The 57,671-nt window shown below is 41.5% G+C and carries 48 protein-coding genes and 1 pseudogene (1 of these 49 running past the window's edge); 30 read left to right on the forward strand and 19 right to left on the reverse strand.

The genetic code is table 11. From position 1 onward, the window contains the following. A pseudogene (locus BMW53_RS11340) lies at positions 1-846 on the reverse strand (hypothetical protein); the annotation flags it as partial. A gap of 684 nt (positions 847-1,530) precedes the next feature. Here BMW53_RS11340 and BMW53_RS11345 point away from each other — a divergent pair. Genes BMW53_RS11345 through BMW53_RS11355 form a run of 3 tightly spaced genes read left to right on the forward strand, consistent with a single transcriptional unit; the run spans position 1,531 to position 3,852 of the window. Then, the gene (locus tag BMW53_RS11345) at positions 1,531-3,150 is read left to right on the forward strand and encodes a GH35 family beta-galactosidase (RefSeq protein ID WP_038559148.1); all 1,620 of its coding nucleotides are present in this window, start codon (positions 1,531-1,533) and stop codon (positions 3,148-3,150) included. 52 nt (positions 3,151-3,202) lie between these two features. Continuing rightward, the gene (locus BMW53_RS11350) at positions 3,203-3,559 is read left to right on the forward strand and encodes a hypothetical protein (RefSeq protein ID WP_038559151.1); all 357 of its coding nucleotides are present in this window, start codon (positions 3,203-3,205) and stop codon (positions 3,557-3,559) included. After that, positions 3,556-3,852, forward strand: a complete 297-nt coding sequence (locus tag BMW53_RS11355) for a type II toxin-antitoxin system RelE/ParE family toxin (RefSeq protein WP_038559154.1) — start codon at positions 3,556-3,558, stop codon at positions 3,850-3,852. The genes BMW53_RS11350 and BMW53_RS11355 overlap by 4 nt, the downstream gene beginning before the upstream one ends. Before the next feature lie 109 nt (positions 3,853-3,961). Here BMW53_RS11355 and BMW53_RS11360 read toward each other — a convergent pair whose 3' ends face one another. Continuing rightward, positions 3,962-5,230: a replication-associated recombination protein A gene (locus tag BMW53_RS11360; protein WP_038559157.1), complete on the reverse strand. Its 1,269-nt coding sequence runs from the start codon at positions 5,228-5,230 to the stop codon at positions 3,962-3,964. 205 nt (positions 5,231-5,435) lie between these two features. Next, positions 5,436-7,409, reverse strand: a complete 1,974-nt coding sequence (locus BMW53_RS11365) for a tetratricopeptide repeat protein (protein ID WP_081804838.1) — start codon at positions 7,407-7,409, stop codon at positions 5,436-5,438. A 216-nt stretch (positions 7,410-7,625) separates the two neighbouring features. On the opposite strand from BMW53_RS11365, the gene BMW53_RS11370 reads away from it, so the two are divergent. The 6 genes from BMW53_RS11370 to BMW53_RS11395 all read left to right on the forward strand — a co-directional run bounded on the left by BMW53_RS11370 (position 7,626) and on the right by BMW53_RS11395 (position 12,868). Beyond that, positions 7,626-8,189 carry a DNA-3-methyladenine glycosylase I gene (locus BMW53_RS11370; protein WP_038559163.1) on the forward strand — a complete coding sequence of 188 codons (564 nt, stop codon included), beginning with the start codon at positions 7,626-7,628 and terminating at the stop codon, positions 8,187-8,189. Positions 8,190-8,343: 154 nt separating this feature from the next. Next, positions 8,344-9,540, forward strand: coding sequence for a C1 family peptidase (locus tag BMW53_RS11375; RefSeq protein WP_139178116.1), 1,197 nt, complete (start codon positions 8,344-8,346; stop codon positions 9,538-9,540). A 161-nt stretch (positions 9,541-9,701) separates the two neighbouring features. Further along, a complete protein-coding gene (locus BMW53_RS11380) occupies positions 9,702-10,601 on the forward strand; it encodes a hypothetical protein (RefSeq protein WP_038559169.1) in 900 nt (299 codons plus the stop codon). A gap of 176 nt (positions 10,602-10,777) precedes the next feature. Then, a complete protein-coding gene (locus BMW53_RS11385) occupies positions 10,778-11,725 on the forward strand; it encodes a glycosyltransferase family 2 protein (RefSeq protein ID WP_038559172.1) in 948 nt (315 codons plus the stop codon). A gap of 75 nt (positions 11,726-11,800) precedes the next feature. Next, entirely contained in the window at positions 11,801-12,484 is a 684-nt protein-coding gene (locus BMW53_RS11390) for a TonB-dependent receptor plug domain-containing protein (RefSeq protein WP_038559175.1), read from the forward strand. Positions 12,485-12,640: 156 nt separating this feature from the next. Continuing rightward, a complete protein-coding gene (locus tag BMW53_RS11395) occupies positions 12,641-12,868 on the forward strand; it encodes a putative signal transducing protein (protein WP_038559178.1) in 228 nt (75 codons plus the stop codon). A gap of 52 nt (positions 12,869-12,920) precedes the next feature. Here BMW53_RS11395 and BMW53_RS11400 read toward each other — a convergent pair whose 3' ends face one another. From BMW53_RS11400 to BMW53_RS11430, 7 genes are all read right to left on the reverse strand, one after another. Continuing rightward, positions 12,921-15,668 carry a S9 family peptidase gene (locus BMW53_RS11400; protein ID WP_038559181.1) on the reverse strand — a complete coding sequence of 916 codons (2,748 nt, stop codon included), beginning with the start codon at positions 15,666-15,668 and terminating at the stop codon, positions 12,921-12,923. A gap of 178 nt (positions 15,669-15,846) precedes the next feature. Then, positions 15,847-16,242 carry a hypothetical protein gene (locus BMW53_RS11405; RefSeq protein ID WP_038559185.1) on the reverse strand — a complete coding sequence of 132 codons (396 nt, stop codon included), beginning with the start codon at positions 16,240-16,242 and terminating at the stop codon, positions 15,847-15,849. Positions 16,243-16,322: 80 nt separating this feature from the next. Further along, on the reverse strand, positions 16,323-17,450 hold the full coding sequence (locus BMW53_RS11410) for a saccharopine dehydrogenase family protein (RefSeq protein ID WP_038559190.1): 1,128 nt from the start codon (positions 17,448-17,450) through the stop codon (positions 16,323-16,325). Positions 17,451-17,491: 41 nt separating this feature from the next. Then, entirely contained in the window at positions 17,492-18,139 is a 648-nt protein-coding gene (locus BMW53_RS11415; RefSeq protein ID WP_038559194.1) for a response regulator transcription factor, read from the reverse strand. 136 nt (positions 18,140-18,275) lie between these two features. After that, positions 18,276-19,319, reverse strand: a complete 1,044-nt coding sequence (locus BMW53_RS11420; RefSeq protein WP_168136412.1) for an ATP-binding response regulator — start codon at positions 19,317-19,319, stop codon at positions 18,276-18,278. A gap of 236 nt (positions 19,320-19,555) precedes the next feature. Continuing rightward, positions 19,556-20,158, reverse strand: coding sequence for a hypothetical protein (locus tag BMW53_RS11425; protein WP_038559204.1), 603 nt, complete (start codon positions 20,156-20,158; stop codon positions 19,556-19,558). 431 nt (positions 20,159-20,589) lie between these two features. Continuing rightward, positions 20,590-21,549, reverse strand: coding sequence for an aldo/keto reductase (locus BMW53_RS11430; protein WP_081804839.1), 960 nt, complete (start codon positions 21,547-21,549; stop codon positions 20,590-20,592). A gap of 276 nt (positions 21,550-21,825) precedes the next feature. Here BMW53_RS11430 and BMW53_RS11435 point away from each other — a divergent pair, with 276 nt between their 5' ends. Together BMW53_RS11435 and fumC are read left to right on the forward strand one after the other, a co-directional pair. Beyond that, positions 21,826-22,152 (forward strand): 4a-hydroxytetrahydrobiopterin dehydratase, encoded by a 327-nt coding sequence (locus BMW53_RS11435; RefSeq protein WP_038559209.1) that lies wholly within the window; start codon positions 21,826-21,828, stop codon positions 22,150-22,152. 161 nt (positions 22,153-22,313) lie between these two features. After that, entirely contained in the window at positions 22,314-23,729 is a 1,416-nt protein-coding gene (gene fumC, locus BMW53_RS11440) for a class II fumarate hydratase (protein WP_038559214.1), read from the forward strand. Between the two features lie 118 nt (positions 23,730-23,847). On the opposite strand, the gene BMW53_RS11445 is transcribed toward fumC, so the two are convergent. From BMW53_RS11445 to BMW53_RS11455, 3 genes are all read right to left on the reverse strand, one after another. Further along, positions 23,848-24,204, reverse strand: coding sequence for a SpoIIAA family protein (locus tag BMW53_RS11445; RefSeq protein WP_038559219.1), 357 nt, complete (start codon positions 24,202-24,204; stop codon positions 23,848-23,850). 62 nt (positions 24,205-24,266) lie between these two features. Next, positions 24,267-24,482, reverse strand: coding sequence for a hypothetical protein (locus BMW53_RS11450; RefSeq protein WP_051567859.1), 216 nt, complete (start codon positions 24,480-24,482; stop codon positions 24,267-24,269). 11 nt (positions 24,483-24,493) lie between these two features. Then, positions 24,494-24,811 (reverse strand): LapA family protein, encoded by a 318-nt coding sequence (locus BMW53_RS11455; protein WP_038559222.1) that lies wholly within the window; start codon positions 24,809-24,811, stop codon positions 24,494-24,496. Positions 24,812-25,165: 354 nt separating this feature from the next. On the opposite strand from BMW53_RS11455, the gene BMW53_RS11460 reads away from it, so the two are divergent. Continuing rightward, on the forward strand, positions 25,166-25,627 hold the full coding sequence (locus BMW53_RS11460; protein WP_038559225.1) for a hypothetical protein: 462 nt from the start codon (positions 25,166-25,168) through the stop codon (positions 25,625-25,627). Positions 25,628-25,683: 56 nt separating this feature from the next. Here BMW53_RS11460 and BMW53_RS11465 read toward each other — a convergent pair whose 3' ends face one another. Both BMW53_RS11465 and BMW53_RS11470 read right to left on the reverse strand, forming a co-directional pair. After that, positions 25,684-26,133 carry a plastocyanin/azurin family copper-binding protein gene (locus tag BMW53_RS11465; RefSeq protein WP_051567860.1) on the reverse strand — a complete coding sequence of 150 codons (450 nt, stop codon included), beginning with the start codon at positions 26,131-26,133 and terminating at the stop codon, positions 25,684-25,686. A 42-nt stretch (positions 26,134-26,175) separates the two neighbouring features. Then, entirely contained in the window at positions 26,176-26,841 is a 666-nt protein-coding gene (locus BMW53_RS11470) for a BON domain-containing protein (RefSeq protein WP_038559228.1), read from the reverse strand. A gap of 291 nt (positions 26,842-27,132) precedes the next feature. Here BMW53_RS11470 and BMW53_RS11475 point away from each other — a divergent pair, with 291 nt between their 5' ends. The 18 genes from BMW53_RS11475 (at position 27,133) to BMW53_RS11560 (ending at position 51,983) form a co-directional block, all read left to right on the forward strand. Continuing rightward, positions 27,133-27,585 (forward strand): hypothetical protein, encoded by a 453-nt coding sequence (locus BMW53_RS11475; protein ID WP_038559231.1) that lies wholly within the window; start codon positions 27,133-27,135, stop codon positions 27,583-27,585. 152 nt (positions 27,586-27,737) lie between these two features. After that, a complete protein-coding gene (locus tag BMW53_RS11480) occupies positions 27,738-28,331 on the forward strand; it encodes an RNA polymerase sigma-70 factor (protein ID WP_038559234.1) in 594 nt (197 codons plus the stop codon). A 128-nt stretch (positions 28,332-28,459) separates the two neighbouring features. Further along, the gene (locus BMW53_RS11485) at positions 28,460-29,440 is read left to right on the forward strand and encodes a FecR family protein (RefSeq protein ID WP_038559236.1); all 981 of its coding nucleotides are present in this window, start codon (positions 28,460-28,462) and stop codon (positions 29,438-29,440) included. 235 nt (positions 29,441-29,675) lie between these two features. After that, positions 29,676-33,050 carry a TonB-dependent receptor gene (locus BMW53_RS11490; protein ID WP_217642938.1) on the forward strand — a complete coding sequence of 1,125 codons (3,375 nt, stop codon included), beginning with the start codon at positions 29,676-29,678 and terminating at the stop codon, positions 33,048-33,050. A gap of 19 nt (positions 33,051-33,069) precedes the next feature. Further along, positions 33,070-34,956, forward strand: coding sequence for a RagB/SusD family nutrient uptake outer membrane protein (locus tag BMW53_RS11495; RefSeq protein WP_038559239.1), 1,887 nt, complete (start codon positions 33,070-33,072; stop codon positions 34,954-34,956). An 18-nt stretch (positions 34,957-34,974) separates the two neighbouring features. Further along, positions 34,975-35,661: a DUF3823 domain-containing protein gene (locus tag BMW53_RS11500; RefSeq protein ID WP_038559242.1), complete on the forward strand. Its 687-nt coding sequence runs from the start codon at positions 34,975-34,977 to the stop codon at positions 35,659-35,661. A 100-nt stretch (positions 35,662-35,761) separates the two neighbouring features. Further along, on the forward strand, positions 35,762-38,263 hold the full coding sequence (locus tag BMW53_RS11505) for a glutaminase family protein (RefSeq protein ID WP_038559246.1): 2,502 nt from the start codon (positions 35,762-35,764) through the stop codon (positions 38,261-38,263). Between the two features lie 4 nt (positions 38,264-38,267). Beyond that, the gene (locus BMW53_RS11510) at positions 38,268-39,200 is read left to right on the forward strand and encodes a glycoside hydrolase family 43 protein (protein ID WP_038559249.1); all 933 of its coding nucleotides are present in this window, start codon (positions 38,268-38,270) and stop codon (positions 39,198-39,200) included. 1 nt (position 39,201) lies between these two features. Further along, complete coding sequence (locus BMW53_RS11515) at positions 39,202-40,284, forward strand: glycoside hydrolase family 43 protein (RefSeq protein ID WP_074780667.1); 1,083 nt, start codon at positions 39,202-39,204, stop codon at positions 40,282-40,284. 140 nt (positions 40,285-40,424) lie between these two features. Further along, positions 40,425-41,528, forward strand: a complete 1,104-nt coding sequence (locus BMW53_RS11520) for a glycoside hydrolase 5 family protein (protein WP_217642939.1) — start codon at positions 40,425-40,427, stop codon at positions 41,526-41,528. A 27-nt stretch (positions 41,529-41,555) separates the two neighbouring features. Then, entirely contained in the window at positions 41,556-42,659 is a 1,104-nt protein-coding gene (locus tag BMW53_RS11525; RefSeq protein WP_038559251.1) for a glycoside hydrolase family 43 protein, read from the forward strand. Between the two features lie 19 nt (positions 42,660-42,678). Beyond that, positions 42,679-43,836 carry an aldose epimerase family protein gene (locus BMW53_RS11530; protein WP_038559255.1) on the forward strand — a complete coding sequence of 386 codons (1,158 nt, stop codon included), beginning with the start codon at positions 42,679-42,681 and terminating at the stop codon, positions 43,834-43,836. A 98-nt stretch (positions 43,837-43,934) separates the two neighbouring features. Next, positions 43,935-45,773 carry a glycoside hydrolase family 127 protein gene (locus BMW53_RS11535; RefSeq protein WP_168136413.1) on the forward strand — a complete coding sequence of 613 codons (1,839 nt, stop codon included), beginning with the start codon at positions 43,935-43,937 and terminating at the stop codon, positions 45,771-45,773. Positions 45,774-45,784: 11 nt separating this feature from the next. After that, positions 45,785-47,338, forward strand: coding sequence for a family 43 glycosylhydrolase (locus BMW53_RS11540; protein WP_038559258.1), 1,554 nt, complete (start codon positions 45,785-45,787; stop codon positions 47,336-47,338). Between the two features lie 11 nt (positions 47,339-47,349). Continuing rightward, the gene (locus tag BMW53_RS11545) at positions 47,350-48,015 is read left to right on the forward strand and encodes a hypothetical protein (protein WP_139178118.1); all 666 of its coding nucleotides are present in this window, start codon (positions 47,350-47,352) and stop codon (positions 48,013-48,015) included. Positions 48,016-48,050: 35 nt separating this feature from the next. Further along, positions 48,051-49,040, forward strand: a complete 990-nt coding sequence (locus tag BMW53_RS11550; RefSeq protein WP_038559264.1) for a glycoside hydrolase family 43 protein — start codon at positions 48,051-48,053, stop codon at positions 49,038-49,040. Positions 49,041-49,166: 126 nt separating this feature from the next. After that, positions 49,167-50,141: a glycoside hydrolase family 43 protein gene (locus BMW53_RS11555; RefSeq protein WP_038559267.1), complete on the forward strand. Its 975-nt coding sequence runs from the start codon at positions 49,167-49,169 to the stop codon at positions 50,139-50,141. A 27-nt stretch (positions 50,142-50,168) separates the two neighbouring features. Next, on the forward strand, positions 50,169-51,983 hold the full coding sequence (locus BMW53_RS11560) for a glycoside hydrolase family 2 protein (RefSeq protein WP_038559271.1): 1,815 nt from the start codon (positions 50,169-50,171) through the stop codon (positions 51,981-51,983). A gap of 118 nt (positions 51,984-52,101) precedes the next feature. On the opposite strand, the gene BMW53_RS11565 is transcribed toward BMW53_RS11560, so the two are convergent. The 4 genes from BMW53_RS11565 to BMW53_RS11580 form a co-directional block, all read right to left on the reverse strand. Further along, positions 52,102-53,115, reverse strand: coding sequence for a family 43 glycosylhydrolase (locus BMW53_RS11565; protein ID WP_038559274.1), 1,014 nt, complete (start codon positions 53,113-53,115; stop codon positions 52,102-52,104). Positions 53,116-53,250: 135 nt separating this feature from the next. Then, the gene (locus BMW53_RS11570) at positions 53,251-54,390 is read right to left on the reverse strand and encodes a SusE domain-containing protein (protein WP_139178120.1); all 1,140 of its coding nucleotides are present in this window, start codon (positions 54,388-54,390) and stop codon (positions 53,251-53,253) included. Positions 54,391-54,422: 32 nt separating this feature from the next. Then, entirely contained in the window at positions 54,423-56,351 is a 1,929-nt protein-coding gene (locus BMW53_RS11575; RefSeq protein WP_038559282.1) for a RagB/SusD family nutrient uptake outer membrane protein, read from the reverse strand. Between the two features lie 125 nt (positions 56,352-56,476). After that, positions 56,477-57,671, reverse strand: partial view of a TonB-dependent receptor gene (locus BMW53_RS11580; protein WP_168136414.1) — the 3' end only. 2,027 nt of this gene lie beyond the right edge of the window; the window shows 1,195 of its 3,222 coding nt (coding positions 2,028-3,222); its start codon lies beyond the right edge, outside the window; its stop codon occupies positions 56,477-56,479.

A 57,671-nucleotide genomic window follows, 5' to 3' on the forward strand; every position in this document is an offset into this window, starting at 1 on the left:
TGCTGTCTGACTTGCAGTTAATGATGCAATGCCGGTATTATCGGTACTTCCACCATCTATATCGGCTGCACCAATTGTAGCATTTCCCGAGCCGTCAAGCTGGATTGTAATATTTTGGCATACTGCTGTTGGTGGGGCAGAATCCACTATTGTTACAGTTGCTGTGCAATTATCGGTATTGCCATTGTCATCGGTTACGGTCAGGGTTACGGAATTGGCTCCAAGATCTGCAGATGTAAAGCTATTGGGAACAACTGTCCTTGATGCTATTCCGCAATTATCTGTACTTCCACCATCAACAGCTGCACCGGAGATAGTAGCATTGCCCGTTCCATCAAGAGAAACAGTAATGTTCTGGCAAACGGCTGTTGGATTTATATTGTCCTGAACAGTAACAGTAGCAGTACAGGTTGATACAGTATTATCAGTGGCGGTTACAGTTAAAATAACGTTGTTATCACCAATATTTGTACAATCAAATGTTGTCTTATCCAATTCAAGAGATGCGATTCCACTTGGATCATTTGAGCCGTAATCTATCTCCTCAGGGGAAATAGTTACTGTTCCTGTTGCATCCAACTCAACAGTGATGTTCTGACAAAGTGCTGACGGTGCAGGTGCGACATTATCTTCAACGGTTATTTTTGCTGCATAGGTTGAGACATTGATATTGTTTTCGGTTACGGAAAGGGTTGGACACCCTTCAGGTAAAAGAGCCTCAGCGAGATTTGGTGATTTATTGGTGCCCGAATACAAATCATTACCCGTTGAGATTATATTTTCAGAAAAAACTGTTTGAGTAATAATTAGAAAAATTATTACCAGATGCGTTGCCATTATTTTCATATCAAACCGCTTAGTCAACTTAAAAGTTGGTTGTTAGCAAATGGGATCGCTCTGGAAGCAAAAGAATATCGGGTAAGAATTCTTTAGTGCTTTTTGGCAAGGTTCAGAAATCTGAATAACTTGTTTTATCACTTTTCGTTTTTCAATTTACAAAATTGACACGATAATTGCTAAAAAATATATTTAAACTAATTCCCTGTAACTTTTGAATGTGTTTTCAACGGCATTGTAAACGACTTTATTAGTTGTCTGTTTCCTAAATAAGCGTTATCGAAATTTCTGTTCTACCGGGTTTCTTTGCAGCGAATATCAAAATCTTTTTGTTGAGCCGGCGGTAAAGAAAGTTTATCGAATTAAAAATAGTACAAAATACAAATGACATTAAATACGTAGCTGAATTTTTTAGCTTCCTGATAGTTGGAGTGGTAAATACAGGACGTGCTTTGTATCCCGGTTGGCTGTTGCGTTTTCCGCCTAAAGGTAACTTTCTGCTGCACTAATGACGCTTTTTGTTTAGCGGGCCTGTTAGCGAAGTACCGACCATTGACAGATATAGCGATGAAAATGTTAAATTTGACCTGAATATTTTTTTATCAAAAAAAGGTTGGTTTACCGTAAAATGATTAGTTTTTTCAAATGGTAACCGGTTTTGTACAGCCATCCTTGTATTTCTAAATAAACAAAATGAATACTACAAAAATTGCAATTGTCCTGTTTGTGCTACTTCTGCAAACTCAGTTCGGATACGCTCAAAACCAAATTCCTTATTTGAAAAAATCGGGAGCTAAAACGCATCTGGTTGTTGATGGAAAACCATTTATTGTTTTAGGAGGAGAGTTAGGCAATTCGTCTTTTACATCAACAGCGTACATGAAACCTCATTGGGAGACGTTAAAAGCGATGAACCTAAATACAATTCTCGCACCCGTTTATTGGGAATTGATTGAACCCAAAGAGGGACAATTTGATTTTAAATTATTCGACGAGCTTTTGGCGGAGACCCGAAAAAACGATATGAAACTGGTTATCCTTTGGTTTGGTTCGTGGAAAAACAGCATGAGTAGCCATGTGCCATCGTGGGTAAAACAAAACCAGGACAAATATCCACGAGCCATTGATGAAAGAGGTGTAAGCCAGGAAATACTAACCCCATTTAGCGAAAACAATCTGCAGGCTGATTTAAATGCTTTTAAAGCGCTAATGAAACACATTAAACAAGTAGATAGCGAACAGCAAACAGTTATTATGGTGCAGCCCGAGAATGAAATTGGAATGTTACCGTCGGCCAGGGATTATCACCCGTTGGCCAATCAGCTTTTCAATAGCCAGGTTCCCACTGAATTAACCGATTATTTGCAGAATAACAAAGAAAACTTAGTTCCTGAATTTTTGAGTATCTGGCGAAAAAACGGTTATAAAACAGAAGGTAGCTGGGAAGAGGTTTTTGGTCCGGGCTATGCAACTGATGAATTATTTATGGCCTGGTATTTTGCTAAATTTACCGAGGAAATAACCCGGGCAGGAAAAGAAATTTACCCCTTGCCCATGTATGTGAATGCCGCATTAATACGGCCGGGTAAAATTCCCGGAGAATATCCCAGTGCCGGCCCGCTACCACATTTAATGGATATTTGGAAGGCCGGAGCACCTTCTGTCGATATGCTTTCGCCCGATTTCTACACGCCCGATTTTGAGTACTGGAACGACCTTTATGTGCGCCAAAATAATCCGCTCTTTATTCCCGAACACCGTTTTGATAATACTGTAGGTGCAAAAGCATTGTTTGCAATTGGTCATTATGAAGCTATCGGGTTTTCCCCATTCGCCATCGAAAGTACTATAAATACGGAACTGGCGAATGCCTATAATTTAATCAGGCAACTTCATCCTTTAATAACTGAAAACTTTGGCCGTAATAAACTGGAAGGTGTTTTGCTCGATAAAGATAAAATACTAAGCACCGTTGTTTTGGGCGATTACGAATTTTCGTTTAAAAACAGTTACACCTTAGGCTGGGAGGCAGGAGCTACAAATGATGTTTGGGATTCAGGTGGCGCACTAATTGTTCAAACCGATACGAATGAGTTTTATATTGCCGGCTCGGGAGTTGTGGTTACGTTTAAAAACTGGAAGAAGAGGAACAAAATTGTTGGCATTTTAAAGTGCGAGGAAGGTAGTTTTGAAAACGGAGACTGGAAGGTGTTACGCCACCTTAACGGCGACCAAACCCACCAGGGACGACACGTACGAATTAGCCACGGAGATTATTCTATTCAGCGAATTCAATTGTACGAATATGAATAAACGATTCAGTGACCAACTTTTACCAATGCCGAGTGACTAAAACCATTTCTTCATGTGGTTCAAAAGCCTGGGGCGGCATAGTTGTTTTTCGCAACCCGACTGTTTTGTTTTGTGGATTAAACTTCAGATAATTACCTTTGTTAAAATGGTAAACGTAATTGAAATGAATGCTGCTGAAATAAAATTAGACTTATTTAGAAGGATTGATAATTTATCTGGCGCACAGCTTAAACTGGTTTATAATGAGATTGTAAGCCTGCTTAATGCTGAAAATGAATATAATCTAACAGACGAAGAAGTAAATGCGGTAGAGGAGGCTTTAACTGACAGCCAAAATAATAACGTTTATTCATCGGATGAGGTAAAAACCGAAGCACAAAAAAGATACCCCAACTTAAAATTTAAATGAGACAGATACGCTGGACAAACAAAGCCAGACTTGATTATTTTGAGAATGTTGATTACCTGTTAAAGCATTGGTCGGAAAAAGAAGCACAGAATTTTATCGACGAAGTTTACCATATCGAGTTTCTTTTAAAGCAGGGGAATATTGATTTTCAGCCTACCAACTATTCCGGTGTAAAACGTTTGGTTATCAGAAAGAAAATCACATTATTTTACAGGACTGTAAATGATAATACAGTGGAGTTTTTAAGGTTTTGGAATAATCATCAGAACCTGAAAACGTTAGACCTGGATTAATATTACGTCTCACAACTGTATGTTTTATTAATCTTTAACGAAATATGCAATTCAGTTTTCATCGTTTAAAATAGGCTGAATCTTTGGTTCTTTTACCAATGCCCAATAACTAAAACCGTTTCCCCCACCACTTCTTCAAACGCTCCAGTATTTTCAGCTCGGCTGCGTTGTTTTGTGGCTGGTAAAGGCGGTTATTTTTAATTTCTTTTGGAAGGAAATCCTGCTCCACGAAATTACCGTCGTAGGCGTGGGCATATTTGTAATCTTTTCCGTAACCAATTTCTTTCATCAACTTGGTAGGTGCATTTCGTATGTGTAGCGGCACCGGAAGATCGCCCGTTTGTTTTACCAGTGCAATGGCATTATTTATGGCTTCGTAGGCCGAATTACTTTTTGGCGAGGTAGCCAGGTAAATGGTACATTCCGATAAAATAATGCGTGCTTCGGGCATCCCGATTTTATGCACGGCATCGAAAGTGTTTTGTGCCATCAATATTGCATTCGGGTTGGCCAGACCAACATCTTCGGCGGACAGAATCAGCAAACGGCGGGCAATAAATTTAATGTCTTCGCCCCCTTCCAGCATTCGCGCCAGCCAGTAAACCGCCGCATCCGGATCGCCACCACGGATACTTTTTATAAATGCCGAAATAATATCGTAGTGCATTTCGCCTTTCTTGTCGTATATCGAAAGGTTTTTCTGCAGCTTGTCGGTTACTTTTTTATCGGTAATAACAATGTTGTCGCTGTCTTCGCCAAGTGTAACCAGTTCCAGTACATTTAACAGTTTCCGCGCATCGCCGCCCGAATAACGCAATATCGCCGAATCTTCGCGCAGTGTAATCTTTTTCTCCTTAAGAACGGTATCTTTTTTTGAGGCTTGTTTGATGATCTTTAACAAAGCAGCTTTATCCAAATGATCCAGAATATACACCTGGCAACGCGAAAGCAGGGGAGAGATCACCTCGAACGAAGGATTTTCGGTTGTAGCGCCAATTAATGTTATGGTACCATCCTCAACAGCTCCCAGCAACGAATCTTGCTGCGATTTACTAAAACGGTGTATCTCGTCGATAAACAATATCGGGTTTGGACGACTGAAAAACGCTTGTTTTTTGGCTTTGTCAATTACATCGCGAATATCTTTTACGCCCGAGTTTATGGCGCTAAGCGTGTAAAATGGCCGGTCAAGCGTGTTGGCAATTATCCGTGCAAGTGTGGTTTTTCCCACTCCCGGAGGGCCCCACAAAATCAACGAAGTTATTTTGCCCGAATCAATCAGTTTGCGCAAAACAGCATCCTTTCCAACAAGGTGTTCCTGCCCGATGTAGTCGTCTAATGTTTTTGGTCGTAAGCGTTCTGCTAGTGGCTGATTCATAATTTAAGGCAAAAGTAAAAAGTACTAAGTCAAAAGTGAAAAGGCAAAAGTAAAAAATCAAATTAAAAAGAGTGGAGTTCTACTGGCAGTCCCTTTTAAATTTTAACCACAAAGTTTCACAAAGAAAGCACGGAGTTACACAAAGTTTTAATATTGCCCAATCTCCATCAATCTCTATCAATCTCCATCAATCTCTAATCAATCTCTAATTGCAATACCGTTTAATAATGTTGTAAGCCCCGTCGATTCCAAGTTCGCCGGCGCGGCTTAAATCCATTGCGCCGCCTTCAATATCGTCGAGGAATATTTTTGTAAGCCCGCGGTTAAAATAAGCTTCTGCAAATTCGGGCTCCAGGTCGATGGCCCGATTTAAATCTTCCACTGCACTGCGGTATTCGCCCAGCCGCAGTTTTATAAACGCACGGTTGTAATAGCCAAAAAAGAAATCGGGATCGAGAAACAGTGTCACGGCATAATCATCAAGAATTTCCTGGTATTCCACAGTCGATGGCTTTTCATTGCTGTTGTCGTTAATCTTTCCCTCGTTTAAGGTCAGCGAATTGTTTGAGCCCACTCCCGCTAAAAGTTCCACCTGCTCTTTTAATTTGTAACGTGTGTTGGCACGTGTAAAATAGGCCAGCGAAATTTTTTCATCCAGCGCTATTGCTTTATCCAGGTCGGCAAAAGCACTGTTGTAATCGCCCGTAAGACTGTAAAAAATACCACGGTTTAAATAGTTGTGCGCATTTTCCTGCACCTCTATCTTTTCGTTAAAAAACAATATAAAGTTCTCGAAAACCGATTGGGAAGTGGCTACCGGCTTATTGGAAATAGAGAGCAAAGGATTGTAGTTGTTCTCGGCATTTAAATCATCGATTACCACGTTGTAATACTGGAAGCGCTCGTAATCCACAGCGTTTTTCTCAAAAGCCGAGATAAAGAACATGGGCTGCAGATCGATAACAATATTTTTATCCTGAATCCGGCCATCCTCAACCTCCTCTACTTCCTCAGGAATGTCGCGGGTGTCTTCAATCACTAAATCCATACGCATGCGGCGCCGGCGTCTTTCAGCTTCCATTTCTTCTTTACGTTTTTCTTCATCCGATTTCTGATCGTCGACAGTGGCATTGTTTTGCTGCGGCGATTGTTGCTGATTGTTTTGCGCCAGTGCCTGCTGATTTGCCTGCGAGTTTTGCTGGTTATTATTTTGCTGTGATGATGAATTCTGTTGTTTTTGTTGCTGCTGTTGCTGTTGTGCCAGCTGTTCGGCATTAATTCGTCGCTGGCTTAAATCGAACTGCGGATTTAGTCGTGCCGCAATCTGGTAGTCCTGCTCATAGCCGGGGCGGTTTAGTATTTCGCGGGCCATGGCGCGGTTAAAATAGGCACTGGCCATTTCCGGATTTAGCTGTATCGCCATATCGTAATCCATAATGGCACTTTCGTAATCCTCCAGCTTGTGTTTTACAATACCCCGGTTGTTGAACGCCAGTGCATTTGTAGCATCAAAGCGAATACTTTGGTCGTAATCGCGCAGTGCCGAGGCATAATCTTCCAGCTCAAAACGCGCCAATCCGCGGTTTAAGTAGGCGGCAGCATAATGTGGCCTGATGATAATTACCTGGTTCAAATCGCTTATGGCTCCCTTAATATCGCCACTTACAATTTTGGCGTTGCTTCGGTTCATTAAAGCATGTGTCGATTTTGGATTTACCTCAAGCGCGTTGTCATAATCTTCAATGGCTCCTTCCAAATCTTTCAGCGCCAGTTTGGCAATCCCGCGGTTGTTGTATATCGATTCATCAGACGGGTCAAATTCCAGTGCCCGGTCGTAATCCTCAATGGCTCGTTTATACAGCCTGAGGTTGTGGTAGGCCATTCCGCGGTTGTTGTAAGCGCGCGGGTAATAGGGTTTTATTTCAATTGCTTTGTCGTAATCGGCAATTGCTCCGCGGTAATCTTCCAACGAATGTTTAGCCATTCCGCGGTACAAATACGCTTCTGCCAAATAAGGCTTAAATTCAATAACAATATTGAAATATTCGATTGCCCCCGTGTAGTTGCCAATTGATATGCGCGTTCGTCCAACTCTTATAAAGTGGTTGATATTCAATTGCGCTTCGGCCAGGAAACTCATCGATAACAAGAGTGCAAAAAGTATGGTAAGTTTCTTCATATTTTTATAGTACTGAGTATTTAATAGTGAGCAGCAAGTACTGAGCCGGCGATATTAAGACTTTTCGTATTGCAAGAATTTCAGCGCCAGGTCGTCTCACTACTCATATCTCATAATCTCACAGTCTTTCATACAAACAAACAAAAATAGTATTTTCATAGTTGCAAGTAATAAACAGTTAGGTTTTTTAACGAATAGCCACTTAAATCTAAAATTATGTGTAAACGCTGCGATTGGGGAACAAAAAACGAGTTGATGATCAGCTATCATGATGAGGAATGGGGAGTGCCGCTTCATGACGACGATAAATTGTTCGAATTCTTTGTGCTGGAGGGATTTCAGGCCGGATTAAGCTGGCAAATTGTGCTCAACAAACGCGAGAATTTTCGCAAAGCATTTGATCATTTTAACCCGCAAAAAGTAGCAGCGTATTCCGAAGATAAAATACAGGAGCTTATCGGGGATAAATCAATTATTCGAAACAAGCAAAAAATACGGGCCTGTGTAAACAATGCGCAACGTTTTTTGGAAGTGCAAAAAGAGTTCGGCTCCTTTGATCGTTACATATGGAAATTTGTTGATTATAAGTCGATTCAAAATCGCTTTAAAACGATTGGTGAATTGCCGGCCAAAACCGAGCTGTCGGATGCAATATCGAAGGACCTGAAATTGCGTGGATTTAAATTTGTTGGATCGACCGTAATTTATGCGCACATGCAGGCCACCGGCATGGTAAACGACCACCTGGTTGACTGCTTTCGTTACCGCGAAGTTCAGTGACCTGAGTCACATAATTGGATACATAACTTTTAATCTGAAAATCGACCGCTAATTTTTATGAAGTCTATCTTAAATTCTCTTTTCTAAAAAGAATAAATTGTTAATTTTGACGCTAATTCAAAAAAAAGAGGGGTAATAATTTAATATTTAATTGATGAAGTTGCGTTTTATTTTTACCGTATTAATTGCGGTATTTACACTAAGTGTATTTGCGGAGAATGATAAAAAGGAGAAAGGTTATGTTTTTGAAGACGAAATAACATTGGCTTCAACGCCTGTAAAAGACCAATACCGTTCGGGTACATGCTGGTCGTTTTCGGGGCTTTCATTTCTGGAGTCGGAAATGATTCGTTTAGGAAAACCGGAGGTCGATCTTTCAGAAATGTTTGTGGTTTGGCATACCTATTCGGTTAAAGCCGAAAAGCACGTACGTGTGCATGGCAATCTGAATTTTTCGGCAGGTGGTGCTTTTCACGATGTAACAAATATGATTCGTGAGTATGGCATTGTTCCCGAATCGGTTTACGATGGATTAAACTACGGCGAAGAAAAGCATGTGCATGGCGAAATGGATAATGTATTGAAAGACCATGTTGATGCTGTTGTAAAAAACGGAAACCGCAAACTAAGCACTGTATGGCACGAAGCCATTGAAGGTACCCTGAACTCGTATTTAGGAGAGTTGCCACAGAAATTTGAGTACGAAGGAAAACAATATACACCGCAAAGTTTTGCCAGCGATTATATTGGGTTAAACATGGATGATTATGTAGAGATTACTTCTTATACGCACCACCCGTTTTACGAGAAATTTATTCTTGAAGTGCCTGATAACTGGTCGTGGGATCAGGTTTACAATGTACCTCTTGAAGAGTTGGAAAATATTATCGATTATTCATTAAAAAATGGAATGACTGTGGCGTGGGCAGCCGATGTAAGTGAAAAAGGTTTTGCCACAAGTAATAAAGGTGTGGCTGTTTTGCCGGCCGCTCCCGAAGAAAATATGGACGATGCCGAAATTGCAAAATGGGAAGCGCTGCCACAAAAAGACAAAGAAAAAGAATTGTATAAACTCGACAATCCGGTACCCGAATTGGTCGTTACTCAGGAAATGCGCCAAAGAGCATTTGACGATTACGAAACAACCGATGACCACGGAATGCATATTATCGGTACAGCAAAAGACCAGGAAGGACATACCTTTTACAAAGTGAAAAACTCGTGGGGCGATTACAATAAATACGATGGTTATTTCTACGCCTCGAAACCTTACGTGAATTACAAAACAATGTGCATAATGGTGCACAAAGACGGCATACCCCAAAGTATAAGAGAGAAACTTAAACTTTAATTTTTAAGCCCTTCAGTTTCCCTGAGGGGCTTATTTTTTCTTCCATGTTTTCCCATACTGCGCTTGGCTGCCTAAAAAAATCGTTTACATTTGGATTGACTAAACAACTTCTGTTGAAAAGAGCATTTTTCAGTAATAGCACATACAGATGTAAACCAGCAATGAAGCGATTACTTATTATATTTCTTTTACTCACAGGTACACTACAGTATCTTTCTGCTCAGGAAGACTGGTCGTGGTGGAATAATGCACATGGCTGGGAATCCGGTGATCCGGGCTGGCGAAACTGGCTGATTATTTCGCCGGCATACCTGGGGCCAAATGCATTGCCGGTTCCGGAGCTTAAAAAAGGCTTTATTGAAGGACATACGGAGTTTGAGCTTACGGTATCGACCCACTTTCTTTCGGGCGATCCAACACAGGATATTTCGGGGCGGGCTTACCTGCCTTTTGCACAAAACAAAATTGCTATTGAAATGTATGGCGTGTTGCTGGAACATTATGCCTACACCGAAGAAATAAGAGACGAACGTTTTTCGCGCGATAAAGATGGAAAAGGCTATGCAATTGGCGATTTCTATTTCTCAACGCATATTCAACTTTTTAAAGACCGTGCTTTTCCAAATACCCTGTTTCGGATGATATTAAAAACCGCATCGGGAAGCAACTTTGAAGGTGCACGCTATGCCGATACGCCTGCTTATTCGTTCGATTTTAGTTTCTCGAAAGATTATGGACAAACGGAGACATTATTACTCCGCCCGCATGTAATGCTGGGGTTTTTCAGCTGGCAAACCAACGATGAGCTGAACCTGCAAAACGATGCCTTGCTATATGGCGCAGGTGCTGATTTTCAGAAAAACGATTGGTGTTTTACGCCGTCCTGGTCGGGGTATTTGGGCTATAAAAATAACGGCGACCGGCCCATGCAACTCAATTTTCAGCTCCGGAAAGAATACAATAAAAAAGCAATTTCAATAAAATACCAGCACGGATTACACGACTGGTTGTATAAAACCGTACGTTTTTCGTTCATTTGGAAACTTAATGGAATTGAGTAAGTTATCGTAAAACAGAATTTATACCTTTGCAATCGCAAAACTAGGTTGTGTTGTTGCAGCTTGAAACAGATAAGTACAAATCATGAAACGAGCATGTAAAATATTTACACTTAAGAGGATAATTAGAATTCATGCGAGTTCCATACGATGCCTTATAAATAAACAACTTTAATCGTATGAAAAAGCTTTCACTCGTAATATGTGTTTGGAATGAAGAGCCAAACATTAAACCATTGTCGGAACAAATAAAAGCAGCGCTCGAAGGAATTGACTACGAAGCGATTTTTGTTGATGACGGATCAACCGATAAAACACGTGAGGAGATCCGGAAAATAAACGACGACCGGTTTTTGTTGGTTGAGTTAAAACGAAATTACGGACAAAGTTCGGCACTGCAAGCCGGAATCGATCAGGCTGAAGGTGATTTTGTAGCTTTAATTGATGGCGACTTACAGAACGATCCGGCAGATTTACCAATGATGCTGAAAATGATTGAAGCAGAAGAATGGGATATGGTTGCGGGTGTACGTGCCAACCGTAAAGATGGAATGTTTCTGCGCAAAGTGCCCTCAAAAATTGCCAATTATCTGATACGCCGCGCTACCGGAATTTATATGAAAGACCTTGGGTGTACCCTGAAAATTTTTACCAACGATACCATAAAAAGCATTCATATTTATGGCGAACTGCACCGTTATATTCCTGCACTGGTAACGCTTGAAGGAGCCACAAAAATTACTCAGGTTGACGTGAACCACCGTCCGCGCACCTTTGGTGCATCAAAATACAACCTTAGTCGTACAACCCGTGTAATGAGCGACCTTGTGCTTATGGTATTCTTTAAGAAGTACCTGCAACGCCCGATGCACTTTTTCGGAAACATTGGTATTTTCACCCTGGCAATTGGAGTGCTGATAAACATTTATCTGCTCGTGCTTAAAATTATGGGTAATGATATTTGGGGCAAGCCATTATTATTGCTTGGTTTTTTGTTGGTTCTGGGTGGCATTCAGTTTATTACAACCGGTATTATTGCTGAATTACAGATGCGTACTTATTTCGAATCGCAACAGAAAAAGCCTTACCGGGTGAAACGTGTAACACCTGCTAAAGAAAATATTTAATGTAATTGGCGGTACCTTGGCTTTTTGTTAAAATATTATAACTTTAGCATACAATAAAACAAAAAAGCCAATAAAATGAAAACCCGTATTTTTCCCGTATTTTTCGCACTATTCTGTTTCGTTACAGTAAACAGCTTTGCCCAGCAACGTTTTATACAAGGTATTGTTACCACGTTCGACAGTATTACTATTGTAGGTGCCGAAGTCATGGTGAAAAGCTCAAAGGAAATTGTAAAAACTGATTCTCTGGGGCAATTCAAAGTTAAAGTGGATGGTAAGGATAAACTGAAAATATCTGCCAAAGGATTTATTAACCAGAATGTTAAGCTGGACGAAAAGACAAAGCTGGTTGCGGTTAATTTGAAGCTTAAAGCCGGAGAAAAAGCCAGGGAATATGCCATTGGATATGGCTATGTAAAAGATGGCGAACGATTAAATGCACTGGCCCAAATGACAAGTGATGATGTCGATTTCTCGCAGTACACCAGCATGTACGATCTGATGCGGGGACGTTTTGCGGGCGTACAGATTCAAAGTAACGGAGATATAATTATTCGTGGAATTAATTCGATAAACCTTAGTAGTGCAGCATTAATTGTTGTGGATGGCGTGCAGGTAGATGGCAGCGTAATGAGCACGCTGGTGCCTTCGCAGGTAAAAAGTATCAACGTCATTAAAGATGGCAGCGCGGCAATTTATGGTGCACGCGGAGCAAATGGCGTGGTGGTTATTGAAACCAAAAAGGGTACGGATGATTAATACATTCTGCTGGTAACCCGATAACGGGGATCGATACCGAAGATTAAATTATTGCAAATTAGATGTCTGCTGCTCAGGGTAAAACTGCCGGGTGGGCTATAATGGTTTTCGGAGAAACAGATTGCCTGTTTTCAGCAAAAAATAAAACTAAAGCAAATGAGTAAAGCCGTAACTGTAGCTACTTTCACAAGTAATTTCGACATGAAATACATGTTGTTTAAAGAAATGCTTGATGAAGCCGGCATTGATTTTATGCTGGTAAACGAGATAACAAGTACTATTGATGGTACTTTTAGCGGAAGCCCTACCAATATCGGTATTGAAATCAGGGTAATGGAAGATAAATTTGAAGAGGCCCTGGAGATTTATAATTCAATAAAATAACAAAAGCTAAAAAGCGATGTATTTAATAGAAAGTACATCGCTTTTTTTGTTTTTATTCTACAAGTTCATAGCCCATATCCACTCCTTTATTTTTTGCGGGGATACCTTCATTCATCCATTTGGGCATTGGCGTACCTTTTAGGTAGTGGTCGAAAAACTGGGCCATCCGAATCTGGAAATCGTGTTTATCACGAATTTTGGTTGGCCAGTGGTCGGCATCATTGTAATTAAGCATCCAACTAGGTTTTTGTAAACGTCGGAGCCCGATAAAAAACTCAATTCCCTGGTACCAGGGCACGGCTCCGTCATCATCGTTATGCATTATCAGAATTGGCGTATTAATCTTGTCGAGGGTAAAAAGTGGCGAATTCTCCAGATAACGTAGCGGTGCTTCCCAAATCGATTTACCGATCCGGCTTTGTGTGTGTTCGTACTGGAACGACCGGTTTAAACCCGAGCCCCAGCGAATTCCGCCATAAGCACTAAACATATTTACCACCGGAGCTCCCGATTCAATAGCTGCAAACATATTGGTTCGTGTAGCCAGATAAGCAACCTGGTAACCTCCCCAACTATGTCCTTGCGCGCCAATGTGTGCTTCGTCAACAAAACCTTTGTCGATTAAGGCGGTAATGCCCGGCATCACACAATTAAAAGCCGACTCGCCCGGGTAGCCCTCTTTGTAATAAACATCGGGGTTAAAAACAATATAACCATGGCTGGTGTAATAATGATAATCAATGGTTGACCGATGGTTTTCGGGCATGTGGTAGCTCAACAGGTTTTGCGAACTTTTTTCGTAAAAATTCACGATCATCGGGTATTTTTTGTTCGGATCAAAATCTTCAGGTTTGTGTAAAGTGCCTTTTAAAACCAATCCGTCGAGCGAACGCCAGCTTACCAGTTCGGCGGTGCCCCACTTAAATTCGTTCTGTTGGGGTGCGGCATCGCTTATCTGTGTTTCCTTTTTAAAGCGCAGGTTGGCGGCAATCAGGTTGGGGTAGGTTTCAAAGTCTTCTTTTGTAAAAATAACCAGATCGGCATCTTCGGCTTTTACAGGTCTTCCTAACTTGTAATTCTGACTAAAAAGAACTTCGGGTGCTTTGTTTTTACGAAGGTCAAGAGCATAATAGGCATCGGTGCGCGAAACTTCATTATGCCCGGTTAGCAGAACGGTTTCCGACGGGGCAATACCTGTGTTTGGTTCCGGATTAAAACGAACAAGGCGGTAGTTGATCTTTTCGGTTCTGCCATTTTGGGTGAGGTTTACCGGGGCAGTAGCATTCGTTGGATCAACTTTCCAAAGGTCGTAACGATCGTAAATCAGTATGGCTTCATCATTCTCAAGCCAACCGGCCGTGCGATATGATCCGGGAAGATTAGGTACATCGTTTAATTCGTCGGCCGTTTGAATGGTAGCCGGATCAGTAATTTGATATTCCGTGCCACTTGCCATATCGTAAGTATTCCAGGTGGTATCGATGGCATTATACCAGTACACAAATTTCCCGTCAGGGGAAACAGACGGAGTAGCCCGACAGTCGGTTTTAATTTTTTCAGCCTCTCCTGAATGGATATCAATCAGGTAAAAATCGTTATGGTAAGGGCTGCCTTCCCACATGGTTTGCAGCGCGTAAGGGCGGTTGCTGAAGGCCAGCAGTTGATCGGCATCGCCATTTTTTATTTTTCGTATTCCTGAAAAAAGTTCTGTTTCCAACTGAACCGTTTTCTGCTCATCAAGATGAACAACTGCCAGATAGGTTTTCTTTAAATCTTTTTCTCTATTGTTGAGCTGAACGGTTTGAAGCTGCTCCTCGTTCCACGTCCACACATCAAGCACCGGGATTTCTTCCTCCGGTATTGTGGTGTCTTTTTCGGGTAAGATTGGAGCTGTGCCGAAGAAAAGTCGCTCACCATTTTCCGAGAATGAAAGTTCGCCGTTTTCGCTTATTTCCCAATTTTCGGGAATGGCAGCGTTCGAGTTGTCGACAATAATTGTTTCATTTTCTCCGGCCCGGTAATAAAGTGCAAACGACGGCTTTTCAGCATCAGTAGTATCAGCTAAAAATGCAAGTTGTTCACCATTATCGGCAATACAAAGTTGTTCGAATTTTCCTTCTGCCTCAAGGATTGTGGAAACTTTGCCGGCCATTAAATCAACCCGGTAAACTCCGGCAGAAAAGGTGCTGTCGCCTTCAGAAATAAAACTGATAAATGGCTGATCTTTTGCCAGTTCGAAGGCGCTTACTGCAGGATATGTTTTTGTTATTCCGGTGTTGAGATTTTTAATGTAAAGCGGATTGGTTTTGTTCTTTGCACTTTCAGTTGTATCATTCGGGGCTTCCGCCTGATAAGCGATCCAACCCGACCATTCTTCGGGAACTTTAACCGATTTCAGGTTTTCAATTTTTTCCGATTTGTTCTGCTCAATTTTGAAAATAACCAATTTATCCTGGGGCAGGTCTTCTTTTTTCGTTTTCAGTAGTTTAAGGGCACGAATGGTATCTGCCGGAGGAACTTCTGTAAAGATCAGGAATTGTGAATCAGCTGTAAACCGGGCTTTGTTTCCACCGTTAAATGAAACAATTTCTTTAGCATCAGGAGTGCTGAGTTTCAAGGTAGCATCACCTTTCCAGGGTTCCTCTTTCCAGGCAATGTATTTCCCGTTGTTTGAAAGGTGGGTTTCGGTAATTCTGTTCCACTTCAAAATTTCTTTAAAAGTGAGTGGTCGTTTTTCTGTTTGTGCTGTTAAGCTTGCCGAAATAAAAAGGAGAATGAGTAGTGACAAAAAGTTTTTCATAGCACTGAAATTGTTGGTTTTACCTATTTATATGAAAAGTGCGTGTAAAAAAAACAAGGTTTTTACACGAGGTTATGAAGATAAAAATATTTCCTGTTGAACAAGAATGAAGGCAGGCTAGCTCCAAAATACTTCCTGTTCAGCGAAAAAAATAGGTAGAGGCAGTGGTAGTGAATCTTTAAGCTTCGGCCATGAGCATCCGGGCTTCACTTTTTAAAATGGTCGGAAGTTGAATGTGACGGCGCTCGATGCTAAGCAACCAGTATTTTACTTCCTCGGTTTTTAGCGTGTACAAAACTTCGCGAAACTGTTCTATCTGGTTGTTTGTGTATGAATCTTCGTCGATATTCTTGTAGGCGTCAAGTTCTTCGTCGTCGTAATATTCAATAACCGATTCGTTCATTTTCATCTGATCGAATTCGCAAATCTCGTGCGCACCGCAACAGTCGGATGGTGGAGCAACCACTTCTTGCGGTTTGTTCTCTGTTTTCCTGTCTTTTTTATTTGCCTTTACCAAAAGAAAAACACCAATAAAGGTGAGTAGTAAAAAGCCAAATCCAATAATCATTTCCATGGTGCAAAAATAGCAATTTACCACAAAAGATTATTTGCTTTGGGGTAAGGTTAAAATAATTTTAAGAGAGCCAGTTGCAACTACTCCGAAAGTTGGTAGATTACGCCACGTTCTTTCAGGTACCGGAAGATGTAACTGAGGTTTCCGGGTTGTGCTCCAACAGCTTCGGGGGCATTAACGCCAGGAGTGTTGAAAGTGCCATCGAGCACAAGGTTGGCTACCGAAGTGCAGGTATAGCCGGTTGTTCGGGCCATTGAAATGGTTTGCGTTTCGCGGTCGTATTTGTCGAGCAAATGGTAGGTAAATGTTTTTTCGGTTCCGTTTTCCACGCCTTTAATTACGATGCGCATTATTGTAAAATCTTCCTCGCCGGGTTTTAGTTGCCACTTCGGAAACAGCAGTTTGGCCGTAACATCAATAGGTCGCACTTTAACGCCGTTTACTTCCACCGGATTATACGAGAAAAATCCCGACTCCCGCAGAACGCGAAGGTATTCTATGCATCCCGGGTAACGCAGTGTTTTTTCAATCATATTGGGCACATTTTTCATGGTTTGCATCAGCGAACGTAAGCCGTCGGAGTTCCACGATTCAAGTGTGCCAATTCCTTCAAAATGGATTAATTCGGGATCGGAGAGCGCTTCCTTTTCTACCAGCTCGTAGTTTTGAATGTAGCGTGCAGGCCGGGTGTATTCTTCAATTACATCGATGGGAGAGAACACCGCTTTGTATTCGTAAGGCCATTCGCGAATAACGGGCAGACCGCCAACCAAACATTCGTATGAATTTACCGTAATTTGCTGATTATGATGTCCCAGAATAATATTCCCCATGCCGGGAGCAACGCCACAATCGGCCACAACACAAACCTTGTTTTTTTGTGCCACCCCGTTTAGCAACATAAAATCTTCGGGCATAAACGAAATATCGACCATATTCTTTCCGGCCTCAATTACCGTTTTCATGGTTTGGTAGCCCATAAAACCCGGAACGGCTCCAATTACAAGATCGTAACCGGAAACCAATGATTTAATGTTTTTGGCTTGGCTCAGGTCTTCCTGAATGCATTTTATTTCAGGGAAGGCAGCAAATTTGTCTAATGCATTTTTGTCAACATCGACACTGGTAACCTGGTGGTTTTTCGACAAATCCTTAGCAATTGTGCTTTCAACAAGTCCGGCACCTAAAACAATAACATTCTTCTTCATCCGGGTTAATTTGGATTTTGGTTTGTTATTTGTTAGTCGCTCTAATCCAGTTGAATCAGTCCTTTCTTTAAGGCATATTTTACAAGATCGGAATTGGTTTTTAGTTCCAGCTTTTCAAGAATGTTTTGCTTGTGTGTACCAACTGTTTTTACGCTTATAAAAAGTTTGTCGCCAATTTCGCGTGTTGATTTTCCTTCGGCAAACAGCAGAAAAATTTCTTTTTCGCGGTCGGATAATTGTGAGTAGGAATCATTATCATCGGCACTCGAATTCAGGTATCCGTTAATTACAATTTCGGTAATGTCTTCGCTCAGGAATTTTTTGCCATCGTACACCGAGTTTACTGCATCGGTAAGTTGGCGGTAGGTGCAGTTCTTTAAAAGGTATCCATCGGCACCGGCTTCCAGCATTCCTTTAACATATTGTTTGTCGGAGTGCATCGATACGGCAATAATTTTTACTTCCGGCATTTTATCTTTTAAAATCCGGGTTGCTTCAATGCCGTTTATCTTTTCCATGGCAATATCAACCAGAAGTACATCGGGTTTAAATGCTTCCACTTTATCTATTGCATCTTGTCCGTTTTCGGCCTGGGCAATTACTTCAATATTGTCGGCCGAGTGTAAAAGGTTGATCAAACCTTCTCTGAAAAGCTGGTGATCGTCAGCAACTATAACCTTTATCTTCATCTCATTAAATTGTTAGTTTCATTTGTATTCTATGTAACTCGCACGTATCTTAATATTCCTTTTGGATATATTTTTTATTTTCCAGATCAATAGCAAATTGGGTGTGAAAATGCTACAAAGACCTGTTGTTATTCGATTAATTTTGTTCAAGAAAATAGGGTATTTCAATTTCCGCTTTGGTTCCTTTTTCCAGGGCTTCAATATTAAAAGTTCCGTTCATACTTTCAATTCGCTCTTCAATACTTAAGAGCCCAAAACCACCTTTGTTGGATACCGGTTTCGAAGACGATTTATCTATACCTATTCCATTATCTTCTACTGAAATATAGTACATGCCATTATTTGTGGCCTGCTTTACAGTAACTTCTGTAGCTTCGGCATGTTTCGAGATATTGGTTAGCAGCTCACCAACTGTGCGATACAGAAAAATATTATTCTCTTTGCTGAGCTGTGTACGTTTGTTCTCAACAATAAGATTTGTTTTGATTTTAAAGTCTTTCTCAAACTGTTCCAATTTCCACTGAATGGCAGGTAACAAGCCTAGTTCATAAAGTATAGGTGGACTTAAATCGTAGGTTAATCGCCTCGATTCCTCAATGGCTTTATTGAGTAATTTAGAGGTGAATTTAATGGTGTTTTTTATTGAAGGTGAACATTCATTGGTGTCAATCGACGACAAATTCATAAATGCCAGTCCCAGGGTTTGGCCCAAACTGTCGTGCAGATTTTCAGCAATCCGCCTTCTTTCCCGTTCCTCAACCAGTGTAACTTCAGAGTTTAACTTTTTAAGCTGCAACTGGTACGATTTTATGCGTAAGGCAACATTAATCTGTGCTTTTAATTCAACCTGATCGAACGGTTTTGAAATAAAAGAATCAGCTCCGGCATTCAATCCTTTGGTGCGCTCAACACTATCGCGCCCCAGCGCCGATACCATAATTATGGGTATTTGTTTTGTCCGGTTATTCTTCTTTAATAACTTACAGGTTTCGTATCCATCCAGATCGGGCATCATTATATCCAGCAAAATCAGATCGGGATTTTCGTTTTGTGCAATAGTAATACCTTCTCTGCCGTTTAGCGCGCCAATGAATTTAAAATCGGGGTAATATACCTTCACAATCTGCGAAATAAGTTCCAGGTTGATGTTATTGTCATCAATTGCCAGGATTTTCTTCATAAATTCTATCTCATTGTTTGGTACCAACATAATAAATAATCAAATAGGGTATTAATCTTCAAACGTCAATTGGTCTAAAGATACCAAAACTGTCGGAAACAATGAAGCGCGGAGGTAATAAATGCTTAACAAAATATCAGTAAAATGCTGATGCGATTGTAGGTTACTGATTAGGAGGTTGAATGGTTTGTGATTTGATTAAGGGTTACAATTAAATTAGAGGAGCCTGTTTATTGCTAATTAGCAATAAGTCCGTACATAATTCCTATTCCGGCACCAATGTATGTTTGATTACTGTTTACCAGAACCATAGGCCCAACTGAGCAACCAACTGTAGAGTGCAAGGGTATTTCAATCTTTGGATTTAAAACCAGGCTTAGTTTTTTTGATGTTTTCGTTTCAAAGTTATATTGGTTGCTGGCATTAACCATTGCAAATTCCGGTTCGCGAAATGTCGTAATTCCGGGTCCGGCCTGAAGAACAACACGAAAATTCTTTTTTTCGTTCAGGTTAAAAATTCGTCCTAACATCATATGCAAATTTTCTGAATTCTCGAAAGGCTCGGCCGAAGTAACAGGAGTAAGGGGTGTGGCCGATTTCAGAAAGTTATCAGATGGTGTTACCGTTGATTTAAAGGTGGCTGAATAACCAACGCTTAAAATATACTTATTGTTGTAGGTATAGCTCATGCCAATCTTTCCGGCTTGTTCACCGCCAACTACATATTCTCCCGTTGAATATAGATTATGTTTTGTTGTTGATGAAGGCTTGTCAGTCCACTGGGCATGCGATATTAATGTAACGATGCTAAAAACTGTGATTAATAGAAGCGTTTTCATAGGCGAATTATTTTGTGATCTTCAACTTGCGTAAACATTGGGTTTGACATGTTTACTAAAAGTAGAAGCCCGTTTTGATTTAATGATCTACTACTATTGTAAAATTACGGCGTTTGGAATCTTTAACTTGAATGCTTGTTGCTTATTTGTGGGGTGCGAACTGACCATAAAGTATTCAGGAAAATGGAAGCTATTCTGAATTTGGGTTGTTGGAATGGTTGTTTGATAATATACAAAATGGTTAATGTGCGTTACCTGAATAACCCAAAATAGTGTACTGTGCTTATTTATTATGCTATATTTTCTATGCAGCAAAGAACGCAACCTTGAAACTGGCTCCGGTTTTCAATAAATATTTTGAGATTTCGTGAGGGGGGAAAATACAATGAGCGGGGCTTTATGAACAAATACCATAAAGCCCTGCTTCTTTATTATTCCCACTCCGGAAACTGGGTTTTATCCAGATCTAAAGCGGCAATGGTTTTCATGTCCGAATCACTGAGTTCGAAATCAAAAATATTGAGATTTTCCATCATGTGTGCTTTTTGCGATGAGCGTGGAATGGCAACAATGCCGCGCTGATAATGCCACCTTAAACTTACCTGTGCATTGTTTTTGTTGTACTTTTTGCCAATGGCAGCCAGCGTTTCGTTGGTAAACAGTTCGTTGCGGCCCTGTGCAAGTGGGGACCACGCTTCCATTTGTACGCCATAATCCAGTAACGATTTTCGTGCTTTGCTTTGCTGAAAAAAGGCATGTGTTTCAATCTGGTTAACGGCTGGTTTTATGGTGGCGTAACCCAGCAATTCATCAATTTGGTGATCTTCAAAATTGCTAATTCCAATGGCTTTTATTTTGCCTTCTTTGTGCAACTCTTCCATTATTTTCCACGAGCCTTTTACATCGCCACGCGGACGGTGAATGAGATACAAATCAAGATAATCGAGCCCCAGTTTATCAAGCGAAGTCTGGAAAGCAGCTTTGCCCTTTTCATAACCCGAATCATCGACCCAAAGTTTTGATGTAACAAACAGTTCTTTTCGGTCGATTCCGCTTTTTTTAATACCTGCACCCACGGCTTCTTCGTTACCATAAATTGTGGCCGTATCAATCAGTCGGTAACCCAGCGACAGGGCATCGGCAACACATTGTGCTCCTTTTTCTCCGTTCAAATACAAGGTTCCAAATCCTAAAATTGGCATTTGTACCCCGTTGTTTAAAGTTACATTTTCGATTGTGGTTTGTGCAACAGAGTTGGTGCCGGCCCCAAATGCTTTTGTACTGCCTAGCCCCAGAATTCCTGCTCCTGCAGCCAAAGTGGCACTGGCACGGATAAACTCGCGGCGCTTCATTTCTTTTTGAGGATTCGCTTCGTTGGAATTTTCTTTCATGATTTCAGTTTAGATTTATTTGGTAAAAGAATTTGGGTTTAAGTTACTCAATTACAAACAAAACGAAAATGCTATTGTTCGTTTTTACAGGAGGGAATACGTAACACGAGCAAACAGTTTGTACGCGGTTGCAAGGTTGTGGTTTCATTTCACAACCTGGGGAAACTGTACCCGAATACCCACCTGAAATTGCCCCGTGAGTAGCTATTTTGGTTGTGGCACATTATTTTCAGTATGAATTTGCAGACATTAACCTGCGATTAAAATATACAGATTATGAGTGAATTGAAAGAGAAGCACTGTACACCGTGCAAAAAGGAAACAACACCACTAAATGCTGAAGAGATAAAGCATTTTAAGAAGAAGATAAATGAAGACTGGAAAGTAGTGGATGACAAGAAGATTCGGAAAAGTTTTTCGGTGAAGGATTTTAACGCCGCCATTGCATTTGCACAAAAAATTGCCGTGCTGGCCGATGAGGAAGATCACCACCCCGATTTGGGTGTTCACTACGGTTCGGTTGAGGTTGAAATCAGTACACACAACATTGGTGGCTTGTCGCCCAACGACTTTATTCTGGCTGCCAAAATCGATGCGATCTAGCTGTATTTTATAGCAGAACTTTAGAGACAATTTAAACGAAAAGAAAACAGAATTAAAGGAGGAGTTATGAAACGAGCATGTAAAATGATTGCACTCAAGAGTATAATTAAAATACGTGCGAGTTCCATACTATACCGCTAAAAAAAAACAATTTTAATAGTATGAATTATCGCATTGAAAAAGACACACTGGGAGAAATAAATGTACCTGATAAAAAACTTTGGGGAGCGCATACACAGCGATCGCTGGAGAATTTCAGGATTGGAAGGGAGGCGTCGATGCCTGCTGAGATCATTGAGTCTTTTGCGATTATAAAAAAAGCAGCAGCCCGCAGTAATCATAAACTGGGAATACTTTCCACAAACAAAAAGCAGTTGATAGAAACAGCTTGCGATGAAATTTTAAACGGGAAGTTAGCAGAACATTTTCCGCTGGTAATATGGCAAACCGGCTCGGGAACGCACACTAATATGAATTGCAACGAGGTGATTGCCAATCGCGTTAAACAAATTGTAGAAAACGATTTTCAGTGGGAAAACATCGTGCTGCACCCCATTGATGATGTGAATAAATCGCAGTCATCAAACGATACATTTTCGGCAGCCATGCACATTGCGGCTTACAAAAAGCTGAACGCCTATTTGTTACCGGCGCTTAAAGAACTGCAGGATACTTTTAACAAAAAATCGGAGGAGTTTAAGGCAATCGTAAAAATTGGCCGAACCCATTTTATGGATGCAGTGCCAATTACTTTAGGGCAGGAATTTTCGGCCTATGCTACCCAAATTGAAAAAGGAATAAATGCATTAAAAAATACCCTGCCCGATTTGCAGGAGTTGCCCTTGGGCGGAACAGCTGTTGGAACGGGGTTGAATGCTCCGAAAGGTTTCGACGATGAAATTGTAAATGAAATAAGCCACGAAACAGGACTGCCGTTTGCAAAAGCCAAGAATAAGTTTGCACTAATTGCCGGGCACAATGCTTTTGTGCAATCGCACGGTGCAATAAAACAGCTGGCCGTTAGTTTGCTGAAAATTGTAAACGATTTGCGGGTAATGGTTTCGGGGCCGCGCGCAGGAATTAGCGAATTGAATATTCCTGCAAACGAAGCGGGTTCGTCGATTATGCCGGGGAAAGTGAATCCTACACAAATAGAGGCGCTTTCGATGGTTTGTACCCAGGTTTTGGGTAACGATACAACCATTTCGGTGGCCAATTCTTACGGGCATTTTCAGCTGAATGTTTTTAAGCCGGTTTTGATTGCTAATTTCCTGCAATCGGCAACATTGTTGGCAGATGCCTGCAAATCGTTCAATAAAAACTGTTTGTTGGGAATAACTGCCGGTACCGAAAAAATTGATGAGCATGTAACTAATTCGCTTATGTTGGTTACCGCACTTACGCCGCATATTGGTTACGACAAAGCCGCACAAATTGCCAAATATGCACATGCAAACAAATGTAGTTTGAAAAAGGCTGCAGCGGAATTAAAACTGGTAACGGAAAAGCAGTTTGACGAATGGGTAAAACCCGCAGAAATGACACGCCCGAATGTAACAGTAAATAAGAACATGTAGTTTAAAGCTGCGCATATGTAAAAAGAATAATAGCCTAAATTATAAGTGCTTACATAAAAAACCGGTTGGGCAACTGAATGCCGCAACCGGTTAAACAACAATTAGTATTGATGTATTATTAATCCTTCACCCAATCCCGGGCTTCGTCAATATCGGTAAATTCATAATATTTTACCTCGCCTGAAATAAATGGTGCAGCCAGTTCCGACCACAATTTATCCCATCGCGATTTTCCAACAACCGCAATCTTTTTCATGTGGTTAAAATGTTTCAGGTAGGTTTTTACATCTTCCCAAAATGCTTTCGGCGAAATTCCATCTACATAATTTAGCTGAATGTATAACTTTACTTTCCCGAAGTCTTTAACCGCTTTATCAATCAGCGGAGTAATTTTGTTGTAATCTTCTTTGGTTAATTTCCCTTCAACTTCAAGTGCAATCAGCTCTTCTTTTGTAATATCAATTATTTTAAACATAACTTTTAATTTTAAGTGTAATTTGCTAATTGGAGTTTTTCCCCTTTTTGATAATTTGTTTATTAAACCTTTTGCATGCTTTCGCTGGGAATAAGGCTGTAAAGTATTGTTGTTAGTTGCTCTCTGTTCATTCCTAATTTTAGCTCCAGGTTATGCAAAAATTCATTCTCATAACCGTGAACATACGTAAGGTCGTCTTTTGATAATTGTGGGTATCTGTCTTTTAACCCGAGTTTGATAACCGACCAGTTGTTTTTTATTGAATTGTTTGTTCTCATAACTAACTATTTTAATTGGGTACTTTTTGTTCATTGCTTTTTTCGTCAAGCGCATATTTGATTTTGTTTTCCAGCTGATGAATCTGATTTTCGAGCTGTTTAATCGATTTGTCTCTGTTCTTTATTTCGTGATTCTTTTTTGCACGATAGGGCAGCGATAATATAAAGCTGGTTATGGCACCAAACGTAACGGCAATAATTATTACCAGCGACAAGTTGGATTCGATGCCCCATTTCCAGAAATTAATTGAAACCACCGACGAGTTGTTTAGCGCGAACAAAACAACGCCCAGTATAACGAGTAATATTCCTATAAATGTTTTTTGCATGGCTATCTGTTTTTATTCATAATTCTCAAATCTATTTCGTATGGGGCTGCATGGGGCGAAAACATTGTTCCGCTTTCGGTGAAGATCAGTTGTCTTTTTCACCGTTTATAAGGCAACATGCGTGCCCCGCTTTTGCAAAATCACTTATGCTGTTCAATTTCCAGTAAATACCGGCTCTTTATTGGAGGTTGCGAAACCGGTACTTTTCGTAAAGGAACTTGCCGGTTGTAGAATTTTATAGAATAGTGTGGAAATATCTCGCTTTAATCAGCGTGTTTGGGGGTTAAACAACCAACCGGTGCACGTGGCATAGTATTTTCACACTATGCTACTGTTGAATTAAAAACAAGTAACATGAAAATGAAAAACATCACAATGAAAGCATTTACAAAACAGATGAACTGGATTTTTATCCTAATCCTTTCTGCCACTATTTTGTCGTGTAATTCTTCGAACAAACAAAACAACAACAAACAAGAACTGGCCGAAGACCTGCAGGAAGTAAAACAGGATGTTAATGCGATTCTGGAAAAGGATAAAAAGAAGCTAAAAATGGAAGTTGACTCAGCAATTACCGATTTTAACGAAAAGCTTTACGATTATGAAGATGAGTTAAGAAAAGGTACGAAGCAGGTAAATACCGAGACGGCAGAGTTGATTGAGGAACTAAAAGTTAAAAGCGACTCGTTAAGCACCCGGGTTGACGAAATGAAGGACCAGGGCGAAGAAACCTGGGACGATTTTAAGGAAGAGCTTCAGTACGATACCGAAAATTTTAAGGAAAGTGTTGCAGCATTCTTTAAAGATAATAAGTAGTAAACATGTAACTGAAAAAAGCCCCGGCAACATCAATGTTGCCGGGGCTTTTTGTTTTATTCAACAATTAGTTTCCCTTTCATTCCGGCCTGGTAGTGTGCCCTGAACGTACAAACATATTCGTAAGTACCTTTTTCATCGGGCACATTAAAAACAATTGAATCTGTTTCGCCATCGCCAAGCATTTTTGTTTGGGCAATTACTTTTCCTTTAAGAGCCGGATCAATAAAATCATTGTCCTGGTGCTGAAGTCCTTTGTTTACAAAGTTCATTCCGTCGGTGCCCTTCTTTAACAGCACCCAGTTGTGCGCCATCATGCTTTTATCATCGATGTTGCTAACCGTTGTGAGGGTAATTTTCAGCTGCTCTCCCGGCGATACTTTAATCGTTTCAACCGTAAAGCGCAAATTGTCGTGTCCTTCAATTTTAATCTCTCGTTGTGCCCACGTGTTTGTTGCCAAAAGTAGTAGCAGCAAAACCGGGGCAAGTTTTTTTAGTAGTTTCATCTGGATAAATATTTAATTGTTTTGGTGGGTGGACAGGCGGTTTTATCCCACGGTAATTTCGTTCACTACCTTGTTTACGCCTTTGGTGTGCATGGCTTGATCTTCAATCTCTTTACGGATAGGATCGTTGGCCACACATCCCGAGATGTAAACGGTACCTTTCTCCACCTCTGTTGTAATTTTGTTCTCGTCAATCAGTGCACTTTTTTCAAAAGCATCTTTTAGCGTTTGCTGAATGTGCTGGTCGTTGCTTATCATCTTCGGATTTACCTGTAAACGGTTGTCCAAATCGATAACGCCCTTGGTAGAGCTAACAATTTTTTCGGCAGCAATGCTCTCGCTTTCATTCGAAACGTGCCCTGTTAATACCACTTTCCCCTTATCAACCTCAACCTCAACATGCATTGGGTTAATGCTTTTTTGCCACTTAAAATACTTGTTAATATTGTCTCTGATTTCGGTATCGGAAACGGGCGGCTGATGGGGTTGGAAATTGACCTGCAGATCGTTTACCACGTTAAAATCTCTGGCTGCTTCTGTAGCATCGCGGAGTGCTTCAATTTTTGCACTGTAGCTGGGCACATGCCCCTGCAAGTGAACAACGCCATCGGTAATACTTACAAATATGTGGTTGATATTCACCGCATCGTTATTGGTTAGCCGGTTAATGATATTCTTTTTAATAATTTCTTCTGGTAATGGTTTCATAATGTATCTGTTTTTCTGTTTTACTATAAAAGGGTGTGCGATATCTGTACCATGCAGCTGTTTTATGAGAATATATTTTATATGCCGGGAAACTGCCTGCTGTCAGTGGTTTGTGTCGGTTTTGTTTTTGGAGAAGAATTAGCAAACGGGAAAGATTGTGGAAAGATTGGCCGCTAAGTGTGTAATATTTCAACAGGATGTGGAAATGTAGGTAAAGCGTTTCATGTACAAGCCGGCGTTGGGTTTTACGGCTGATATTCGTAACTTAAATACAACTAAACCCGACTTGTTATGCTGACACAATATTTATTACTTGCCGTATTTGGTATTGCCATGGCACATTTCGAAGGAGTGGTTGTAGTTTACCTGCGAAAAGCTATTGGATTGCTGGATTCAGATTCGGAAGCGGGAAACAAAGAACTGCTGGAACAAATTCCGAAACGCACCATAAAAATTGAAATGACACGCGAAGCCGCAACTATTGTTATGTTGGTTACGCTGGCTTTGCTGGTTGGAAATTCGTGGCCCGACCGGGCAATGGTTTTCCTGTGGACTTTCGCTTTCTGGGACTTGTTTTACTACGTGTCGTTGTATGTGGTTATAAAATGGCCGCCACGGCTCACTTCTATCGACGTATTGTTCCTGATTCCGCGTCCGTGGATTGCCCCGGTGTGGTTTCCGCTTGGTGTATCGTTGCTAACCATCGTGCTGATTGCTGTGTTTTATTTGCTGCCGGGGATGTAATGAATTTATAAAAGCACCAGCCGTGCGTTTTTAAACGGTATAATATAGAGGCTTGTTAATTGCTTGCTATAATTATGTGAACTGAAATCCCAAACACAACAAGTGTTTTTCTGTTTTTTTGTTTATCATTGTAGTTGTAATTTCACTAACCGATGAAAGCGCTAACTAACGAGATACTACAACTTTTGAATAAAAATCAAGAGGCTGCTTTTGAAGTGGTTTTTAAATTGTACTATCCGCGGTTGGTGTATTTTGCAAAAGAATTTGTTCCCGAAAGTGAATCGAAAAACCTGGTTCAGGATGCGTTTATTTCCATGTGGGACAAAAAACCACAGTTCATCAACGAATCGCAGCTGCAAAGCTATTTATACACCAATGTAAAAAACAACTGTCTGATGTTTTTGCGTCACGAAAAGGTGAAGAAAAAATACAAATCGGAGGCAGCTTTTCAGAAACAAAACAGTATTTACACCGAAGCTTTGTCGGGTCTCGATACTTCAACAGTAACTTTTCAGGAAATTGAAACGATTATTGAAAAAACGCTTTCGGAGCTACCTGCCCGTTGCAGAGAGGTTTTTGTTTTAAGCCGCATGGAAGGCAAGAAAAACAAAGAGGTGGCTGAAGCTTTGAACATTTCGGTTAAAGCGGTTGAAGCACAAATCACCAAAGCCCTCAAAACACTCCGGGTTTCGCTCAAAGATTATCTCCCTTTAGTCGCCTGGCTGCTTTTTAATATAAATCAGTAAAAAAAATGTCTGAATAATGCTCAGATATTCAGTGGTTTATATGGCTCGATGTCAGGAAAATTCAAAAAAATAAAATTTTAAGCTAGGGTAATTGCCTGCTTGGTCATTATATCAGTAACAATCGCAAAATGGATTCGGAAAAACTAATACATAAAATCACAGAGAGTAAGCCGCTAAAGGATTCAGATGAACTTTTAGATTATATAAATGAATCGGGGGAGAATACCAAAGAGTATATCCGCTACAAATCGCTTTGGGCGATGCTACAAACCGGAAATGAAATGGACGAAGAAACCATTAACGATGGTTACAAAGCGGTAAAACGAAAAGTAAAAGGCCGCGGAAATTCAATTCTCCTGAATATTGCAAAATATGCAGCCATTATCATTCTGGCCGTTTCAGCAGGTTATATGGTTCAGTATGCCGGTTTGAATAATGAAATTGCCATGAACGAAATTTTTGTCCCGAAAGGAAACCGAACGTTGGTTGTGTTACCCGACGGATCGAAAGTTTGGCTGAGTAATGGAACAAAGCTGGTTTACCCCGAAAGTTTTGTTGGCGATTTTAGAGATGTACAACTGGAAGGTGAAGGTTTTTTTGAAGTTACACACGATAAAGATCACCCTTTTATTGTAAATGTGGGGCAACACCGCATAAAAGTTTTGGGGACAAAATTTGCTGTGGTGGCCTACCCCGATGACGATGAGGTAAAAGCAGAACTGGTTTCAGGGAAAATTCAATTTGATATACAATCCGGTGTTACCAAAGAGAGTTACAAGTCTTTTATGGTAAAACCTATGCATAGCTTAGTTTATGACAAAACCTCCGGGAAGGTTTACGAATCAATCATTCCGGATGGTTTTCATGATTACTGGCAAAAAGGAACTTATCGTTTCCGGAATGAAACTTTTGATTCGCTGGCAACAAAAATTGCACGTATCTATAACGTGGAAATCATTTTTAGCGATGAAGAGCTTAAAACGCGCACTTTTACAGGAACTTTAAGTGTTGACGACAATATTTATACATTAATGGAAGTATTCAAAAGTGCTTCCGGAAAACCTTTCGAATACCGTTTTGACAGTGGAAAAATTTATATAGACAAATAACTAAAACTAAAAAACCAGCGCCTATGTAACAAACCAAATTTATGAACTAAAAACGGGAAATGCCTGGCCGCACTTCCCGTCTGTCAGGAAACACGCCTAATGTTTCCTTCTGAGAATCAATAAATAAGCCGCAATCGGCTCAATTATCGAACTTTAACACGTTAAATGTATGAAAAAAACTAACATTTGCAATGGGGAGAGTTGTATGCCCCATTTCAAAAAACTATTACGAATTATGAAGATCACATGTTTGCTTGTAGTGATTGCATTTGTGCAAGTTTCGGCCTCCACCTATGCACAATCAACGAAGTTAACATTGGACATGAAAAATGCCCGACTAGCTGAACTATTTGAACAAATTGAAAAAACCAGTGAATTCCGCTTTTTTTATGACAGTGACGAAATTGATCTGTCGAAAAGAGTATCAATTACTCAAACAAATTCCAATATTGTAGATATTCTGTCGGAAGTATTTGCCGGAACCGAATATACCTACGAATTAATGGACCGACATATAATTGTCAAGCATTCAGAAGTATATAATCCTGCTACAGGAATAGCAACTGCAGCACAGCAGAGTGGAGTTACGGGTACAGTTACCAGCCGAAGTGGCGAGCCATTGCCGGGTGTAACCGTTGTGGTAAAAGGTACTACGAAAGGTACAGTAACTCAGGGTGATGGAAGTTATTCTTTGTCGAATGTAAAACCCGGAGCTATTCTTGTTTTTTCTTTCATCGGAATGGAATCGCAAGAGATCGAGTTGGGTAACCAGACTACTGTTGATGTTGCACTGCTCGAATCAAATATCGGTTTGGAAGAAGTAATTGCAATTGGATACGGTACACAAAAGAAAGAATCGTTAACTGGAGCAATTGCCGGTGTTTCTGCAAGCGATATCGAGCAGGTTCCGGCAGCAACCGTTGGTTCTGCTTTGGCCGGTAAAATCGCCGGTGTTTCTTTCCGTATGCCCGACGGACGTCCCGGAGCGCATGCTACCATTCAAATCCGTAACATGGGCGATCCTTTATATGTTATCGACGGAATTCAGAAAGATGCAGGCCACTTTAACAACCTTTCGCCAAACGATATTGAAAGTATTAGTGTGCTGAAAGATGCATCGGCAGCAATTTATGGTGTACGTGCAGCAAACGGTGTAGTTGTGGTAACGACCAAACGCGGTAAAAAAGGCACTAAGAATACCATTAATGTAAACGCATATACTGGTTGGCAAAACTGGTCGCGTTTCCCTGAAACAGTTGGCGCTTACGAGTGGATGCTTGGAAAAGCATATTCTGAAATGAACCTTGACGGACATACCAATATTACACCGGAAGAATTGGACAAATGGAAAGCCGGTACCGAGTCTGGTTACGAAAGTTTCGATTGGTATGATTTTATCATTCAGCCTAATGCCCCACAATCGTCAATAAACGTAAGTACTTCGGGTGGATCGGATAAGATTAACTACTATTTGTCGTTAACTCGTCTGGATCAGTCTTCTGTTTTAGGTCGCGAGTTTACATTTGGGAGAACCAATTTCCAGTCGAACCTTGATGCACAGATCACTGATCGTTTTAAAGTTGGCGTTTCAATAAACGGAAACATTGAAACACGCGACAACCCTGGTGTTCCGGGGGGAGATGATTACTGGGCTCCACGTTTTGCTTTGTTCCGTAACCGTCCTACCGAAAGACCTTTTGCCAATGATAATCCGGAATACATTAATAATATTGGTCATATGTCAGAGAACTGGGGTTTGTTAACCAAGGAGAATTCGGGTTACTGGACGGAAGACTGGCGTGCACTGCAAATGAACTTTGTGGCAGAGTATGACATTCCAATCGACGGATTATCTTTTAAAGGAACCTATTCGTACTTTATTAAAGACCGTATTATGAACGGTCACGAATATACTTACGAAGCTTACTCGTATTTCCCTGAAACCGATGAGTACAAGGTAACCTTCTCGATGATGAATCCATGGCGCGAACGTGGAACACATAAACAGTTTGAAAATGTGCTTCTTGGACAGTTGGACTATGTAAAATCATTTGGCGATCACAATATTGCGGCAACCGTAGCAAACGAACGTATCGAGCGCCGCGACCTGGATGTTTGGGTGCATGCCGTGCCTAAAACCAACGCCCTTCCTCTTATTCAGTTTCCTGATATGGATACTTACGATGACAGAGATTACGAAAGTGCTCGTATTGGTTATATCGGCCGTTTTAATTACAACTATGCCAATAAATACTATTTCGAATTTGCAAGTAGATATGATGCCTCATGGAAATTTGTATCAAGCAAACGCTGGGGATTCTTCCCATCGGTTTCCGGAGGTTGGAGAATTACCGAAGAGAAATTTGCTAAAGAATTGTTGGGCGAAAGTTCATTTAACCTGAAGTTACGCGGATCGTATGGTGAACTGGGTGACGATAACGTAGGTATTGGCGATTTCGATTACTTGACTGGTTATAATTACGCTTCACAGGCGGTTATTATGGATGGAGAGATAATCACCGGAGCCCGCGACCGTGGTGTGCCTATTACATCCATTTCATGGTATACAAGTAAAATTGCTGACATTGGTGCCGACTGGTCGTTATATAACGGAAAGTTAAGTGGTACCGTTGACTATTTCCATCGTAAGCGTGAAGGATTACGCGGCAGAAAATACGATATTCTTGTTCCGAATGAATTAGGTTATACGCTTCCTGATGAAAACGTAAACAGCGACGCAACAATGGGAGCTGAAATGTCAATCGCTTACGATGGCAATGTTGGCGATTTTCATTACTCGGTAGGTGGTAATATTTCGTATGCACGAAATAAATTCCTCGAATCGTACAAACCACGTTTTGGTAACTCATGGGATCATTACCGCAATTCGCAGGAAGATCGTTGGTCGGGTACGTTCTGGGGTTACGAAGTTATTGGGCAGTTCGAGTCGTTTGAGCAAATTAACAGCTGGCCGGTAAATAACGACGGCGTTGGTAACCGCGATATGCTTCCGGGCGACCTGATTTACAAAGATATAAACGAAGATGGTGTAATCAATGGTTTGGACGAACGTCCGATTGGATTCCCGAGAGATCGTAACCCAATTGTAAACTTTGGTATTAATCTGGCTGCTCAGTACAAAGGATTTGATATGAGAGCCGACTTCTCGGGCGGCTCAGTTTATTCTTATAACCAGAACTGGGAAATGCGCTGGCCTTACCAAAATACAGGTAACTTGTTAGCACAGTTCTATGATGACCGCTGGCATCGTGAAGATCCTTTTGACCTGAATAGTGCCTGGATACCGGGACGTTATCCTGCATTACGTTTTAACACAGGATGGCATAACAATTACAACAAACAGTCAACTTTCTGGCTCACCAATACCAGATACATCAGGCTACGTACGTTTGAAATTGGTTACAGCATACCTGAAAGCCTGATTTCGAAAGTTGGAATGCAACGCTGCCGTGTATATGTAAGTACATATAACCTGTTCTCGCTTGATAATGTGAAAAGCTTAGGTGTTGAACCGGAGATTATGGATGAGAACGGACTACAGTATCCGCAAAACAGCATGATTAATGTTGGTGTAAATCTAACTTTCTAATTTTTAAAATTGAATGAAGATGAAAAAGATATTATATATACTCGTAATTCTGGTAGCCTTTAATTGGGGCTGTAATGATGAAGACTTCCTGGACAGGGAGCCAACTGATATTCTTCTTGATGCTCAGGTGTGGAACGACGAAGCACTGATTTTATCGGTTGTTAGCGACCTTTATTTTAGAATTCCGGAATACCAGTCGGCCGAAGGATGGTGGAACTTTGCCGATTTCGATGAAGCTTTTGCTTCAAACTTTGGCGATTACTGGCGTCATAAAAACAACGACTGGGGATATGGCGAATGGAGCCTGTGGAACTACGATTATATCCGCGAGATTAACCTGTTTATTCAGAAAGCTGAGTCGGACCTGACGAATGAACTCGACCCTGCTGTAAAAGCACGTTTTATTGCTGAAGGTCGTTTCCTGAGAGCCAATGCTTATTTCGAGTTGGTAAAACGTATGGGTGGAGTTCCGCTAATTTTAGAACCTCTGGAATACGATTTTAGCGGCGATGCCTCTTATTTGCAGCATCCACGTGCCAAAGAAGCTGAAGTTTATGATTTCATTTTGAGCGAACTGGATGCTATTAAAGGCGATCTACCAAACGATGTTAATATTAAAAGCCGTGCTACACAAGGTTTAGCTTTAGCAATGAAAGCACGTGTGGCAATCTACGCCGCATCAATTGCAAAATATGGTGCAACTACACCAAACGTTAGTTTACCTGGTGGCGAAGTTGGTATTGCTGCAAACCTTGCCGAGGGATACTACAATCAGGCTTTAACCGCTGCCAAAGAGTTGATCAATAGTGGAACTTATTCGCTTTACAACAAAAAAGAAGACTTGTCGGAAAACTTTGCCAATATTTTTATTGACAAGGCCAATAATTCGGAAGTAATTTTTGTACGCGACTATGTTCAAAGTGAGCGTTGGGACGGAAGAGCGAACCAATGGACACTGTGGAACCAACCATGGTCGGGTGCCGAAGATTTGGAAGGTGGTCGTACCAATCCTTCTCTAAACCTGGTTCAGTCGTTCGAAATGTTGGATAATAGTTTTGCAACTTTCCAAACCACTACTGAAGAGGGGGATTATATTTTCTTCGACGATCCGATTGATATGTTTGCAGGCCGCGATGCTCGTTTAGCCGGTACCGTAATTCTTCCCGGTTCGAAATTCAAAGGTAAAGACCTTGATATCTGGGCTGGTTATCAACTGGCTGACGGTAGCATTATTACAGGCGATGAGTTTGGCCAGCGCAAAGTGTTGCCGGGTTCTGAAACTCCGGTGCAGGTTGTTGGTTTCGACGGGCCAATCGATGGTCGTGAGTTTAGTGCACAAAGTGGTTTTTATGTACGCAAACACATGGATGTGAATACTGGCTCTGGTCAGCGTGGATTAAAATCCGACAGATGGTGGGTACGCTACCGTTTAGCCGAAACTTACCTTATTGCTGCCGAAGCTGCATTTGAGCTGGGTAATGCTGGCGAAGCAGCGGGTTATATGAATACCGTTCGTAGTCGCGCAGGATTTACAACTGATTTAACAGCCGACGATATTACTTTCGATCGTATTGTACACGAACGCAAAGTGGAGCTGGCTTTCGAAGGTCACCAACTTTGGGATATGAAACGCTGGCGTTTGGCGCACATCGTTTTTAATGGCGAGCAAGCTGATTTAACAGATCAACCGTGGAAAGCCGATGAGGTTAGCACACGCGTATTTGGTTTGTGGCCATACAAATATTACGAGCCGGGAAGTGAGAATGACGGAAAATGGATCTTTAAACAAGTGTTGCCGGGACAGGTAACCGGTGCGGATCGTTTCCGCTTAGGTAACTACTATTCGTTCATTAACGACGGTATCAGAAATAACAATCCACAAATTGTTAAGAACCCTAATCAATAACCTTTAAAGGAGAATACAATGAAGAAGTTAAAATTTATATTCACACTACTTGTTGCTACTGCGATTTTCGCATCATGCGACTGGGATAATTACGACGAACCGGAATCTTTCCTGAAAGGAACTATTGTATACAACGGCGAGCCGATTAATGTAAGTTACAACGATGTAAACTTCCAGCTTTGGGAGCCGGGATGGGAATTGTCGTATCCTATAAATGTTGTTATTGATCAGGACGGAACTTACTCTGCGCTGTTGTTCAACGGCAGCTACAAACTGGTTTTCCCTGACGGACAGGGGCCGTTTCGTACTGTTGGAGCAGACACGCTTGATGTTAATTTGAACGGCGATCAGAATATGGACATCGAAGTGGAGCCATATTACATGATTCGTAATGCACAGTTTTCGGCTGCAGGTGGAAATGTAACAGCTACTTTCCAGGCCGAAAAAATCATTACTGATGCAGATGCACGCGACATTGAACGTGTAAATCTATACGTAAATAAAAGTCAGTTTGTTGATTTCAGAACAAATATTGCCAGTACCGAAATTGGTGGCGGCGACATTGCCGATGCAAACTCTATCAGCATGTCGGTTGCAGTTCCTGAAATTACACCAACACAAAATTATGTGTATGCCCGTGTGGGATTAAAAGTTGCCGGTCGTGAAGATATGATCTTCTCGTCGGTACAAAGAATAGATCTATAACCAACTATCTGTTGAGGTTGTCCCGGTGATTGTGCCGGGATAACTTCATTGACAGCCTTTTTTATTTAGACCAACTATTTTTCATTTTAATCTGAGATCAATGTTTAGAATACAATTTTGCGGTATTGTTTCAATGCTTGCCTTACTATTTATTGCCTGTTCGCCAACTGAAAAGGTAAACGACGCAGTGAAAAAAGAGTCGTTTAGGGCACCATCTTATCCCCTTATTACAATCGATCCGTATACCAGTGCCTGGTCAAATGCCGATCAGCTTTTTGATGCTGCGGTAACACACTGGACCGGAAAAACACATTCACTTATAGGCGCGCTGAAAGTAGACGGCGAAGTGTATCGTTTTTTAGGAAAAGAAGTAATTCCTCCGAAAGTTATTTTGCCCATGGCGAATTACGAACAATGGGAAGGCAGTTATACGGAAAAACAACCAGCGGAAGGCTGGGAAAAAGCCGGTTTTAACGATTCTGCCTGGAAAATAGGAAAAGCTGCTTTTGGTACCTCAGGAATGCCGGCTTTGGCAACAGCATGGGAAAGTAAAGACATTTGGGTGCGTCGCTCGTTTCAATTGCCTGATGAATTGGGTGCTGAAGATGTTTACCTGATTTACTCGCACGATGATATTTTTGAATTGTACCTGAATGGAGAGCAGTTGGTAAAGACCGAATATGAATGGCACAACAATGTACTTTTAAAACTTAACCGGGAAAGTTTGAAACTAGGTGAAGAAAACATTATAGCCGCACACTGCCATAACCGCACCGGAGGTGGTTATGTTGATTTTGGAATTATTCAGGAACGGAAAGAAAAAGAAATTTTTGCCACAGCAGCAATTCAAAATAGTGTTGACATAACAGCAACAGCTACAAAATATAATTTTACATGCGGACCGGTTGATCTTCAACTTGCATTCGTATCGCCTTTGTTACCCAATGATCTTGATTTATTATCGCGTCCGGTAAATTACATCAATTACGAAATTGAGGCCAACGACAACAAAAAACACGATGTTCAGATTTATATTGAAACGACACCCGAATGGGCTGTAAACGATTTAAGCCAGGAAGTAATTTTAACCACCGGCAACCAGCAAAATATTAGCTGGGTAAAAGCCGGAACTGTTGAGCAGCCTGTATTAGAAAAGAAGGGCGATAATGTGCGAATCGACTGGGGTTATCATTACCTGGCAACTGCCGATAACGCGGAAAATGCGGTTCGTATTGGCGACTATCTACTTTCGAAAAAACAATTTACAAACAACGAATTACCTGAAGCTGGCGTTGATGAATTTACCACTAAAATGAGCCAGTCGATGCCGGCACTGATTTTTATAGAGAACCTGCAGGAAGTAAGCGACCAGTTAAAAAGTGGTTACGTAATGCTGGCTTACGACGACATTGAATCTATCCAGTATTTTGGCAACAACTTAAAAGCGTGGTGGACAAAAAACGGAAAAGTAAGTATTGAAGATGCTTTGCAAGCTGCCGTTTCTGAACGCGAGAATATTCTTTCGCGCTGTGCTAAACTTGATAAGGAAATCTATTCTGACACATTTAAGGCAGGTGGCGAAAAATACGCCAAACTTTGCGAGCTGGCATTCCGTCAATCTATTGCTGCACATAAACTGGGAAAAGATACAAAAGGAAACATCCTTTTCCTTTCGAAGGAAAATTTCAGCAACGGTTCTATCGGAACGGTTGATGTTACTTATCCATCAGCACCTCTTTTCTTGAAATACAATCCTGAATTGCTAAAAGGAATGTTGAACCCGATTTTCTATTATTCTGAAAGTGGAAAATGGGAAAAGCCTTTTGCTGCGCACGATGTAGGTACTTATCCGTTGGCTAACGGACAAACCTATGGTGGCGATATGCCTGTGGAAGAATGTGGCAACATGATCATTTTAACCACTGCAATTGCCGATGCAGAAGGAAATGCCGATTATGCCGCAAAACATTGGGATGTGTTAACAACCTGGGCAAACTATTTGATGGAGAATGGCCTTGATCCGGAGAATCAATTGTGTACCGACGACTTTGCCGGTCACTTCGCACACAATGTAAACCTTTCGGCAAAAGCAATTATGGGAATTGCCGGATACGGAAAATTGGCAGCCATGTTAGGGAAAAACGATATTGCTGAGAAATATACCTCTGAAGCAAAAAATATGGCGCAGGAATGGATAAAAATGGCCGACGATGGCGACCACTACCGTTTAACATTCGACAAACCGGGAACCTGGAGTCTGAAATATAATTTGGTTTGGGATAAATTGCTGAATTTGGGTATCTTCCCCGAAGAAGTGGCTCAAACAGAAATTGCTTATTACCTGACCAAACAAAACAAATACGGCTTGCCATTGGATAACCGCAGAACCTACACAAAATCAGACTGGATTATTTGGACAGCGACTTTGGCTGACGATAAGGCTACATTCGAAAAGTTTATCGATCCGTTGCATGGGTTTGTAACCGAAACACCAGATCGTGTTCCAATGAGTGACTGGTACGAAACACCCGATGCAAAACAGGTTGGTTTTCAGGCGCGCTCGGTAGTTGGCGGATATTTTATAAAAATGCTGGAAAAATAGGCGAATGAAGAATACGCTTTTCATATTTATACTCGTGATTTGGGCATTGCAATCAAATGCCCAATCACAGCTGCCTCTTGGCGATCCTTTCATTATGTATCATCAGGGAACTTATTATGCTTACGGAACGCAGTCGCCTGATGGTATTGTAGTGTATGTTTCAGATGATTTGAAAAAATGGAGAATACCGGCTAAAGCGCCAAATGGTCTGGCTTTGCACAAAAGCGAGGTGTATGCTGAACAGCGGTTTTGGGCACCTGAAGTTTATTTTGTTAACAACATGTTTTACATGTACTTTTCTGCCGATGAGCACATTTGTGTGGCTACATCCGATAGTCCGCTCGGGCCATTTAAGCAGACGGTAAAAAAGCCGATGATTGAAGATGAAAAGTGTATCGATAACTCACTTTTTATCGACGACGATGGAAAAGCTTACCTTTCTTTTGTGCGGTTTACTGATGGAAATGTCATTTGGATTGCCGGGTTGGAAGACGATTTAACTACACTAAAACGCGAAACCATAACGCCATGTTTGCATGTTTCGCAGCTGTGGGAAAATGAGATGGCACGCGTTAACGAAGGTTCATTCATCGTAAAACACAAGGACATCTATTACATGAGTTATTCCGCAAATCATTTCGAGAGCCCAAAATACGGTGTTGGATTTGCCACTGCCAAAAATATTATGGGGCCATGGGAAAAATATGAGCAAAACCCAATCCTACAAAAACCTGACGGATTGAAAGGAGTGGGGCACAGTGCCATGTTCAGGGATAAGGATGGGCAATTGCGAATTGTTTTCCACTCGCATCATGATGATAATAAAATTCATCCACGTTTGATGCACGTTGGCAGGGTGTATTTCGAGAATGTTGATGGAAAAGAAGTAATGAAAATTGGTGATGAAATTCTCACACCAACACTGGAAAAGAAATAAAATGCATTTGAAAATTTACACAACATTTTGCTTACTGGTAATTTTTACCTCTTGTGCGAAAAGTGAGAACCTGCCAGCAGAAGCAGATTCAGTAAAAACAACCTTCTCCAACCCGGTTTGGGATGGTGCCGATCCGTGGATGGTAAAACAGGACGACGACTATATTTATTGTTTCTCTATTAACAACGGAATTGCAGTTTCGAGTTCCAAATTCATGACCAAAAGAGATAAGGCCGAATACATATGGAAAGCACCTGCATCGGGTTGGAACAGCAATTGTATTTGGGCGCCTGAAATTCATTTTATCGACGGACACTGGTATGTTTATTATGCTGCAGGCGTTTCCGGTCCTCCTTTTATTCATCAGCGAACAGGGGTTTTGCGCTCGGCAAACGATAATGTTTATAGTGAATACCAGGATATGGGGATGTTAAATACAGGCGACGATCCTGACGATATTGCGAAAAACATTTGGGCCATTGACATGACAGTGCTTGAACATAAAGGTAAACTATATGCCATATGGTCGGGTTGGCTGAAGCAAATGGACACCGACGCAACGCCGCAGCACTTGTACATTCAGGAAATGGAAAATCCATATACACTGAAAGGAAAACGGGTTTTGTTATCATCGCCCGAAGAAAGTTGGGAAACCGGCGGACCGTTAAATTTGAACGAAGGACCTGAAGTTTTGAAACATGATGATCAGGTGTTTATCGTTTATAGCTGTCGCGAATCGTGGCTAAAAGAATACCGCCAGGGAATGTTACAGATTAAAAAACCGGATGCCGATCCGCTCCATCCTGAAAGCTGGATTAAAACAGGACCGATTTTCGAAGGGAATGATTCGGTTTACGGAGTGGGGCATGTTTCGTTTGTAAAGTCGCCCGACGATTCGGAAGACTGGATTATTTATCATTCGAAAAAAACAACAGAGCCCGGTTGGGATCGCGATGTGCGAATGCAACCTTTTTATTGGAATGCCGATGGAACTCCTGATTTTGGAGAAGCGGTAAGAGCAGGTAAAGCCTTAAAACGTCCTTCGGGAGAAGTAGAAATAGAACAAAATCAAATAGATCAATAAAATGAAACGAACATGAATTTTCCTCATTCTAAATTCACAAACCTGACTACCGCAGGCAGGCAAGAATGATTAAAATTTATGTGAGTTCCTGAATGTATTCAAATTTTTTGAACATTCAGATATCAAAAAAATTTAAACAGATGAAAAGAACAGGAACTTATCTTTTGGCAATAATGCTGTTTTTGGGCGTTGCCTGCCAGTTGAAAAAAGAAAAGCAAGAAGCTGCCGACACAAAAAACACTGAAGTAGTTTCGCAAAAATGGACACAGGAACAAGCTGATGCCTGGGCTGAAGAAAATGGTTGGTTACGGGGAAGTAACTTTAATCCGAGTACTTCAATTAACCAATTGGAGGTTTGGCAGGCCGAAACTTTTGATACTGAAACCATTGACCGCGAACTGGGATGGGCCGAAGAAATTGGTTTGAACTGCATGCGTGTGTATCTGCACCATGTAGCCTGGGAAGTTGATAAAGACGGATTTAAAAACCGCATGAACAAGTACCTTGAAATTGCTGACAGCCACGGGATAAAAACTATTTTTGTGTTTTTCGATGACTGCTGGAATGCTACATACCAGGCCGGCAAACAACCCGATCCGAAACCGGGCGTTCATAACTCTGGCTGGGTGCGCGATCCGGGCGATTTGCTGTACGAAGATGAGAACCTGGTAAACGTTTTAGAAGTCTACGTAAAAGATGTGCTTACTACGTTTAAAGACGATAAAAGAATTGCAATTTGGGATTTATACAACGAACCCGGCAACTCCGGCTATAGCAACCGTTCGATGCCTCTGTTGAAAAACGTATTCAATTGGGCCTGGGAAATCCGTCCGTCGCAACCGGTTTCGGCTGGTGTTTGGAATGCTTCGTTAACCGATTTAAATAAATTTCAGCTCGAAAATTCCGATATTATCACTTATCACAACTACGAAGGCCCGGAGCAACATCAGGCAGCTATTGATACCTTAAAAACCAGAGGCCTGCCAATGGTTTGCACCGAATATATGGCGCGACGAAACAACAGCTATTTCCAAAACATTATGCCAATTCTACACAACGAAAATATTGGCGCAATTAACTGGGGTTTGGTTGCCGGAAAATCAAATACAAAATATGCCTGGGATGAGCCAATTCCGGATGGATCGGAGCCACCACTTTGGTTTCACGAAATTTTCCACCCCGATGGAACTCCGTACAGCCAGGAAGAGGTTGATGTAATAAAAAGTTTAACCGGCATAAATTAGTTTTACTAACATTTAAAACCAGTGGTAATGAGCAGGCGATTTTATTTGTTTCTTATCGTAATTGTTTCTTTTCTCCAGGGATGTCAACCTCAGCCTTCAGCATTGAAAATTGAGAATCCGCTACCTGTAGAGTTTGGCGATCCCTATATTCTTAAAGCATCCGACGGAAATTATTATATGATTGGAACCGGCGGAGTAAAAGACGGTTTTAAAATGTATTCGTCTTCAGACCTGAAAAGCTGGAAGGACGAAGGCCGGATTTACCAGGGAAATACTTCCGACTCGTGGAATATTGCCAATTTTTGGGCTCCTGAATTGTATGAAAAAGATGGTAAGTTTTATCTGCTTTTTAGTGCCGATTGGCGCGAAAACCCGACCAACGAACTGGAGAATTTCCGAATTGGGGTAGCCGTTGCCGACAATCCAACCGGCCCTTATACCGATTTGATGGATCGTCCGATTTTTGACCCGGGATATCCTGTAATCGATGGAAACCTATGGTTTGAAGACGGAAAGACGTATCTGTATTATTCACGTTGTTGCTACAAAAATCCGGTTGAAAGTGAAGTGGCCGACTGGGCACGCGAAAAAGGAATGTTCAACGAGATTGAAGAGAGTTGGGTATATGGTGTTCAAATTGAAAACGACTTTTCAGGAATAATCGGCGAACCGAAATTATTGCTGCGTCCTCCGGTAAAAATGGATGATCAGCAAGCAGAATGGGAGAGCCGGTCGGTAACTTCAGGCGAGGTAAACCGCCGCTGGACGGAAGGTTCGTACATTATTAAAAATGACGACACGTATTTCATGATGTACTCTGCCAACTATTTTGGCGGAAAGAATTATGCGGTTGGTTATGCAACCTCTCCATCTCCACTCGGGCCTTTTAAGAAAGCCGATAACAACCCGGTTTTGCAGAAAAATGTAGAACAGGGCGGAGTAGTTACCGGCACCGGCCATAATTCTATAACGTTGGCACCTGATGGGAAAACCATGCTTTGTGTTTATCATGGAAGAACTTCAGAAACAGGAGATGAACGTGTAGTTTTTATCGACCCGATGGAAATAACCGCCGATGGAAAACTTGTAGTGCACGGACCTTCAACCAAATACGATAAATCTTCGAATTAGTACTAACAAATCATACAAAATGAACCAATTAAAACGATCTATAACTGTGCTGCTGTTGGGCTGTTTTTTACTGGCTTGCAACCCTAAAAAAAATACAGAACACTTAATATGTGGAGTGTTGAAAGAAGCCGATTTTAAAACCACTATTAACGGTAAAGAAACCGGTTTGTACGAGTTGAATAACGGAGAGCTAACAATGGCTGTAACCAATTATGGCGGACGAATTGTAAGTTTGCTGGTGCCCGGCAAAAACGGAGAAATGGCTGATGTTGTGCTGGGTTTCCCATCAATTGATGCTTATTTAAATGCCAACGAAGTGTTTCACGGAGCACTGATTGGCCGTGTAGGAAACCGTATTGCAAAAGGTAAATTTTCCTTAAATAATATTGAGTATTCGTTGCCAATTAATAACGATCCTAACCATTTACATGGTGGCCCCGGAGGATTTCATAATGTGGTTTGGGATGTAAAGTCGGTGAATGATACTTCTATTGTTCTTAGCTACTTATCTAAAGACGGAGAGATGGGCTACCCGGGGAATTTGAGTGTGGAAGTTACCTATCAGCTCACGCCCGAAAACGAAGTGCAGATCGATTACAAAGCAACTACTGATAAAAGTACGCCGGTGAATCTAACCAATCACGCCTTCTTTAATTTAAAAGGAGAAGCTAACGGAACCATCAATGATCACCTGCTAACGATTAACGCCGATAAGTTTACTGCTGTAGATTCAACCTTGATTCCGCTGGGAGAAAATGTGTCGGTTGAAGGAACACCTTTTGATTTCAGAAAAGCCAAAGCCATTGGGGCAGATTTACCGTTGCAAAACGAAAATGAGCAGTTGCAAAATGGTTTGGGGTATGATCATAATTTTGCTCTCAATAAAGCGGAGCCAGGCAAAATGTTGCTGGCAGCAACGGTTGTAGAACCGGCAAGCGGAAGGAAAATGGAAATATTCACTGAAGAACCGGGCATTCAGTTTTATGGCGGAAACTTTATGGATGGTGCCGATACCGGGAAATATGGAAAGAGTTTTGATTTTCGCGAGTCGTTTGCATTGGAAACACAACATTTTCCCGATTCGCCAAATCAATCTGCCTTTCCTTCAATTCTTTTAAATCAGGGAGAGACTTATGCAACCACAAGTATTTATAAATTTAGTGTAATAACGGATTAACCAATAATTTCAGATGCGCAGTTATTTATTGTAAATTGCGTATAAAATCATTAACCGATTTTAACATGCTTAAACCAACTAAAATATGCCGCTTTTTAATGGCTGTATCTTTTTTTTCAGTCTTTGTAAAAACTGGTGATGCGCAAAACTATCAGTTAAAACCTGTGCCTTTTAATCAGGTAACAATTAACGATAATTTTTGGGCTCCGCGATTAGCTTCGCATGCAAACGCTACCCTCGAAACCTGCATTGCCCAAATGCAGGACTCAACCGAGCGCATTAACAACTTTGCCCGCGCTGCCAGCATTATGGAAGGACAGCATCAGGGGATTTATTTTGATGATTCGGATGTTTATAAGGCAATGGAAGGTATTGCCTATTCCTTGATTAACAATCCAAATCCCGTAAGGGAAGCCTTGCTGGATAAGTGGATCAAACTGATTGCCGGTGCGCAGCAAGAAGATGGTTACCTGAATACTTTCTACACACTGAATCATCCGGATGAGAGGTGGACCGATATGGAAAAGCACGAAATGTATTGCGGCGGACATATGATTGAAGCTGCCGTAGCGCATTATAAAGCAACCGGTAAAGAAACATTTTTGAATGTTGCCATAAATTTTGCCGATTATCTCGCTAAAAATTTTGGCCCCGGTAAAAAACATTGGGTGCCCGGGCATCAGGAGATCGAACTGGCATTGGTTAAACTGTATCACGAAACAAACGATAAAAAATACCTGGACCTGGCTTACTGGTTATTGGAAGAAAGAGGGCATGGGCATGGTCACGGCGAAATTTGGAATAAGGAACACTGGGGGGCAGCTTACTGTCAGGATGATGTGCCGGTTTCAGAGATTAGCGAAATAAAGGGACACGCCGTTCGCGCGATGTATTTATTTACCGGAATGGCCGATGTTGCCGCAGAAAAAGAACTGCCGGATTACGTTGCTGCACTGGAGCGGGTTTGGCACGATGTGGTTGACCGGAATATGTACATTACCGGTGGTATTGGCAGCTCCGGATCGAACGAGGGCTTTTCGAAAGATTACGATCTGCCTAACAAAACAGCCTATTGCGAAACCTGTGCTTCCATCGGAATGGTATTGTGGAATAGCCGCATGAACCTGTTTTCGGAAGATGCCCGCTACATTGATGTGATGGAACGATCGATGTATAACGGAGTCCTTTCAGGAGTTTCGCTTGATGGCGATTTGTTCTACTACGTTAACCCGTTGGAATCGGATGGCGATCATCACCGTCAGCGCTGGTTTGGATGTGCCTGCTGCCCGAGCAATATTTCGCGTTTTATTCCTTCGGTGGGAAGTTATATCTACCTGACCTCGGCCGAGGAGGTGTTTGTAAATTTATATGTTGGAAGTAAGGCTCAATTTGAAGTGGGAGGGCAGAAGCTTACCCTTGTTCAATCTACAAACTACCCATGGGAGGACGAAGTGGAATTTACAGTAAATCCAGAATCTCCTGCCTCTTTTGCGTTGAATCTGAGGATTCCCGGATGGTGTAAACAGTACCAACTTTGGGTGAATGGAGAACTAATAAAAAGTAAACCGGGAAGAAGCAGGTATGCCAAATTAACTCGCACCTGGAATAAAGGCGATAAGATTAGGTTGAAGATGGCTATGCCGGTTGAACTGGTGGCTTCTCATCCTAAAGTTGAAGAAAATGTTGGGAAAAGAGCCCTTCAGCGTGGGCCGCTGGTATATTGTCTGGAACAAACCGATAATAAGCAGTTTAATCTTGACGAAGTTTCAATTGCTGAAACAACAGCTTTTTCGATAACTGATGCCGAAGGAAAACTAAAAGGGATGAAAGCGGTAAAAGCTGAAACAAACGGCCAAACATTAACTTTTGTGCCTTATTTCTCGTGGGACAATCGCGAACCGGGAAAAATGAAGGTGTGGATTGATTATAACGAATAAATGTTAAGCCGATGAAGAACACGATACTTGTAATAACGGTAATGTTCCTTTTGACTTTTTGTGCTCAGCCTGAAAAGAAAAAGGAAACAGCTTACTTTCAAAATCCTGTTATTGCCGGCGATTTCCCCGATCCATCGGTTATTCGGGTAGGAGACACGTATTATGCTGCGGGTACGAGTTGCGATTTTGCACCAAACTACCCTCTTTTCGAGTCAAAAGACCTGATAAACTGGAAACGTATTGGATCGGTTTTTAATGAGCCACCTGCCTGGACTGCCGACGATTTCTGGGCACCGGAGTTGTTTTATCACAACGGAACTTTCTTTGTTTATTACACCACCAAACGAAAAGACAACCGGATTGCCTGTATTGGAGTGGCCACAACCAAAGATATCAGCAAAGGATTTACCGATCATGGAATTCTTATTGAATGGGGTGAAGAAGCCATTGATGCATTTGTTTTTCAGGATGATGATGAAAAGCTATACATCACCTGGAAAGCCTACGGCCTGACTCCGGGGCGCGATATTGAAATACTGTGTTCAGAGTTAAGCGATGACGGAATGCAGCTTGTGGGCGATCATTTTACGCTCACCGATTTTACAAAAGGCTGGCAGGGAGCCGGCGATGAAGGACAATGTATCGTGAAACGCAACGGGTGGTACTATATGTTTTATTCGGTAGGAGGCTGTTGTGATAACCGATGTGATTACCGGGTGCGGGTGGCCCGATCGAAAAATCTTAGGAATGGATGGGAACAATTTCCTGAACCGATTTTACAGGGTGGTGACGAGTGGCGCTGTACCGGCCACGGAACGCTGGTAAACACTCCTGATAACCGGTATTTTTACATGTACCATTCGTACAATGCTACCGATTTTGAATACATTGGAAGGCAAGGAATGTTGAGCGAAGTGCTTTGGAACGATGAAACCGGATGGCCTTATTTCAAATACAACACCCCGGCACTGAAAGCTGAAGTGCCTTTTGAAAATACCCACCAGGTAACTGATAGTGTTTTTATGGATGATTTTTCTGATGAACAGAATCTTGTTTTTTGGTCGTGGGAAGTTAATCATAAAAAGCCCGGAATAGAAGTTAAAAATGGGCAGCTGGTACTGACGGCTAACGAAGCAGGTGTTGGTTTTGTGGGATTACGTCCTAAATCGGGTAACTACCAACTCAGCTCAGAAGTTATTCAAAACGAAGCGAAAAGTGGTATTGGAATATACAGTAATCGCCAAAATATGATTGCGCTGGTTGTAAACCGTCATCAGCTCGAATTATTCCAGGTAAATAATAGAGAAAAAGAGGTGCTGGCAACTGCAGAGCTAGAAAATGCAGGGTCGGTGTACCTAAAGTACGAAGCTATAAATGCCAGGTATTTTCAGTTTTTCTGGTCGCTCGATGGTAAGGAATGGATGCCGGTTGAAACAACTTCAGGCCTTCAGGTTGATGGATCGTTTATTGCCCAGTGGGGCTATGCCCCGCGTGCCGGTTTTATATTTGGAGAGCATACTGGAAGCTCTTTTGCCTACAACGAAATTAGGGTGAAATACAACTAATCGGATATAAAATGAAGTTAAGAGGTTTTGTATTTTTTATGTTGGTTTTCGGCTTAAGCATTTTTTCAGTGGATGCAATTGCACAAACAGCTGCGAAACGAATGTTTTTCTCCGATTTCACCAATGGCTCGGTTCTTTTTAACGATGGCACAAAAACAGCTGCCATGCTCAATTACGATACTTTCGAGGAGCAAATGATCTTTAAAAACGGAAATGAAATTATGGCGCTGGCATCGCCCGAATTAATTTCCATCATTAAAATAAATGATCATGTTTTTGAGTGGCTTGAAGGCGACATTTTTCTCGAAAAAATAGATAATCCATCAGTATTAATCTATAAAAGAAACCGTAACCAGCTAATTTCGAAAGGAAAAGGAACTGCTTTTGGCGGAGTTTCAAACACTTCGTCGGTGCAGCCGGTTAATAATTTGCCACGCGGGTACGATAAGCAGGGAACTGAATTAAGTGTAAATGAGGATTTCGAACTGATGCCGGATAATCTGTATTATACCAAAGCAAAGACAGGATTCAGAAGTTTGGCTTCTTCAAAACAATTTTGCAAAGCTTTTGGCGGCGACAAAAAGGACGTGACAAAATATATTCAAACCAATAAAATGAATTTGCAAAACGTGGACGATGTTCTACAGCTTATTGAATATTGTACGAATAACAGGTAATTGAAATAGGAATAAATTAAAGAAAACAAAATAGCATGAATACAAGATTAAAATTTTCAATCGTGTTTTTGGGGCTTATAATTTTATGCCTTAATACATTTGCTCAGAAAAGAAGCGGCAACAACCACAACCCTGTTTTTGAAGGCTGGTATGCCGATCCGGAAGGAATTGTTTTTGGCGATGAATACTGGATTTATCCGACTTATTCAGCCCCGTACAATGACCAGATTTTTATGGATTGCTTTTCTTCCAAGGATTTGGTAACCTGGACCAAACACGAACGCATTATCGATACCACTGCAGTGAAATGGGCCTGGCGCGCTATGTGGGCTCCGGCTATTGTCGAAAAAGAAGGAAAGTACTTCCTGTTTTTTGCGGCCAACGATATTCAAAGCAATGACGAAGTGGGCGGAATCGGTATTGGTGTTGCCAACAAACCCGAAGGCCCGTATAAAGATTACCTCGGGAAACCGTTAATCGATAAATTTTATAACGGTGCTCAACCTATCGATCAGTTTGTTTTTCACGATAAAGATGGCCAGTATTACATGTTTTATGGTGGCTGGCGGCATTGCAACATCGTTAAGTTAAATAACGATTTTACCGGTTTTGTTCCTTTTGAAGACGGTGAAACTTTCAAAGAAGTTACGCCCGAAGGTTATGTGGAAGGCCCGTTTATGTTTATCCGAAACGGCAGGTATTATTTTATGTGGAGCGAAGGTGGCTGGACCGGCCCCGATTACAGTGTGGCCTATGCGATTGCCGATTCTCCATTTGGCCCGTTTGAGCGTGTTGGAACAATTCTGAAACAGGATGAGAATGTGGCGAGAGGCGCAGGGCATCACTCGGTAATTCAGGTTCCCGGAACCGACGAATATTATATTGTTTACCATCGGCGGCCACTGAACGAAACAGATGGTAATCACCGCGAAACCTGTATCGATCGCATGTATTTTGATGACGAAGGATTTATCAAACCGGTAAAAATTACTTTCGAGGGAGTGCAGGCCCGGCCAATAAATTAAACCTGAAATAATCGAACTTAAACCAATGAAAAGAATAGCACTACTTTGCCTTGGCCTCATTCTGTTTAATAGTAAATAAAGGATTTTTCCATGTATTATAGGATTAATAATTAAACTACTATAACTATGAAAACCAAAATTCCGTTAACAGTAATTATTCTTCTGAATACCCTGGCTCTACTGGCACAGCCTGAAATGTATTATGGAGACACTTCCCGTTCGGGAAAACCTTTTTCGAAAGATCCACATGTTATCCGTTTCGAAGGGAGGTATCTAATGTACATAAGTGCACCGCCATCAGATGGCGGAGATGATGGAATGCAGGGCTGGGAAATAGGAATAGCTGAAAGTACTGACCTTATTAACTGGGAAAAAATTGGCAGTGTACCGCCTTCGGGCAAAGTGGAAGCAAAAGGTATATGCGCTCCGTGTGCACTGGTTGTAAACGATACGGTACATCTTTTTTATCAAACTTATGGCAACTGGAGAAATGATGCAATTTGCCATGCCTGGTCAACCGACGGTATTCATTTTACACGAAATACAACAAATCCCATTTTCCACCCAACGGGAGACTGGACCAGTGGCCGGGCAATCGATGCCGAAGTTTATTCTTTCAATAACCAATATTATCTGTATTTTGCCACGCGCGATCCCGATATGCGAATACAGATTATGGGCGTGGCAGTTTCTCCTCTTGATGGGGATTTTAAACGTGAAAGCTGGACCCAGAAGTGCAACAAACCAATTCTGGCTCCGGAATTTCCGTGGGAAGGAATGTGTACAGAAGGTGCATCTGTAATTCAGAAAGGCGAATGGCTGTATATGTTTTATGCCGGAGCCTACAACAACAAACCACAGCAGGTTGGGGTGGCAAAAAGCCGTGACGGGCTGAAATGGGAAAAATTATCAAATAAACCTTTTCTTACCAATGGCGATCCCGGAACCTGGAATTCAAGCGAATCGGGGCATCCCCATATTTTTGAAGATGAAGATGGAAGTACTTACCTGTTTTTTCAGGGAAATGATGATAACGGAAATACCTGGTTTATCTCAAAAGTAGAAATAGGCTGGAATGACAGTGGACCATATTTTAAATAAATTTTTATACCAACTAATATTTTAAAAATGAAACAACAATTTATTGTACTGATTTTTGCACTAAGTGCGTTAACAAGTGTTGCCCAGTGGAAGCCGGCGGGCAACAAAATTAAAACCCAATGGGCCGAAAAAATTGATGTAAACAATGTGTTGCCCGAATATCCGCGACCAATTATGGAACGTGCCGACTGGCAAAACCTGAATGGTTTGTGGAATTATGCCATAACCGAAGCCGGACAAATGCAACCTGCAAATTTTGATGGCGAGATTCTGGTTCCTTTTGCAGTTGAATCAAGTTTGTCGGGTGTTCAGAAAACAGTTGGCGAAACGAAAGAATTGTGGTACCAACGCACATTTACGGTGCCTTCAGCGTGGAAAGGAAAAAAAGTATTGCTGCATTTTGGTGCTGTTGATTGGAAAGCCGATGTTTGGGTAAACGACATAAAAGTAGGTTCGCACAAAGGTGGTTACGATGCCTTTTCGTTCGATGTAACTCCGTTTCTTAACAAGTCGGGAGAGCAAAATCTTGTGGTAAAAGTATGGGATCCGTCAGACAGAGGTTACCAACCGCGCGGAAAACAGGTGAGCCGCCCCGAAGGAATCTGGTACACTCCGGTAACCGGAATCTGGCAAACGGTATGGCTCGAGCCTGTAAACGAGAAACATATTACCGATGTTGTTGCCATTCCGAATATCGATAACGCAAGTTTAAAAGTTGATGCATCGGTTTGTGGCGCTACTTTTGGCGATGTTTACGAAGTCGTTTTAAAAGATGGAAATAATGTTGTTTCAAGCGGAAAAGCTGCTGCCGGACAATCGGTGGAACTGCCTGTTTCAAATGCAAAATTATGGAGCCCTGAATCGCCATTTCTTTACGACCTGGAAGTTAAATTAATCAGCAACGGAAAAACCGTTGACGCTGTTGACAGCTATACAGCCATGCGTAAAGTTTCAAGCAAACGCGATGAAAACGGAATTGTTCGCCTGCAGTTGAATAACAAAGATTATTTCCAGTTTGGCCCGCTCGATCAGGGCTGGTGGCCCGATGGTTTGTACACCGCTCCAAGCGATGAGGCTTTGAAATACGATATTCAGAAAACCAAGGATTTTGGTTTTAATATGATTCGTAAACACGTTAAAGTAGAACCTGCACGTTGGTACACACACTGCGATGAAATGGGGATTTTGGTGTGGCAGGATATGCCAAATGGCGACCGCTCGCCACGCTGGCAAAACCGCCAGTATTTTGATGGTACTGAAATGAAACGTTCTCCCGAATCGGAAGCCAATTACCGCAACGAGTGGCAGGAAATCATGAACGAACACCTATCGAACCCATCGGTGGTTTGCTGGGTACCCTTTAACGAAGCCTGGGGGCAGTTTAAAACCGAAGAGATTGTAGAGTGGACAAAAGCACACGATCCAAGCCGTTTGGTAAATCCTGCAAGTGGCGGAAACCACTACCGTGTGGGCGATATGCTCGATTTGCATAATTATCCGGGGCCGGAAATGTATTTGTACGATGGAAGCCGCGCTACCGTTTTGGGCGAATATGGTGGAATTGGTCTGGCTCTTGAAGGCCACCTTTGGGCTACCGACCGTAACTGGGGTTATGTTCAGTTTAAAAATTCAAAAGACGTAACCGATAAATACGTTGAATACGCCGAGGAGCTTTATAAAATGGCAAAAAGCGGTTTTTCTGCTGCAGTTTATACACAAACGACGGATGTAGAAGGCGAAGTAAACGGCTTAATGACTTACGACCGAAAAGTGATTAAATTGGATGAGAATCGCGTTCGCCAGATTAACCAGAAAGTGTGTAAAGTTTTGAACGAAAAATAGTTTTTAGATACGTTCAGTTTTCGATTAGTTTTTTATTTGTTAAGGAGTTTAGCGTTTTTTATAACACTAAACTCCTTTTTGCTTGTTAAGCATGCAATTCGATAATAAAAACTGCCTATTAAAAAACCGGTACCGAATTTTCAAATGATGGCGACTGACCCGTGATTTCCGGCCAGCCATTCACCCAATGAACCTGATCCATTACTAATACACGACCTTTATCCGGGGTGCTTCTTATGTATGAATGGTATAGCATCCAGTCGTTTCCGGCCTCGTCTGAGATGATTTCTGAATTGTGCCCGGTTCCAACAAACTGGTTGTTGCCCTGAATAAGCACTTCGTATGCGTTTTCCATCATTGGTTTTCCTGCTTTGTTAACATAGGGACCAAATAAATTTTCCGAGCGCCCCACAACGGTTTTGTAGCTGCTGTTGGCGCCTTCGCAGCATGAGCCAACCGAGGCAAACAAATAATAGTAGTTTCCTTTTTTATGGATGTAGCTTGCTTCAAAAGCCGTACCTGCTACTTTTTTTGTTGTTGCTGGTTTCATACTCAATCCATCATCGGCTAATTCAACACTATAAATTCCAAAGAAACTTCCCCAGAATAAATATTTTTTACCACCATCTTCTATATAAAAGGGATCGATAGAGTTATGTACACCAATCTCGTTACTGCGAAATAATTTTCCATTATCAGTAAAAGGCCCGGCCGGGTTTGTTGCCGTTGCAATACCTATCCCGCAGGTATTTCCACCTCCCCAAACCGACAACGAATAATACAAAACATATTTTCCGTTAATATAATTAATGTCGGGCGCCCAAATTCCACCATTAGGTTCCCAATTCGGGCGGGTTTCATCAGTGAATGCAGTTCCTAAAACTTTCCAGTTAAGCAAGTCGTTGGAACGAAGAATGGGTGTGTTATGAATGTCTTCGGTGGCGTAAAGGTAAAAATAGCCGTCGGCAGCTTTTATAATTGTTGGATCGGGCAAACTGGCCTGAATTACAGGATTCTTATAGGTGGTATTTTTGTTGTTTTCAGGCTGTTCACCGGCTTCAGAATCGCTGGTACAGGAACTGGCCGCAAGTGATAGCAGCATTATTACAAGCGTTAAAAAATTGTTTCTCATAATTTTAATTTGCACGTTTTTTAATAAAAAAAAGGCCGGAAAAGTACATCCTCCGGCCGTTTATAAGTAGTTCCCGAAAGTTGTCTCATACTCTGACGAGACCTGTCACTTCGGGTATTTCAAAGTGTTTGTAATTTATTTTTTCTCCAGACTTATGGTCATGTTCAACGCATCGATTGTTAAAATACAATCGCCGGCTTGTTCTTCTGTAATCAGCCATTTTAAATCAGGATTATACCCTCCGGGAGTAGCTTGTACCTGGTTGTCATCCCAAATGTTGGCATTGGCATTTATAGGCCTTAAGAAAGGACATCCCCAGCCTGCACTCTGGTCGTTGTAAGGTAATTTAAAATCCTGATTGGCTTGTGTTGTGCATTCCAGCGTAAAGATCTCAGGAACTTCCGGGTTCCAGCTAAATTCCGTAGATGATGGCATATTCCATGCAATTCCAATTCCGAGGCCTACGCCCCATACATGGCTGAATCCTTTGTATCCGTGAACGATTTTTAACTCGTTTTTATCCAGAATGATAGAGTACAATCCGGCTTTGTTAACCGTAAATTCAATGTCAGAATCGCTAACGCTCTCATTTTTTACCAAGCCTGTTTCATTCTCGCCTTTGCTCCACGAACCTTTGTCTTCGGTTGTTGAGTTTACAAATTTAAAGGTACCTTCCTGCAGTTCTCCAATCCACTCGTAAGTGTTACCGATATTTTTTCCTTCAACAACTTCGTTTAACTTAATTCCATTGCTTATTTCCGATCCTTTTGGATTAGCAGAACCAACCAGGTACAGATTTACCGGGGCGATCTCGAAAGTGGTTACCAACACCTTTGTGGTTGAGATTTCAGGTTTTACAAAATAATCTCCTTCTGATGAGGCAATTATTTCGGCTTCAATCTCGGTGCTGCTTCCGTAGTTTACACCAAGTCCGTAAAGCATGGCATTTAAATCGAAATGCGAAATGCTGTATTCCGAAACGCCTGCATCCAGTTCAATTTTATCGATGGCAGTGGTAAGCCCGGGTAGTCCCAGTTTAAAGTAGTAGGTTATAGTACCATTGTTTGCGCGTTCCTGTGCCGGATCCCAACTGAATGTAATGGCGGTTTCATTCATTAAATCCTGTGATAAGGTAATCTCCTCAACGCTGGGAGTAAGGTGCATGCTGTCTTCAACGGTGTCTATTTCAATTTTAACATCGTACTCTTCATCGCAACTGCTAAAAAGTAGCATGCCCATTGCGAAGATTACGAATAGTATATTTATTTTTTTCATCTGTTTTAAATTTGTTAAAGTAATTTCCACAATTATTCAGACTCTGTCCAGTAAGGTGATTGTACCAGGTTTGGATTTTTATCAATCTCATCCTGATAAATAGGGAACCAGTAATATTTTTTCTGATATACTCTTTTCTGGTATTGCGTACGCACAAAGAATGCTTCCGGGTCGGAAGGATCATCTGATTTCTTAGTACCCGAGAAATTCATTCCGTAGAAATCGCCATCCAATATTTCTTCTGCTTCTTTCCAGCGTCGGAGGTCGTCATAGCGAACACCTTCTCCACAAAGTTCAACCCTACGCTCGCGACGGATAATTTCGCGCATTTCATCCTGGTCATTCAGATTTACTGCGATATAACCATCTTGTTGAGAAGTTGCATATTGAGGAATACCGGCTCTCTCTCGAATCAGGTTCAAATAAGTAAGAATTTCCTGATTTCCGGGGCTTACTTCGTTTAGTATTTCGCAATAACTAAGGTAGGCTTCGGCAAGACGGTAAACGATGCCTGGACGATATTGCCATGAACCATTTTTAGAATCTGAGTTAGGATGCTTTCTTTTTAACCCTAAATACCCGTTCTGAGGTGCATCGTGGGTGAAGTTATTGTCTTTTCCATACTGATAAAAATCAACATTCCGACGGTCCCAGATGTAATAACGTTCGTTCCAAAGAATGGCATTGTAGAAACGCGGTTCGCGGTTTACATACATGTTGAAAGTTCCTGCTTTTGCGGCAACTTTTTCTTCGCCGTCGTACCAGTTCCAGTTGTCGGTATTTCTTACATCATCGTTTGTTGAAAAACCACTTTCTGTATAACCCGATTCCGGGTTGATGATTGGTTTTGTTTTGTCGCCGTTCTCATAGCCCAAAATTGGCGAAAGGCCATTATCCATAAAGAAAGCATCAACTATAGATTGAGTCATGCCCAAACCTCCGTTGCCTCCTGCCCCGTAAGGAGAAATGTGTTTGTCGAATTCCGTTTGGTTTTGCGGACGTGCAAATAGTATTTCTTTATTACCATCGGCATAAGTACGGGCATGAACCCAGGCTGTTGATGCAAATGCATCGATACTACCATCGTCGTTATACATTTTGTACAACTCATGGCCTGTAGCTTCAGCTTCCTGAATCAGCAATCGGTGTGCCTCCAAAGCTTTTGTCCATTTGTTTTGATCGTATGAGCTGTTGAAAAGCGGAGTGCCTTCTGCATCCGTAAAGTTCGCATAATCTGGGTTGCCGTTTACTAACGGAGACGCAGCAAAAAGTAGCATGCGGGCACGTGCCGCCAAACACATTACTGAAGTAACGCGGCCATATTTTATTGCCTGTGTATAGCTTGCCGGTAAAATTTTGGATGCTTCCAACATTTCATTGTCGCACCATTCAATTATTTCATCGTATGGAACGGGGCCGGTAAGTAGCTCTTCTGTCGAACCATTGGTAGGTGCAATATAATCGGGCTGAAAAGGGCAAACACCATAACAGTTTACAAACAAACTATAGTAGTAAGCCTGTAAAAAACGACATTCGGCCTGAATGTATTCAACTTCCTGCGCGGTGATTGTAGTTCCTTCAATTGGCACAACATTGGCACGCAAAATATTTGCTGTACGAATGCGTTTCGGTAGATCTCCCCAGTAACCACCAGCCCATGGGGTTGCGGTGTTCCAGTTACCTGTAATTTTTGGAATGGCATCCCATCCCCATTGTTGCCAACGTTCAGAAGGAGTCCAGTCGTCGCCCATTACTCCCCATCCGGTTCGGTTCAAAGAACCCCAAGTTGGGTCGGGTATACCGGAATACACATAAGCCAGCATACTTTCCATTCTGTCTTTGTCAGTGAAAACCATATCCATGGTTAATTCTGTATCTGATTCTTTATCCAGGTAATCCGTGCAGGAAAACATGGTGCCCAGCAGCAGTATCAGGAATATATATTTTAGTTGTATTTTCATCTTTCTATATTTTATAGGTGATTTCATCTGTTTATAATTGTTTATTTTTTAAAGTAACAGATGTAACTCCCATGATTATAATCATTCGTATTTTCGTATAATAATTTCTCATGGTCGTTTCATTATCAGAATATTAAGTCAATTCCGAGCATAACTGATTTAATTGGAGGGTATTCAGTTCCGTTGGAAGTTGAAAGTTCAGGATCCCACAATTTGAAATCAGAAAATGTTAACAGGTTATTTCCGTTGATGTAGATACGACATGCTTTAAACATATCTTTTTTTACCGAAGCCGGAATGTTATATCCGATTTCAATTTGTTTCAAACGCAGGAAGCTCATGTCCTTTTTCCACCAGGTAGAATTTGCATTGTTGTTGTAATTTGTAGCATACGACAAGCGTGGATAGAAAACATCCTGCGATGGATTTTCTTCGGTCCAGCGATCGGTATAGTTGGTGAAGATATTTCCCTGAATTCCCTGGCCTGATCCCGGAATAAAGTACTCACTTTCGTCGCCAATAAAGCGGTAAGTGTCTCCAACTCCCTGAAAGAATACACTCAAATCGAAGCCATGTAACGAAATGTTTCCGCCAAATCCGTAAACCATACGCGGATCGTTGGTTCCGCCAACATAACCTTTATCTTTTGAATTGATTACGCCGTCTTCGTTCCAGTCAAGAATTTTAATGTCACCAGGGCGTACTTCAGCCAATTCGTTTTGTGGAAGTTCCGGAAGTAGATTTCCCAAACCGTCGAAATCCTCAGCTGTATACAACCCGATTGCCTCATAACCGTATAGTTCGTTTATTGAATGGCCGGTAATATCCTGGTGGGTTCCTTGTTGCCCTGCCGGAACATCAAATTCCAGAATTTCGTTTTTGGCATAACTTAGATTGGCAAAAAACGAGATGTCGGCTTGGTTTATTTTCTTATTGTAAGTAATTGCAACTTCACCTCCCTGGTTTTTCACTTTTCCGAAGTTGGCATAAGGAGTGCTTAGCAAACCGGCCTGTGTTGGAATGGTGCGTCGTTGCATAAAAATATTGTCGCGGTATTCATGAAATGCATCCAGTTGAATGCGTAATGCCGATCGAATGCTGAATTCAATACCTACGTTCTTCTTTGTTACCGTTTCCCAGGTTAGGTTATTTACACCTATATCGCCCTCGGTAACCCCATCTTTCTGGTAGTCGGCGTTATTCCCCCAATGGTAACCGGCGGCATCGGTATTCATTGTGGTTAAGTAGGCAAAGCGTCTTTCTGACCCGATCTGATCGTTTCCGGCCTGGCCCCACGATGCGCGGATTTTCAGGAAATCA

It is taken from the genome of Draconibacterium orientale (assembly GCF_900111425.1).
Classification (GTDB): domain Bacteria; phylum Bacteroidota; class Bacteroidia; order Bacteroidales; family Prolixibacteraceae; genus Draconibacterium; species Draconibacterium orientale.

What these genes read in the sequence shown, in the direction of transcription:
- BMW53_RS11345 (WP_038559148.1), top strand. Translation starts at nt 1,531, where the DNA reads ATGAATACTACAAAAATTGCAATTGTCCTGTTTGTGCTACTTCTGCAA.
- BMW53_RS11350 (WP_038559151.1), top strand. Translation starts at nt 3,203, where the DNA reads ATGTGGTTCAAAAGCCTGGGGCGGCATAGTTGTTTTTCGCAACCCGAC.
- BMW53_RS11355 (WP_038559154.1), top strand. Translation starts at nt 3,556, where the DNA reads ATGAGACAGATACGCTGGACAAACAAAGCCAGACTTGATTATTTTGAG.
- BMW53_RS11360 (WP_038559157.1), bottom strand. Translation starts at nt 5,230, where the DNA reads ATGAATCAGCCACTAGCAGAACGCTTACGACCAAAAACATTAGACGAC.
- BMW53_RS11365 (WP_081804838.1), bottom strand. Translation starts at nt 7,409, where the DNA reads ATGAAGAAACTTACCATACTTTTTGCACTCTTGTTATCGATGAGTTTC.
- BMW53_RS11370 (WP_038559163.1), top strand. Translation starts at nt 7,626, where the DNA reads ATGTGTAAACGCTGCGATTGGGGAACAAAAAACGAGTTGATGATCAGC.
- BMW53_RS11375 (WP_139178116.1), top strand. Translation starts at nt 8,344, where the DNA reads ATGAAGTTGCGTTTTATTTTTACCGTATTAATTGCGGTATTTACACTA.
- BMW53_RS11380 (WP_038559169.1), top strand. Translation starts at nt 9,702, where the DNA reads ATGAAGCGATTACTTATTATATTTCTTTTACTCACAGGTACACTACAG.
- BMW53_RS11385 (WP_038559172.1), top strand. Translation starts at nt 10,778, where the DNA reads ATGAAAAAGCTTTCACTCGTAATATGTGTTTGGAATGAAGAGCCAAAC.
- BMW53_RS11390 (WP_038559175.1), top strand. Translation starts at nt 11,801, where the DNA reads ATGAAAACCCGTATTTTTCCCGTATTTTTCGCACTATTCTGTTTCGTT.
- BMW53_RS11395 (WP_038559178.1), top strand. Translation starts at nt 12,641, where the DNA reads ATGAGTAAAGCCGTAACTGTAGCTACTTTCACAAGTAATTTCGACATG.
- BMW53_RS11400 (WP_038559181.1), bottom strand. Translation starts at nt 15,668, where the DNA reads ATGAAAAACTTTTTGTCACTACTCATTCTCCTTTTTATTTCGGCAAGC.
- BMW53_RS11405 (WP_038559185.1), bottom strand. Translation starts at nt 16,242, where the DNA reads ATGGAAATGATTATTGGATTTGGCTTTTTACTACTCACCTTTATTGGT.
- BMW53_RS11410 (WP_038559190.1), bottom strand. Translation starts at nt 17,450, where the DNA reads ATGAAGAAGAATGTTATTGTTTTAGGTGCCGGACTTGTTGAAAGCACA.
- BMW53_RS11415 (WP_038559194.1), bottom strand. Translation starts at nt 18,139, where the DNA reads ATGAAGATAAAGGTTATAGTTGCTGACGATCACCAGCTTTTCAGAGAA.
- BMW53_RS11420 (WP_168136412.1), bottom strand. Translation starts at nt 19,319, where the DNA reads ATGAAGAAAATCCTGGCAATTGATGACAATAACATCAACCTGGAACTT.
- BMW53_RS11425 (WP_038559204.1), bottom strand. Translation starts at nt 20,158, where the DNA reads ATGAAAACGCTTCTATTAATCACAGTTTTTAGCATCGTTACATTAATA.
- BMW53_RS11430 (WP_081804839.1), bottom strand. Translation starts at nt 21,549, where the DNA reads ATGAAAGAAAATTCCAACGAAGCGAATCCTCAAAAAGAAATGAAGCGC.
- BMW53_RS11435 (WP_038559209.1), top strand. Translation starts at nt 21,826, where the DNA reads ATGAGTGAATTGAAAGAGAAGCACTGTACACCGTGCAAAAAGGAAACA.
- fumC (WP_038559214.1), top strand. Translation starts at nt 22,314, where the DNA reads ATGAATTATCGCATTGAAAAAGACACACTGGGAGAAATAAATGTACCT.
- BMW53_RS11445 (WP_038559219.1), bottom strand. Translation starts at nt 24,204, where the DNA reads ATGTTTAAAATAATTGATATTACAAAAGAAGAGCTGATTGCACTTGAA.
- BMW53_RS11450 (WP_051567859.1), bottom strand. Translation starts at nt 24,482, where the DNA reads ATGAGAACAAACAATTCAATAAAAAACAACTGGTCGGTTATCAAACTC.
- BMW53_RS11455 (WP_038559222.1), bottom strand. Translation starts at nt 24,811, where the DNA reads ATGCAAAAAACATTTATAGGAATATTACTCGTTATACTGGGCGTTGTT.
- BMW53_RS11460 (WP_038559225.1), top strand. Translation starts at nt 25,166, where the DNA reads ATGAAAATGAAAAACATCACAATGAAAGCATTTACAAAACAGATGAAC.
- BMW53_RS11465 (WP_051567860.1), bottom strand. Translation starts at nt 26,133, where the DNA reads ATGAAACTACTAAAAAAACTTGCCCCGGTTTTGCTGCTACTACTTTTG.
- BMW53_RS11470 (WP_038559228.1), bottom strand. Translation starts at nt 26,841, where the DNA reads ATGAAACCATTACCAGAAGAAATTATTAAAAAGAATATCATTAACCGG.
- BMW53_RS11475 (WP_038559231.1), top strand. Translation starts at nt 27,133, where the DNA reads ATGCTGACACAATATTTATTACTTGCCGTATTTGGTATTGCCATGGCA.
- BMW53_RS11480 (WP_038559234.1), top strand. Translation starts at nt 27,738, where the DNA reads ATGAAAGCGCTAACTAACGAGATACTACAACTTTTGAATAAAAATCAA.
- BMW53_RS11485 (WP_038559236.1), top strand. Translation starts at nt 28,460, where the DNA reads ATGGATTCGGAAAAACTAATACATAAAATCACAGAGAGTAAGCCGCTA.
- BMW53_RS11490 (WP_217642938.1), top strand. Translation starts at nt 29,676, where the DNA reads ATGAAGATCACATGTTTGCTTGTAGTGATTGCATTTGTGCAAGTTTCG.
- BMW53_RS11495 (WP_038559239.1), top strand. Translation starts at nt 33,070, where the DNA reads ATGAAAAAGATATTATATATACTCGTAATTCTGGTAGCCTTTAATTGG.
- BMW53_RS11500 (WP_038559242.1), top strand. Translation starts at nt 34,975, where the DNA reads ATGAAGAAGTTAAAATTTATATTCACACTACTTGTTGCTACTGCGATT.
- BMW53_RS11505 (WP_038559246.1), top strand. Translation starts at nt 35,762, where the DNA reads ATGTTTAGAATACAATTTTGCGGTATTGTTTCAATGCTTGCCTTACTA.
- BMW53_RS11510 (WP_038559249.1), top strand. Translation starts at nt 38,268, where the DNA reads ATGAAGAATACGCTTTTCATATTTATACTCGTGATTTGGGCATTGCAA.
- BMW53_RS11515 (WP_074780667.1), top strand. Translation starts at nt 39,202, where the DNA reads ATGCATTTGAAAATTTACACAACATTTTGCTTACTGGTAATTTTTACC.
- BMW53_RS11520 (WP_217642939.1), top strand. Translation starts at nt 40,425, where the DNA reads ATGAAAAGAACAGGAACTTATCTTTTGGCAATAATGCTGTTTTTGGGC.
- BMW53_RS11525 (WP_038559251.1), top strand. Translation starts at nt 41,556, where the DNA reads ATGAGCAGGCGATTTTATTTGTTTCTTATCGTAATTGTTTCTTTTCTC.
- BMW53_RS11530 (WP_038559255.1), top strand. Translation starts at nt 42,679, where the DNA reads ATGAACCAATTAAAACGATCTATAACTGTGCTGCTGTTGGGCTGTTTT.
- BMW53_RS11535 (WP_168136413.1), top strand. Translation starts at nt 43,935, where the DNA reads ATGGCTGTATCTTTTTTTTCAGTCTTTGTAAAAACTGGTGATGCGCAA.
- BMW53_RS11540 (WP_038559258.1), top strand. Translation starts at nt 45,785, where the DNA reads ATGAAGAACACGATACTTGTAATAACGGTAATGTTCCTTTTGACTTTT.
- BMW53_RS11545 (WP_139178118.1), top strand. Translation starts at nt 47,350, where the DNA reads ATGAAGTTAAGAGGTTTTGTATTTTTTATGTTGGTTTTCGGCTTAAGC.
- BMW53_RS11550 (WP_038559264.1), top strand. Translation starts at nt 48,051, where the DNA reads ATGAATACAAGATTAAAATTTTCAATCGTGTTTTTGGGGCTTATAATT.
- BMW53_RS11555 (WP_038559267.1), top strand. Translation starts at nt 49,167, where the DNA reads ATGAAAACCAAAATTCCGTTAACAGTAATTATTCTTCTGAATACCCTG.
- BMW53_RS11560 (WP_038559271.1), top strand. Translation starts at nt 50,169, where the DNA reads ATGAAACAACAATTTATTGTACTGATTTTTGCACTAAGTGCGTTAACA.
- BMW53_RS11565 (WP_038559274.1), bottom strand. Translation starts at nt 53,115, where the DNA reads ATGAGAAACAATTTTTTAACGCTTGTAATAATGCTGCTATCACTTGCG.
- BMW53_RS11570 (WP_139178120.1), bottom strand. Translation starts at nt 54,390, where the DNA reads ATGAAAAAAATAAATATACTATTCGTAATCTTCGCAATGGGCATGCTA.
- BMW53_RS11575 (WP_038559282.1), bottom strand. Translation starts at nt 56,351, where the DNA reads ATGAAAATACAACTAAAATATATATTCCTGATACTGCTGCTGGGCACC.